Source organism: Marinobacter sp. G5_S1_61_S3 (assembly GCF_054968585.1).
Window position 1 is genome coordinate 112,530 of sequence record NZ_JBQKUK010000006.1, and the last position, 57,671, is coordinate 170,200.

Consider the following 57,671-nt stretch of genomic DNA (forward strand, 5'->3'; position numbering starts at 1 on the left):
CGTCGCCAAGTTCCAGTATCACCCGATCGGCGTAGAGATCGACACCCTTCCGGACTTCTATCTGAGCTCCGGCTTGCAGGGTCGCATGCGTGAGCAGGTCAGGCATTACCCTAATGTTCGCGAGTCTTTCAACGCGATGCGCGATGGCACGGTAAGTGCCGTTATGGGTATGCGTGCCGAGATCGATCATGAGCTTGGGCGCGCTGGAAATACCGAATTCCAGTTGGCAGGGAACGGCTTCCCGGGTATCGGCAAGCAGGTCTGGGACGTGGGCATGGCCATCAAGCATACCCATCGCCAGCTCGGTTATGCGATCGAAGCCATTATCGGTGACCTGGTGAAATCCGGCGACATGCAAGCACTGTTTGCGGAGCTGGGGCTGCGATATAGCGTTCCCCAATATTATCGGGAATTTCTCAGCGAGGAAGCGTTGGCTAAGGCCGAAGGTCAGCGTTGATGACTCCCCGCTTTATTTCGAGCGATACATCAAGCCCGCGAAGCCCTCGCGGGCTTTGTTTTTGGAGGTAGTAATACCAAGTGATGAGAAAACCAGTGCCGGGGGGTAATTGTTGGTTTTCGTCCCAAAGCGAAGAATCACTTCAGAGGCGGGAAAAGTTCCCGGTTCATCCTGAAACAAAAACGATCGCACCGAAAACAAGAGACTTGGAGAGCGCAACCATGACATCGAACAAGTTCGGGATTCGCATTGCGGCCAGTGCCCTGGCACTGGCGGTATCGTATGGGGCCCACGCGGTCACCGACGAAGACATCATGAACGATCATAAAACGCCGGGCGATATTGTCAGTTACGGCATGGGTACCCAGGGTCAGCGCTTCAGTATCCTGGAAGACCTTAACACCAGCAACATTCAATACCTCCAGCCAGCCTGGGCGTTCTCGTTTGGCAGCGAGAAAATGCGCGGCCAGGAGTCGCAGCCATTGATCAAGGATGGCGTGATGTATGTGACCGCCTCCTATTCCCGTGTTTACGCCATTGACGCCAGAACCGGCGAGGAAATCTGGCAGTACGACGCGCGTCTGCCCGACGGCATCATGCCCTGTTGCGACGTTGTTAACCGCGGCGTTGCCCTGTACGACGACAAGGTTATTGTCGGCACTCTCGATGCCAAACTCGTGGCTTTGAACAAAGACACCGGCAAGCCCATGTGGATCAAGAAGGTTGCCGACTACCAGGCGGGTTATGCCATTACTGCCGCACCGATCGTCGTCAAGGGCAAAGTGATTACCGGCGTTTCCGGTGGTGAGTTCGGTATTGTCGGCAAGGTGGAAGCCTACGACGCCAATACCGGTGAGCTGGTGTGGATGCGGCCGACCGTTGAAGGCCATATGGGCTATGTCTACAAAGATGGCAAGGCGGTTGAAAACGGCATTTCCGGCGGCAAAGCCGGACAGACCTGGCCGGGTGATATGTGGAAGAACGGCGGTGCTGCGACCTGGTTGGGTGGCACCTATGATCAGGACACCGACTCCCTGTTCTTCGGAACCGGTAACCCGGCACCCTGGAACTCACACCTGCGCCCTGGCGATAACCTGTTCTCATCCTCGCGGGTGGCAATCGATCCGGACGATGGCAGTATCAAATGGCACTTCCAGACCACGCCTCATGATGGCTGGGACTACGATGGTGTCAACGAGCTGATTTCGTTCGATTACAAAGAAAAGGGCAAAACCGTGAAAGCGGCGGCAACCGCTGACCGTAACGGCTTCTTCTACGTTCTGAACCGTGAGAACGGCGACTTTATTCGCGGCTTCCCATTCGTGGACAAGATCACCTGGGCTGAAGGCCTTGATCCGAAGACCGGTCGTCCGATCTTCAAGGACGGTGGCCGCCCGGGCGACCCTTCCGCAATGGAGGGAAGTAAAGGTGAAGTTGTTGTTGCCCAGCCGGCGTTCCTTGGCGGCAAGAACTGGATGCCCATGGCGTATAGCCAGGACACTGGCCTTTTTTATGTGCCGTCCAATGAATGGTCCATGGATATCTGGAACGAGCCAGTTTCCTACAAGAAAGGCGCGGCTTTCCTGGGTGCGGGCTTTACCATCAAGCCAGCTAATGACGAGTACATCGGCGTACTCCGTGCCATGGACCCGAAGACCGGCAAGGAAGTCTGGCGTTATGAAAACACCGCTCCGCTGTGGGGTGGTGTGATGACAACCGCTGGCAACCTTGTCTTCACTGGTACGCCCGAAGGCTATCTGAAGGCTTTTGACGCCAAGACCGGCGAAGAGCTGTATAAGTTCAACACCGGTTCCGGCGTTGTGGGTACGCCTGTCACCTGGACCATGGACGGCGAGCAGTATGTCTCTGTGGCCTCTGGCTGGGGTGGGGCGGTTCCGCTCTGGGGCGGTGAAGTGGCCAAGGTGGTAAAGGACTTCAACCAGGGCGGTATGGTCTGGACGTTCAAGCTGCCGAAGGATCGTGTTGCGAGCAACTGATCCCTGGAGTTTACCGACTCGGTATCGGGTCTAGAAGGGGCTGCCGAAAGGCAGCCCTTTTTTTATGGTACATCCTTTCAGTTTTAATCAAATGATTATATGATGTCTTAATCAGATGATTAAACAGGGGTGGCTTGTGGTGCTGGTAATCATTCTTGCGGTGTTGATACTGGCCGGCTGCTCGCCGGCTTCTGAACCACTGGATACCTCTTCTCCGCCACGGCTAGTGGACGTGGCAAATGTTGAGCCGGCTGAATCGATGTCCTGGATGACCTTGCCGGGCCGGGTGGAATCAAGCCGAAGAACCACGCTGAGCTTTGAAGTAACTGGCCAGGTGGAGTATCTGACCCTGGATGTTGGCGATGCCTTTCAGCGTGGCGATATCCTCGCAAGGTTGAATGGCGAGCGCTACCAACTGACGTATGAACGCAGTAAGGCGGCAGAGGTGGAGGCCAGGACAGGCCTTGCTGACGTTCAGCGCGAGCTACGGCGGCTGACAAGGCTGCGCCAGGGCGGGCATACCAGTGAAGCTACCCTGGAAAACGCAGAGGCAGCCGTGGCTGGTGCCAGGGCCAGGGTGGACTCCGCCGTCGCGTCCCGGAAACTGGCAGCGCGGGATCTGGAACAGACAAGCCTGCGGGCACCGTTCGATGGCACTGTGGCACGCAGGCACGCTGAACCCGGGCAACGAGTGGCGGCCAACGAGGTCATCTTCAACCTTGTTTCAAGTGGCGACGGTTTTGACGTGTTGACCCGGGTGCCGGAGAACGTCATCGGGCAGGTTCAGGCAGAAAGCCTCCAGTCAGTGTCAGTGCCCGCACTGGACGGCGCACAGACGACCGCGCGGGTAACACACATTGGCAGTCACGCCGCTGACGGGAATGATTACCCGGTTATCCTCCGTATGACTGGGTCCATGGCGGGGCTTCGCTCTGGTATGACCGCTGAAGTTTCTTTCAAGATAGCGACCGATAGCATGACCACGTCGGTTGACTCCTTTCGTGTGCCACTGACTTCCCTGTTATACCCAGTCCTGGGTGAGCCTCGGGTTCTGCTGCTTGATGACGCTAACCAACTGGTCTCCGTGCCGGTGAAAGTACTCTCGGTAGCAGACGGCGAGGCGGTGGTCACCGGGGGCCTGCAAGTGGGGCAGAAAGTTGTCGCGCGCGGTGTCGAGTTTGTCTCGATAGGTGACCGCGTCAGCATTCTGGGCCAGGGCCCACAACAGTTCCATTGAGGTGGTCATGAACCTCTCCCAGCTCGCGTTCCGTTTCCGTCCGGTTGTCCTGTTGGCCACCGTGGCCGCCATGTTCTTTGGCGCGTTCAGCTACCTCTCGCTTCCCACCAGGGAGGATCCCAGTATTACCGTCCGCGAGGCGGTGGTCAGTACCCGTTTTGCTGGCTTACCCGCCGAGCAGGTCGAGGAATGGATCACCAAGCCGCTGGAAACCCGGATTCGACAGGTTGCCGAGGTGGAGCATATCCGGTCCACCTCGATGCGGGGGCAGTCACTGATTCATGTTGAGATTCAGGATCGCTACTTCGATCTGGCTCAGATCTGGGATGACGTGCGCCAGAAGGTGGAGAGTGCCCGCAGTCAATTACCGGAGGGGACTGAGGCGCCAGTCGTCAATGACGATTTCGGTAATGTGGCCGTGGTCACTGCTGCGCTCACCTCAGATCAGTTCAGCCAGGCTGAACAACTGCAGATTGCCGAACATGTGCGCGCCCGTCTGTATGGTGTGGAGGGAACCCGTAAGGTGGAGTTGCACGGTGTGCAGCCGGAACGCATCTACATCGATGTCAGTGAATCCCGCCTTGCCAATCTTGGGCTGACGCCGGTTCAGTTGGCCTCACAGCTTAGTGATCGAAACGTTATCTCACCGGCGGGCGTTATGGAATCCGGAGAGCAGCGGCTGGCACTGCAGGTGTCGGGTGCGTTTCCGGACTTGGAAGCCCTGCGGGCATCGGACATTCGGTTGCCCGATGGTGGCTCCCTTCGCCTGGCGGACCTTGGAGCGGTCAATCGGGGATACCTGGATCCTCCCGCTAACACCGCTTACCACAATGGCAAGCGTGCAATTGTATTTGCCATCTCCATGGCTGATGGCTATAGCGTCCTTGATTATGGCGAAGCCGTAAGGGCTCGCCTGGACAACATCGGGGCCAGCCTGCCGGCGGGCTATAACCTGGACATCATGACGTTCCAGGCGGACCAGGTGGCCAATGCGGTCTATGGCGTCAGCCTCAGTGTGATACAGACCCTGGCTATTGTTCTGGTGGTTGTGGTTCTGTTTCTGGGCATTCGCACCGGCCTGATAGTCGGCTCAACGGTACCGGCAGTCATGCTCGTAACCCTGGCATTGATGGGGCTCTTCGACATGACGTTGCAGCGCATGAGCCTCGCAACCCTCGTCATTGCCCTGGGGCTGTTGGTGGACAACGCGATCGTCGTTGCGGAGGACTTCAAAGTCCGCCTGGCGGAGGGTAAGTCTCGTGACTTGGCGCTGAAACAGACCGGGGGTGAACTGGCTATGCCCCTTCTGTCGTCCACGCTGACCACCATTCTGGTCTTCCTGCCACTGATGTTGGCGGAACATGTCTCGGGCGAATATACCCGGTCGATATCAATAGTGATTGCCCTGTCGTTGCTGACGTCCTGGCTGCTGTCGATGACAGTGGTGCTGATATGGTGTCATCGCTTCATGCAACGCCCCGCTGATGATTCCGATAGCAGTGCACCTCAGCAACAAACCGGGCCGGCGGCATTATCCGAGCGCCTGTTCCGGGCTATGTCCAGTGGGTATGAGGTAGTGCTCAGACGCTGCCTGCGGCATCGGCCGTTATTCCTGATAGCGGTGGTGGCTTTGCTGTTTCTAGGCATTGGATTGATGCAGGTGGTGCCCAAGAAGTTCTTTCCCGATTCAGACCGGCATCAGGTATTGGTCTACCTGGATCTGCCATCTGACAGTGCGTCCTCTGCAACGGACCAGCAGGTTCAGGCGGTCAGCCGGTCGCTCACCGAATCTCTGGGTGACAAACTGACGGGTGTGGCGGCCTACGCCGGATTTGGTGGTCCCAGGTTCGTGTTGTCACTCACCCCCATCGATCCGGCGCCGAATAGAGGCTTCCTGGTGTTGAACGTGGCAAAGAGGGACCAGATGGCATCGGTGATGACAGCGGCGCGGCAACTGCTGGCTAAGGAGTTTCCGCAACTGTCCTCCCAGGTCACCCGGATGTTCCTCGGGCCTTCAGATTCCAACCTGCTGGAGATTCTGGTCAAGGGGCCAGACCGAGAGGTGCTCTACGATACTGCGGCAAAGGTGGAGGCAGAACTCCGCGCTATGCCGGGGGGCAGGGACGTGCGTCAGAGCTGGGAAGCACGCATACCGTCATTGCGTATCGAGGTTAACCAGGCACAGGCGGATCGCGCCGGTGTCACCTCTGCCGATATTGCCAGCTCGCTGAAAGGAGCCATTGATGGTTATCAACTGAGCCAGTTACGCCAGGGCGACACCCTGGTGCCCATTGTGTTGCGTTACCCGCCTGAAGTGAGGTCCCGATTGGAGCGCCTGAAATCGCTAGTGGTCTACCCGCTGAACGACCCTGGTGAGGGTGTTCCCCTGAACCAGGTGGCGACAATCGGGCTGGACGATGGCTACTACCGGATCGACCGGCACAATCTGGTTCGTGCCATTACCATCGAAGGACGAAACGATGCTTTGACTGCCGAGGACATGGTGCCTCGCATCACCCCAACACTGAGATCCCTGGAGGCCTCTTTGCCGCCGGGCCATTGGGTTGAGTTTGACGGCGTGGTGGTGCAGTCCGCCGAAGGGCAGGCCTCGATGCAAGCCAACCTGCCATTGTGCCTGGGGTTGATCCTGATCCTGCTGGTAGCCCAGTTCAATTCCTACAAGCGCCCGCTGTTGATCGTGGTCACCATTCCCTTGGTGATACTGGGCGTATCAATGGGCCTATTGGTATTGCGGGCGGATTTCGGGTTCATGGTACTTTTGGGGATCTACAGCCTGGCCGGCATTATCATCAATAATGCCATCGTGCTGATCGAACGAATCGACCGGGAACGTCGTGACGAGGGGCATTCGCTGCAGGAGGCCGTTGTCCGCGCCTCCGTTCGACGGCTCAGGCCCATTGTCATGTCGGCTGCCACGACCATCCTCGGACTGTTGCCGCTGATTGTGGGTAAAGATCCGCTATTCTATGCCATGGCCAGCGCCATGGCCTTTGGTTTGGGCCTGGGAACCCTGATGAGCCTGGGCGTGGTGCCGGTGCTGTACACCTACTTTTTTGCCCGCGAATCAGGGAAGATGCCTCATGCAACCGAGACAACATAGTGCATTTGGAGAGAAAGCAGTGGCAAACGAGCCGGGCAAAGCCGAAGACGAAACCGCCCAAAAACTGATCCTGGCGGGCATGGAGTTGTTTGGTCAATATGGTTTCAAAGGCACCACGACCCGCATGATTGCCGAAGCCGCCGATTCCAATATCGGCTCCATTGCCTATTACTTCGATAATAAGACTGGCTTGTACCACGCCATTGCCCGGCATATTGCCCGGCGCATGAGAGAAGTTTTCGGTTTTACTGGCGAGCAATCGGCTGCAAGCGCCAGTGATTGCGATCAGGCCCTGGCCCAACTCGAACTCATCGTGAAACGCATGGTTCGCCAGTTCGCCCAGGCCCCGGAGGCTCGCCGCTGGCTCATGTTGGTGATGCGCGAACAGGCCAGTCCCACTGAGGCGTTTGATATCCTCTACGAGGAAACCTTCGAACGTGTCCATGTGCACCTGACCCGCCTGATTGCGGTCGTGATGGACCGGTCACCCGACGAGCGCCGGGTCATCATCGAGGCCCATACCGTCATGGGTCAGATTGTCTTTTTCCTTGTAGGCCGCTTCCCATTACTACGCAGGCTTGGGATAGAGGGCGAATTCCCTCCTGACGTCGTGGACACTGCCGAACAGGTGGTAATTTCCCACCTCCATGCCCTGGCGTTTACTACCAAGGGATGAGTTTTTCACCTCCATCGAATCATTCAACTATCCAGTGCCGGGGTCTACATTGAATAGGTAAACGCGCAAGGCCGCGTTGTCCTGCGACAAACACAACAAGAGGTCGAGACCATGATCTACGCACAACCTGGTAAGGAAGGCTCCGTCGTCTCCTTCAAACCCCGTTACGAGAACTACATCGGCGGCGAGTGGGTCGCCCCGGTCAAGGGTCAGTACTTTGAAAACATCACGCCGGTGACCGGCGATGTCATCTGTGAGATCCCCCGCTCCTCGGCCGAAGATATTGACCTGGCTCTGGATGCCGCCCACAAGGCCGCGCCAGCGTGGGGAAAAACTTCGACCACTGAGCGTTCCAATATCCTGCTGAGAATTGCCGACCGTATCGAGCAGAATGTTGAAATGCTGTCGGTCGCCGAAACCTGGGATAACGGCAAAGCCGTTCGCGAGACACTGAACGCCGACATTCCTTTAGCGGTTGACCACTTCCGTTACTTTGCCGGTTGTATCCGCGCCCAGGAAGACACGTCCAGCGCCATCGACAACAACACTGTGGCCTATCATTACCATGAGCCACTGGGTGTGGTTGGCCAGATCATTCCCTGGAACTTCCCACTGCTGATGGCTGTGTGGAAACTGGCACCTTGTCTGGCAGCCGGCAACTGTACGGTGATGAAGCCAGCCGAGCAGACGCCAGCCAGCATCCTGATCCTGATGGACCTGATTGGCGATCTGTTACCCCCGGGCGTGGTTAACATCGTCAACGGCTACGGCATTGAAGCGGGCCAGGCCCTGGCCACCAGCAAGCGTATTGCCAAGATTGCCTTCACCGGCTCCACACCGGTGGGCTCCCACATTCTCAAATGCGCGGCCGAGAACATCATCCCCTCTACTGTAGAGTTGGGCGGCAAGTCTCCGAACATCTACTTCTCAGACGTAATGCAGGCTGAGCCGGAGTTTATCGACAAGTGTGTGGAAGGCCTGGTGCTGGCGTTTTTCAACCAGGGTGAAGTCTGTACCTGTCCGTCCCGTGCGCTGGTGCAGGAAGACATGTACGAGGAGTTCATGGCCAAGGTTGTTGAGCGCACCAAGTCCATCAAACGTGGTAACCCGCTCGACACCGATGTGCAGGTCGGCGCTCAGGCCAGCAAGGAGCAGTTCGACAAGATTATGTCCTACCTCGACATCGGCAAGCAGGAAGGCGCGGAAGTGCTGACCGGCGGTGGCCGTGAGGAGATGGATGATGCCTACAACAATGGCTTCTATGTTCAGCCCACGCTGTTCAAAGGCAAGAACAACATGCGTGTGTTCCAGGAGGAAATCTTCGGCCCGGTGGTGGGCGTAACCACCTTCAAGGACGAGGAAGAAGCCCTGGCCATCGCCAACGATACCGAGTTCGGTCTGGGTGCCGGCCTCTGGACCCGCGACATCAACCGTGCCTATCGGATGGGCCGCGCCATCCAGGCGGGCCGCGTATGGACCAATTGTTACCACCAGTACCCGGCGCACGCTGCCTTCGGTGGTTACAAGAAGTCCGGCGTTGGCCGCGAGAACCACAAGATGGCGCTGGACCATTACCAGCAGACCAAGAACCTGCTGGTCAGTTACGACATCAACCCGCTGGGCTTCTTCTAAGTCCGCCAATGACTGTTGTGCCCGGGCCCTCCCACACAGGCCCGGTGGCGAGTCAGCACATGGATGTGCACATTCCTCCCCGGTGTCTGGCCGGGGTGCATCTCTACCGGGTTGTAGTTGACTGGTGGGGGTGGATGGGTCTTCCTGCCATTTTTAGGTCCTTCCCAGGGCCTTTTTTTGTGTCTGCGCCGGCGTTCACCGGAATGGGTCGAAAGGATGAATTTCAGGGCCCGGATCGGCTGGAAATCAGTGCCAAAGTACCATATTTGCCTTTTCGTGGACTGGGTAGGATTGAAGGTGAGTTACCGGATGACCGGTTAACGGATCCTCAATGCCACAACAATCATCACAAGAGGTAAGCGTTATGTGGACCAAGCCAGCCTATGAAGACCTGCGGATCGGCTTCGAAGTCACCATGTACTTCGCCAACCGCTGAGAAGTGATGGCCAGCCTCGTGCGCTGGCCATTTTGCTTCTGGAGTTTTCGTTATGCAGATTCGTATCCTCGGTTCCGCTGCCGGCGGAGGGTTTCCCCAATGGAACTGCAATTGCGCCAACTGTGATGGATTCCGCAAAGGGACCCTGAACGCCAGCGCACGTACCCAGTCCTCCATTGCCATCAGCGAAGACGGCGTGCACTGGATTCTCTGCAACGCCTCTCCTGACATTCGTGCTCAATTGGCAAGCTTTGATGCCATGCAGCCGGCGCGTGCGCTTCGGGATACCGGAATTAACGCGGTGTTGCTGTGCGACAGCCAGGTGGATCACACCACCGGTTTGCTGATGTTGCGCGAGGGGTTGCCCCTGGACGTGTGGTGTACCGCCCAGGTGCATGAAGATCTGAGCAGCGGCTTTCCACTGTTTCGCATGCTCACCCACTGGAGCGGTGGCCCCCAGTGGCATGAAGTACCCTGTACCGATCAACAGTCTTTTTCCATTCCCTGTGCCCCGGCGTTGCGGTTGACGGCCATTCCGTTACTCAGTAATGCGCCGCCGTATTCGCCGCGCAGGAATAATCCCCACCCGGGAGACAACATTGGGCTTTTCATAGAAGACACCCGCAGTGATGAAACCGTCATGTACGCCCCGGGGCTCGGGCAGCCCGATGAGCAGATTCTGCAGTGGATGCGCAAAGCCGACACGCTGCTGGTGGATGGTACCGTTTGGCACGACGATGAAATGTTGCGCTGCGAGGTGGGTACCCGTACCGGTCAGGAAATGGGGCATCTTGCCCAGAGCGGCCCCGGGGGCATGATCGATGTGCTGGATACCATGCCAGCACGCCGGAAAATCCTTATTCATATCAATAACACCAACCCCATTCTCAACGAAGACTCTCCGGAACGGGCCGTGCTGGCCAGGCACGGCATTGAGGTGTCGTTTGACGGCATGCATCTGGATATGGAGGTGCCCTCGTGAACGCACTCGCTACACCTGTCATGAATCGCGGGGATTTCGAGCAGGCCCTGCGGGCAAAGGGCCAGTACTACCACATCCACCATCCGTACCACAAAGCCATGTATGGCGGTGATTGTACTCCCGAGCAGATTCGTGGCTGGGTCGCTAACCGGTACTACTATCAGATCAACATTCCCCGCAAGGACGCAGCGATCATGGCCAACTGCCCGGATGCCTCGGTGCGCCGGTTGTGGCTCCAAAGAGTACTGGATCATGATGGGCACAGTGACGACGAAGGCGGTATCGAGGCCTGGCTGAGCCTGGCGGAAGCCGTAGGGCTAACCCGGGACGAGGTCCTCGACCAGCGCCACGTGCTGCCGGGTGTGCGGTTTGCGATAGACGCGTACCTGAACTTTGCCCGACGGGCGACCTGGCAGGAAGCGGCCTGTTCCTCCCTGACGGAGCTGTTTGCACCCGAGATTCACCAGTCCCGGCTCGATAGCTGGCCCCTGCATTATCCCTGGATCCAGACCGATGGTTATGCCTATTTCCGCAAGCGGCTGTCGGAAGCGCGCCGTGACGTGGAGCATGGTTTAACGATTACCCTGGATCACTTTACCACCGCGGCACAGCAGGCCCGTGCCCTGGAAATCCTTCAATTCAAACTGGATATCTTATGGTCTATGTTGGATGCCCTGACTATGGCTTATCAGCACCGCACGCCGCCGTACCACACCGTAACCAACCAGCCAGTCTGGCACCGGGGGGTGTAGTGGCCACGCCCATGGAGCGCACACCGCGACTTCGCCCGGGTTTCCGCTTCCAGTGGGAGCCGGCCCAGAACGCCCATGTGCTGTTGTATCCCGAAGGTATGGTGCGGTTGAACGACAGCGCCGGGGCGGTGCTGAAGGAAGTGGATGGCCAGCGCACGGTGGCCGATATTGTCGCTATCCTGGAACAGCAGTTCCCCGATGCTGGATCCCTGGCAAACGATGTCAGTGATTTCCTCAAGGACGCCGAACAGCAGCATTGGATACTGTTTCCATGAGTCAGCACGACACCATGCCGGCGGGCGATCGCCCTGGTATTGGTCCGCCCCTATGGCTGCTGGCGGAATTGACCTACCGCTGTCCACTGCAGTGCCCTTACTGTTCCAACCCACTGGATTTCGCGCAGACCCAGCAGGAATTAAGCACCGAAGAGTGGGTCAGGGTGCTGCGCCAGGGCCGTGAGATGGGAGCAGCCCAACTGGGCTTTTCCGGCGGCGAACCGCTGGTGCGTCAGGACCTTCCGGAGCTGATTGCAGAAGCCAGGCAGCTGGGCTATTACACCAATTTGATAACCTCCGGCCTGGGGCTCACCGAGGCCAAGGTAAACGCTTTCCGCGACGCCGGGCTGGACCATATCCAGGTCAGTTTCCAGGCCTCAGACCCGGAACTGAACAACGCCGTGGCCGGCTCACGCAAGGCTTTCGAGCAGAAGCTGGCGATGGCCCGTGCGGTAAAAGAAGCGGGTTACCCCATGGTGCTCAACTTTGTGATCCATCGGCACAATATCCACCAGATGAACGATATCATCAGCTTGTGTGAGCGATTGGGTGCGGATTACGTGGAGTTGGCTACGTGTCAGTACTACGGCTGGGCGTTTGAAAACCGCGAGGGGTTGATGCCTTCCAAGGCTCAGCTGGAAAAGGCAGAGGCCGAGGTAAACATCTATCGCAAACGCCTGGCAGATGGCGGCTCGGCGATGAGATTGATCTTTGTTACCCCGGACTATTACGAAGAGCGGCCAAAAGCCTGCATGAACGGGTGGGGCAGTTTGTTTCTCACCGTGGCGCCGGACGGCACCGCCTTACCCTGCCACAGCGCCCGCCTGTTACCCATTGAGTTTCCCAATGTACGGGATTCCTCGCTACACTCCATCTGGTATGACAGCCCGGGTTTCAACCATTACCGGGGTGACAGCTGGATGCCGGAGCCGTGCCGGTCCTGCGACGAAAAAGGAAAGGATTTCGGCGGCTGCCGATGCCAGGCCTACCTGCTGACCGGTAATGCCGACAACGCCGACCCGGTTTGCAGTAAATCACCCCATCATGACCGCATCCTCGCCGCCCGCCAAGCGGCGGACCATGCCACCGCCGGGCTGGAGGAGCTGACCTATCGCAACGCCAACAACTCCCGGTTGTTCTTCAGGGGCTGATGCGCCCCGTGAGCCAGATGCAACGACAAAGCTGACGTCAGAACAGGCCTCGTCGGCGCTTTTGCAGCGTACAGAGCTAGCGGCATCTGCGATCGGTGTATTCTGGCTGGAGTCCGACCCGGTCAGTGGTGGCAATGTGATAATGACCGTGGAGGCGGGTGTCGGGATTCCTTTGCTCTCTCGCAGCTTCAGCGCTCGCAGCCAGGTTAACGGTTATGGAGGTGGTGAGCTGTGTGCCGGGCCCGAAAGCGTATTCGCCGTCGAGGCGTCCGGGCAGCAGGTTTATCACATTGATACGGCCACAGGGGCGTGCTCTCCACTCACTGACGACGATGCCTGCTATGGCGGACTCTCCTGGGACGCGGCGCATCACCGGGTGTTGGCAGTGCGTGAGGCGAATGGCCGCCAGCAACTGATGGGTATTGCCCTAACGGACAGTGAATCAGCGAACTGCATACTCCACGAGTCGGAAGACTTTTACAGCGCCCCGGCGGTATCGGCCGACGGGCGGCACCTGGCCTGGGTGAGCTGGTCGTTACCGGATATGCCGTGGGTTGCCTCCGTACTCTGGACAGCATCGATTCAGCAGGACGGCTCACTGACCCAGGCGCGACGCTGGCCCTCGCCTTCAAAAGGCAGTGTGCAGCAGCCGATATTTGATGGCGACGACGTGATTGTGTTGTCGGATCATGAGGGGTGGTGGCAACCGTGGCGACTGGCGTCCAGTGGGCAATGGCACTTGCTGGATGGCACGCGGGAGGATCATGCCAGCGCCCCCTGGCAACTGGGCGAGCGTCACCACCAATGCCTTCCCGACGGTGGCTGGGTACGTGTGCGGTACCAGGCCGGAGTCGGGCAGTTGTGGTTGTGTTCAGAGAATGAAGAAACAGGCGTGCGGATCGCAAGGGAGTACGTCGACTTTCGATGCCTGGTTGTGCAAGGCCAGAGGGTGCTGTGTATTGCCCGCTCGTCCACCCGGCTCGACACGGTGTTGTCGGTCGATTGGGGCACCGGACATGCCGAGCCACTCTCCGGTGGCGAAGAGCCTTTCCCTGGAATGACATTGTCTCAGCCGGAACTCTTCAGCGTTCCGCCATCAGCCGGTGGTGTCGATGCCATCAGCGGTTTTTTCTACCCGCCAGTGCCATCCGCGTCTGATGGTAAGTCGGTACCAATCATCCTGATTGCCCATGGCGGCCCGACCTCCACGACCTATCCGGTGCTCAACCTCCAGACCCAGTTCTGGTGCCGTCAGGGGTTTGCCGTGGCTGACGTGAACTACCGCGGCAGTTCTGGCTTCGGCCGGGCCTTTCGCATGGCGTTGGCGGGGAACTGGGGACGTGTGGACGTGGCGGATATGGAACGTGCTGCTCGCTGGCTGGTCGACAACAAAGCCGTTGATCCCGCCAGGCTTTTCATCCAGGGCCGCAGTTCGGGCGGTTATACCGCATTGCTGGCCATGGTCCAAACCGACGTGTTTGCGGCGGGCGCCAGCCAGTTCGGTGTCAGTGATCCCCGGCGGCTGAGAGCGATGACGCATCGATTTGAATCCGGTTATCTGGACTGGTTGTTGGGATCTCCCGACGACTGTCCCGACAACTGGCAGCAGAGGTCGCCACTGGCTCAGGCAGATCGCCTCTGTCGACCGATGATCTTTTTCCAGGGTGCGCAGGATCGGGTGGTGGTCCCGCAGCAGACCACTGCCATCGTCAATGCGCTGCGTCGCAATGGTGGCTCTCCGGAGGTGTATGTGTACCCTGACGAGGGTCACGGATTTCGCAAACAGAGCAACGTTGCCGATATGCTGGAACGATTGCTTCGGTTTTATCGCAGGCAGTCGACCGATCAGTAATGTGACGCCTGTCCGCTTTCCCGTTTCGCTGTAAGACAGTCTTACATACAGTTTTCAGTCCCCCCGACAATACTCTTCCATCAGACAAGAAACCGGCCAATTCGGCCTGATGTGGGGACAAAACAATGAAAATAAGGACTGATGGATTTTCGGGAAAGGCAATCGTTCTGCTGGGCGCTCTGGCGGTATTGACCGGCTGCGGTGGCGGCGGAAGCAGCAGCGAATCCAGCCCTTCGGATTTTGACGCACCGGTAGAGCCGGTCAACATTGGCGGTGATGGGGATATTTTTGACCCGGAGCGCCTGCTCGACGTGGAAATCACCATGTCCGCCAGCAACTGGCGAACATTGAAAGCCGAGGCGCGAACGTTGGCTGACACCTCTCGCGAATGCTTGCCCGAGTTCGAGTACACCGAGTTGCCCGCCACCGTCACCATCGACGGCGATACCATGGGCAACGTGAACGTGCGGAAAAAAGGCTTTATCGGTTCACTCAGCCCGGACCTGCCTTCCCTGAAACTGGATTTTAACGACCTGCAGGAAGGGCGTACTTACCAGAACGTGTCCCGTATGACCCTGAACAACAATCGTCAGGATCCCTCCAATGTTCGTCAATGCCTGGCTTACGACCGGTTCCGGGATATCGGTATCGCAGCGCCGTTATGCAACTACGCCCAGGTGACCGTCAATGGCGAGGATTTGGGGGTTTTTGCCCATGTTGAACCTATCCGGAAGCCCTTTTTGCGGCGCACGTTTGGCGATGACTCGGGCAATCTGTATGAGGCGCAGCAGGCCGATTTCGGCAACTATCTGATCCGCCGGTTCGAGACCAAGACCAACGAAGACGCCAACAACCGCTCTGATCTGCAAGCCGTTGCGGACGCCATGGCGCTGGATGATGAGGCGATGATGGACGTGTTGCCCCAATTGCTGGATGTGGATGAGTTCATCCGTTTCTGGGCCATGGAAACCTTGCTGGGAGCGTGGGATTCGGCGAGCGGCAACGCCAATAACTTTTACCTCTACCATTCTCCGGACGATGGGCTGTTCCACTTCATCCCCTGGGGTGCCGATACCGCCTTTCGTGGAACCCATCCCCTGAAGCCTGGCTCCGCGCCTCTGTACCGTAACTTCCGTCTGGCGGAGCGGCTTTATGGGATGACGGAATACCGCCAGCAATACCTGGACGCGCTGGAAGACCTGTTGGCCAACCACTGGGACGAAGAAGCGATGCAGCTGGAGATCGAGCGGGTGATGGCGTTGACTGGGACCACGGAGGCCGACGTTGAAAGTGTTGAAAGCTTCCTGCTTGGCACCGGCATGCCCGGAGACGACGGGTATGAGCGATCGCAACGGGAGGTGTTGCTCAGCGCCATCGCCGGAAACGAGCCGGAAGAGGCGGTGACCTTGCTGGAGGATACCCAGCCGGACTGCTCCGAGCCGGCCAAGACCAACCTGACCGCCAGTGTTTCAGCGGTATCCGGTACAGACTCCGGGGTATTCAGTTTCACCTTGCCGGATGGTCGACAGGTCAGCGCGAGCCTGACGTTCGCTGCCTTTGAAGTAGACAGCCTGGTGTACTCCGTTGACACCGAGCAGGCTCCCGCCGTGCACAGTTTATTGCTGATTGGTGTCGACGCCGCCCAGGGCTTCAAGCCTTATGTGTTGCAGGTATTTATCGAAGACACCGATTACATACCCGGAACCCATAAACTCCATGGCTTTGCCACCAATGCGCTGCTCTTTGAAGTGGATGAATCCGTACCTGGCGACGTGGTGTCACTGGCGCTGGGGGCGACCGGCACCATCACCCTCAGCAGCGTAGGCAGCGGCGCAAACGCCGGCGATGTGGATATGGACATCGACATGACCATGGAATACCTGCCGGGTACTGAATAATGGTCAGTTGTTTCAGCCTGAACGCATTTGAATCCCACTCACTGGCGGATCAGAGCTCGTCAGCGTTGATGGATCGGGTGGATACCAAGTATCTGATCGACGCTGCCGAACTGAACCAGTGTCTGGCAGAGCTGACGGCAGAGTACACGGTGCTGGAGATGAACGGGTGTCGGGGAATGGCATACGACACGCTCTATTTCGATACGCCCGGCCGGCAGCTCTACCTCGATCACCACAATGGCAAACTGAACCGCGTAAAGGTCCGCACTCGCCACTACCGGGCCACCGGTGAGCGTTTTCTGGAGGTCAAGGTCAAGACCAACAAACTGCGCACCTCCAAACAGAGAATGGTATTGACCGGGGCGGAGCCAGACGCACGAATTCTGCGTCACTTCCTTCAAGAGCAATTGGGCCTGCCGGCGACACGGATGCTGCCGGCTCTTTTTGTTCACTACCATCGCATCACGCTGCTCAGCAGAACCGGTCACGAGCGGGTTACCGTGGATACGGATATCTGCTTCGAGCATAGCGGGGAACACCAGCGGATCGGGTTGCCGGGCGTTGTGTTGGTGGAGGTCAAATCGTTGCGCCATCAGTGGCGTTCACCCGCTCTGGACATCCTGAAAAGGATGGGCCACAGGCCCGTCAGCTTCAGCAAATACTGCATCGGCACGGCGCTGCTGTGCCGGGGCCGGATCAAGGCCAACCGCTTCAAGCCAGTGTTGTCGAAGCTTGATGCGCTCAGGGCCCCGAGAGAATACCGCTACTTCAAGGAGTCATCATGGAATCTGCAGTTGATGTCCATTTCTTTATCCGCCTGATCATTAACCTGATCTCGGTTTTCATCCTGATCCGTTGTTACTACGCATTTTCCCACCATCGTGAAAACGCCGCCTCGTTCATCCTGTTTGGCGTGGGTGTGTTCCTGGTCACGGCGTTACTGAATTCGGTGACCGTGTCCATGGGTTTCGCCTTTGGGTTGTTCGCGGTGTTCTCGATGTTGCGATACCGCACCGAAGCATTGGGCATCAAGGAAATGACCTATCTGTTTCTGGTGATCGCCATGGCGCTGTTGGCGGCCGTCGGGAACGTGGCGCATTGGGTGTTGGCGTGCCTGAATGGCCTGGTGATCGCCATCGCCTTGTTGCTGGAAACCCGAATGATGTTGCCATTGTGCGGCGAGAAGGACATCGAGTACGAAAAAATTGACCTGATTCACACCGACCGTCAGGACGAACTGATTGCCGACCTGCGATCTCGGACTGGCCTGGATGTGAATCGGGTGGATGTGGTTTCCGTGAGCTTTCTGCGGGATACAGCGCAGCTAAGGATGCATTACCGCATGGAGCAGGAATCATGATGGGCGATCTGCGCTGGGCAATGCCGGTGATGTGGCTGATGGCCTGCTTTTCCCTGCAGGTGCGTGCAGACACCACTGATTTTGAGGCCGACATCGGCGGCTACGCGGTGGGTGGCGTGGACCATTATGGCGCTTTCCATGACGAAGATGGCGTTGACTCGACCACGAACACGGTACTGCGGAAATTCAGGCTCGGACTTGAACTTGCCTATGGCAAACACTGGTCCTTCGAGCTTGATGGTGACTATCAGTACGACGGTGATGAGCAGGTACTGGAATTCGATGATGTGTGGTTGCGATACGATGGCTTTGGCTGGGGTGGCGTTCAGGTGGGTCGGATGAAAGAGCCTTTTGGTTTTGAACGTACCAGTGGCTATTCCAGCCTGATGACCAACGAACGCTCCCTGGCGACCAGCGCCTTCGCGCCGGGGCGCTCCGAAGGCGTGATGGTAAACCGGGCCGGTAAAAAGGCCACCTGGGCACTGGGCGTGTTCCGTGAAGATGCCGATGCCAAGTCGCCCAGGGCGGTAACGGGCCGCGTGACCTTTGCCCCGCTTAACACTGAACATCAGACAATCCATCTGGGCCTGGCCGGATCCTGGCGTGACATGCGCGGCGAACGGTTCCAGATACGCGATCATGGGGAGGTCTACAGCGCCGACAATGTGATCCGAAGCCCGCGTTTTGACGCGGATGACCTGGCACTGTTGGGTGGCGAGTTTGCCTGGAGTCGCGATTCAGTCACCGTCACATCGGAGGCGATGACCCAGCGTGTCAGGCAGGTTGGGGGCGACGAATGGCAATTCACTGGCGGTTATGCCCAACTGGGCTACCTGCTCACGGGCGAACACCGGGGGTATAGCCGAGGCGAGTTTGACCGCATTGACCCGCTCAGCCATCTGGGTGCCGTCGAACTGGTGGCGCGCTGGAGCGGGGTGGATCTCAGGCAGCGGGATGTGGGTGCCGAAGCATCGATAGCGTTACTGGGGATCAACTATTACTGGCGTAAATCGTTCCTGCTAAGGGTGAATTACCTGGTTCCGGATATCAGTGGCAACGCGCTGATGGCAGGCCCCGATGGGGATGCGGTCACCGTGCGCGCCCAGCTCAGGTTCTGACGCCAACGGCCTCCAGGGGCAGCGCCAGTGTCACCCGGGTCCATTGCCCCAGCGCACTGCTAATGGACAGTGTCCCACCGTGGTGGCGCAGAATGGTCTGGCAAATGCTGAGGCCCAGCCCGAGGTTTTCCGGTGTGTCACTGGTGGAATAAAAGGGATCTGTCAGGCGCCGTATTTCTTCCTCGGGAATGCCGCAGCCGTTGTCTGCCACTGTAATGTTGAGGGTCCGAGGGTCGCGAGTTGTCGACACATTAAGGATGGCGGACTGATGATCCAGCCCGCTCTGAAGCGCCGAGGCTGCATTGAGAAACAGATTCACAAACACCTGGGTCAGTGCCGACGGGTAGCAGGGCACCGTCAGGGATTCCGGTACCGCTAATTCCAGGTCAATGCCCCGCAGCTCGTTTTTGGTAAAGCGCGCAGCGGTGTTGAGAATTCCCATGAGGTTCGCCTGTTCCTTGGCGTGCTCAGGGTGAGGAACAGAAAAGTCGATAAGGTCGGAGACGATGTCGGCAATCCGGTTTTGATGCGCCGCGGCATCGTCGATCGCTTCGCTCAGTTCGGGGTCTTCGTTGATATCTTTTGCGTACTGCAGCGCCTGAACCGAGCAGTTGACGGGGTTCATGATTTCGTGGAGCAGCCCTTTTGCCATATGGCTCAAAGCCTGGTGCTTCTGTTGCTGGATCAGGTTTTCCTCGGTCACTTGCAGAGTTTGCAGAGTGCGGCTCAGCATCCGGTTTCTGTCCCGCAACAGGAACTGCAGAGCCAGGATGTTGCGCACAAAGCGACGAAAGAAAACGGCTAACAACGGTGAGATGACCAGGCACATCAGAACCAGCCAGTTCAACAGCACTTCCTGCAACTTGATTGCCACATCCGCTGCGGGTACCGCGACCCAGGTTGCGGCGTAGAGAAAGGCCAGATTGATGGCGATCATAACCAGGGTATGCAGCGGCGACAGTGTCACGATGCCGAGGAAACTGATGAAGAAGTAGAGCCCGATCGTCGGTGTGAGATCTCCACCGGTTTTGATAAAGGCAAGATAGCTGAACAGGGCCATGTTCAGGAAAACCAGATACATGATCAGTGGCGTGCGAAAACGCACGGCCTTGAATCGGTGGGCCACAATGAGACAGGAGAGAATCGTGGTGTAGACAAACAGTCCGCTCGGAACGTTGGCAGGGCCAAGCTGTGTGGCCAGCGTCATCATGTGCGCAAGGGTTCCGATCAGTGTGATTAGCAGCGAGACGTCCGCAAAGACCGGCAGGAAACGGAACCGGGATTGGGCGCTGTAGAAACGCTCGAACTGTCGTTGCTTGCGCGGAGTAAGTTGCTGAACCTGTTGCAGGCCGTCGAGTATTTTCATGAGTCGAGATTGTTCCTGAAGCGTTTCATGAACAGCATCAGATCCGGTTGCCGTTCAAAGCCCATCTTGATGAATATTCGGTCCTTGTAGGAGTGCACTGTTTTATAGGAAACCCCGAGTCGATCCGCAATGGTCTTGAACGCGACCCGATCCGCCATGAGGCGTGCCACTTCCCGTTCACGGGCAGATAGCGCGTTAAACGCCTCCAGATCTGGTGATGTTGTGGTAGCGGGTGCCTGGCACGAGTCCGCGTCCACATACACTTGCCCGTTGCGAATGTAGTGCAGGGATCGAATGAGTTCCTGTACTGACTGAGTCTTGGCCACAACCGTTTTGATACCTGACTCCAGATAGATCGCCAGGCGGGCTGGAGAGACCGGTCGCTCGACCAGCAGTAGCACAGACAGCGCGGGGTGATTGGAAAGGGCCACTTCGGCGATGGTCAGGCCATCGTTGTCCTGCAGGGCTTCCTCAATGATCAGCACGGTAGGCCTGACGGTCGGCAACTGCTCCAATGTATCGACACCGGTTGCGGACTCGCCCACCAGATCAATGTTCTCTTCAAGAAGCAGCTGATAGAGGATGGCGTCCCGGTACAGGCGCTTGTCGATGGTGACGTACAGCCGGATATCATCCTTTGTCACGGCTGCCGGCTCCCGCCCGAGGGCGCGCGCAGAGGCAATGACAGCTCAAGGGTGAAGCGTTGTTGGCCTCCCTGAAGGAGAACTTGGCCGCCCTGTTGTTGGGCCATGATGTAGAGCGCAAGCAAGGCGCCCTGTTGCTTCAGTAATTGGCTGGAAACACGTGCCATTGGCGAAAGGACATGACTGTATAGGTGGAGGTTCTTGCCGGCTTCCAGCCGAAGGGTCGTGACGTCCTCATCCTGCTCACTTATGAGGTGGTCACGGCTCATTCCGGACGCGCTCAACAGCACATCCAGCGCTGACTGAATGGCGTCGGGCAGGGTACCGTTGTTGGGAACGGCGTCGGTTAACGGTATCTCCAAATACCGAGTCAGTTCGGCGCGTAGCCCGCGGACCAGAGCATTATCCAGAGCCTCAGGGCTATGGTCACGAAAGTGGGAGGCGCCGGGAGGCAAGGTGCTGATGGCGTCCATATCCCTCAGGAAATTCTGTATCACGTCCCGTGACGCCAAGGGAACTGATGGCGATTCGGCCAGAGCCCTGAGAAGAGCGGCTTTTCGCCGTTCGCGAACGCCCTCGAAACGCTCAGCAAGTGCAAATTGCCACTGCTCCGATTTCTGGCGCGATGCGTGGTGCTGAGCAATAGCGTCGTCCAGCACCGGGAGCAGGGATGCGGCATGCCACGGCTTCTTCTGATAACGGAAGATTCGCCCCTGGTTAACCGCGCCCAGCGCAACGTCCAGTTCCCCGTAGGCCGATGTGAGGATGCGAGTAATATGGGGATAGGACTGTCGCATCTCGTTGATCAACTGCAGTCCTTTCATGCCTGGCATGCGCTGATCTGTCATCAGGACTGCAGTCCGGTGACCTTCCTGATGGAGAGTCTCCAAAGCCTGCTGAGCGCTGGCGGCGCAGCGGGTTTCGAAGCGGTCCTGCATCCGCATCAGCTGTTTGCTCAGGTACTTGGTCGCCGATTGTTCGTCGTCAACGATCAGTACCAGCGGCTTGGGGTGTTCGCTCTCGACGGGAGCGGGCCCGGCGTTATCCTGTACCGACATGGTGGCTGCAAACAGGTCGGTGCGTACGAGGTTGATGTCCCAAGGCTTGGCGTAGCAGCGGTCGACAACCCTATTCTCCAGCAAGTGAATGATCTGATCGAGGGAAAACTGGCCGCCAATGACGATTCGCAAGCAGCAGCCACCATTGCTGACCTGCTGAAGTAGAGAAGACGCCAGCAACTGATCGGTGTCGGTGGTGATGAATACGAGCGCGTCGGGCAGGGATCGGCCCCGTGCAATTGCGGCCAGGGCTTCTTGGTCAGAGGAGTAGCTGTCAATTGAAAATGCCCCGGCAAAATCCTGGAGAAAAGCATCCCGATCGTCTTCCCGGTCGTACCTGAGAAGTACCCGATGTGGTTGATCAGCGGACATGTGAGCTGGATCCTTGGAGACAGGTTGGCCTAGCGATAATACCAATCGGGTATCGACCCGAATGTAGGAACATCCTACGCTGTTTGGGTGCCGAAAATCCCGGCACAGGTCTCAGGATGAGGAACCAGATGAGAAGGCACTCGGGTTGGGTTAAACTCCGGGTGAGACATAATAACAACGACATAATGGCGAGACCTTACATGAGCTACGACATTTCCTCCCTGCGCAAGTTTGTGTCCCCCGAGATCATCTTTGGTGCCGGCTCACGCAAGGCAGTAGCCAACTTCGCCAGTAACTTTGGTGCTCGACATGTGTTCCTGGTATCTGACCCTGGCGTGGAGAAAGCCGGCTGGGTTGCGGAAATCATGGATATCCTGGTGGCAGCGGGTCTCCGTGTCACGGTATTTACCGGCGTCTCAGCCAATCCGAAAGTGGACGAAGTCATGGCCGGGGCTGAATTGTATAGGTCCAGCCAATGTGACGTGATTGTCGCCATCGGCGGCGGCAGCCCCATGGACTGCGCCAAGGGTATCGGCATTGTCAGTGCCCATGGCCGGAACATTCTTGATTTTGAGGGTGTGGACACCATTACTTCGCCCTCGCCCCCGATGATCCTGATTCCCACCACGGCGGGGACATCCGCCGATGTCTCCCAGTTCGCGATCATTTCCGACCCCAGCCGGCGCTTCAAGTTCTCCATCATTAGCAAGGCGGTGGTGCCGGATGTGTCGCTGATCGACCCGGAAGTGACGGAAACCATGGACGCCTACCTGACGGCCTGTACCGGGGTGGACGCCATGGTGCACGCCATTGAAGCCTATGTCTCCACTGGTAGCGGGCCGCTGACGGACACCAACGCCCTGGAAGCCATCCGGCTGATCAACCGCCATCTGGAGCCGCTGGTGCTGAACACCGCCAATGTGCACCTTCGGGAGCAGATCATGCTGGCGTCCATGCAGGCCGGCCTGGCGTTTTCCAATGCCATCCTGGGGGCGGTGCACGCCATGTCCCATAGTCTCGGTGGCTACCTTGATTTGCCCCATGGCCTTTGCAACGCCCTGCTGCTGGAACACGTTGTAGCGTACAACTACACCTCGGCAGAGGACCGGTTCCGGCGCGTGGCGGAGGCCATGGATATCGACACCCGCGGTATGTCAAAACCGGTCATCAAACAGCGCCTGATGGCGCGAATTATCACGTTGAAACAAGCTGTAGGGTTGGAGGCCAAGCTTGGCAAACTGGGTGTGACCACGTCTGACATACCCTACCTGTCCGGCTTTGCATTGCAGGATCCATGCATCCTGACCAATCCTCGCAAGTCTTCCCGCCGTGACGTCGAAGTGGTTTATGAAGAAGCCCTCTGACTCCAGCAACGCCGACTACGACATCGGAGACCTGCTTGGCCTTGGCAGCCAGTCGGTAAGAAAGAACTACTACCCGGCGCTGCAGGAGCGGATCGACGAACTGGAGAAGGAGCGTAATCGCTACAAGTGGCTGTTCGAGAATGCCCTTCACGGCATCTTTCAGGCTAACCTCCGGGGCGGCTTTGTGGCCGCCAACCCGGCCATGGCCCGGATCTGCGGCTATGAAAGCTCTGAAGCCCTGATCACGGGGGTTATCCGCCTTCGTGAGCAGCTGTTTTGCAGTTCTGGTGAGTTTGACGCCATCCGCCAGGAGTTACTGGATAACGGCAGTCTCAGTGCAAGGGAAACCCGGCTCAGACGGGCGGATAATACGCCGGTGCAAGTTGCTATAACCCTGTTGCGGCGTCCCGATTTGGGCCCCGAAGTGGTTGAAGCTTTTGTGGCGGACATCACCGAGCGACACCAGGCGCGGGAAAAACTTCGCCAGCTTAATGCGGATCTGGAACGCCGTGTGGAGGAGCGCACTGAAGAGCTGCAGAACGCCAACGTCGTGCTGAGATACCAGATCGAGCAGCGTGAAAGAGTGGAGCGGGAGCTGGTTGTGGCTGTAGAGGCGGCCAAGGAAGCCAATGAGAGTAAGGACAAATACCTTGCGGCGGCCAGTCATGATTTGCTGCAACCCCTGAATGCGGCCAGGTTACTGGTGTCCGCCCTGATAGACAGTGATCTGCCAGCGGATGAAAACCGACTTGTCCAGCGTGTGTGGAGGTCCCTGGAGAGCGCTGAGGACCTGTTGGCGGATCTCCTGGATATATCCAGGCTGGATCAGAAAGCCATGCGGCCAGATATCGTCAATACTGATATTGGCGAACTGATGAGAGGGCTGGCGCAGGAATTTGAACCGGTGGCTGAGAACGCAGAGCTGCACTTTCGGGTGCGCTTGGGGACAGGCTACGTAAGCACTGACCCGCGAATGCTAACCCGGATACTCCGCAACCTGTTGAGCAACGCGTTTCGCTATACCCGTGAAGGCGGTGTGCTGTTTGCGGCCCGCAAGCGTGGTCCCAATCTGGAAATTGGGGTGTGGGACACCGGTGTGGGCATTGAGCAGGAAAAGCTCGAGGACATCTTCCGGGAATTTCACCAGATACTGCCCAAGGGTGGCGGTCGCCAGGGTGTGGGCCTGGGGCTGGCAATTGTCGAACGCATGGCAAGGATACTGGCCTGCGAAATCCACGTGGGTTCACATCACGGCAAAGGCTCCTGTTTCAGTATTCTTGTTCCTCTGGCCCGGTTCACTGAGGCGACTGCCAGTAGTCAAAATGCGGAGCCGCCACCAATTGCACCTGTGTCCTTCGATGGGCTTCGTGTTCTGGTGATCGACAATGAAGAGCCGGTACAGGAAAGCATGCAGGCCCTGCTGGAGCGTTGGGGTTGCGTGGTCACCACGGCGGGTAGTGCGGTTGAGGCTGTGGCGCATTGCGGCGGCGCAGACATCATCCTCGCGGACTTTCACCTGGATGAGAACCTGACCGGCTGTCAGGCGGTGTATGCCGTACGCAGACACTTCGGTCGTGACATCCCGGCGGCCATCATTACTGCGGACCGCAGCGATGAAACGCGAAGGCTAATCAGTACACAGTATCTGCCCATTCTGAACAAGCCAGTAAAGCCTAACCGTCTTCGGGCTCTTGTCTCCAGTCTTGCCGCATCCCTGAACTCAGAGTCGCAATGACGGTCTACACTTTATTCTGTCAATCATTGTTTTGTCAGGAGAGTGTGACATGTCCGTTCCCGAGAACGCCCTCACGAACCACGAAGTAACTGTATGCCTGTCTGGCGGTGCCGTCCTGGGACCCTTCAACGCCACCTGGTCGAAGGACGAAGGCGGTGACGTAAGGGAACTGGTGCGGGAGTATGATGGTTTTCTGCAAGGGGAGAAGCAGCGCCGCTTCAAGTTTCATCTTCACGACACCTACACCAACACGGTTCATACCCTGATCCTGAATTTTGATCAGGTTACCGGCATTTGCGACCATGTCAGACTGAAGTCACCGCCAAACGGGTGAGCCCCAATGCCTGTGAACAGAGGAGGATGTCATGACGAATTTCAGGACTGAAAAAGACAGCCTGGGCGAAGTACGCGTTCCTGAAGAGGCTCTTTGGGGCGCACAGACCCAGAGGGCTATCGAAAATTTTCCGGTAAGCGGCCAGCCAATGCCGCCGGCGTTCATTGCGGCAGTGGTAAGAGTGAAGCAGGCCGCCGCCGATGCCAACGCCAGCCTCGGTTTACTGGATAACGATCTGCGGGACGCGATTGTTGCGGCCGGTGACCGCCTGGTAAACGGTGAATTCGCTGACCAGTTCCCCATTGATCGTTATCAGACCGGGTCTGGCACCAGCACTAACATGAATGTGAACGAGGTCATCGCCGCCCTGGCGGCGCAGGAGGATGTTGAGATTCACCCCAACGATCACGTCAACATGAGCCAGAGCTCCAACGACGTGATCCCGACCGCTATCCATGTCAGTGCCGTGGCGGGTATATACGAGCGTCTGATTCCCGCGTTGACCCACCTGTGTGGGGTGATCTATGAGCGTGAGGCGTTGTTCGCGAATCAGGTCAAGACCGGCCGTACTCACCTGATGGACGCCATGCCGGTCACCCTGGGCCAGGAGCTGAGAACCTGGCGGGAGCAATTGCTCGCCGCGGAAAGACGGCTTGAGGCGGCCGCCGATGATCTTCTGGCGGTGCCCCAGGGTGGCACGGCCGTGGGAACCGGGGTGAATGCGCTGGAAGAGTTTCCTGGGCAGTTCGTTAAGTTCCTCACCTCCAATACGGGTTACCACTTCCGCTCCCTGGAGCATAAATTCGTGGGGCAGAGTGCTATCGATGCGCCCGTAGCTCTGTCGTCCCAGTTGCGGGGGCTGGCCATCGTACTGACCAAGATCGCCAACGACCTGCGCTGGATGAACAGTGGGCCGATTCACGGTCTGGCGGAAATCAGCCTGCCGGCGTTGCAGCCTGGCAGCAGCATCATGCCAGGTAAGGTCAACCCGGTGATTCCCGAGTCGGTGGCCATGGTCGGGACCCAGGTCATGGGGCTGGACAGCACCGTTGCCATGGCAGGGCAGTCGGGTAACTTCCAGTTGAATGTGATGTTACCGCTGGTTGGTGCCAATCTATTGGACATGATCGAACTGCTGACCAACGCCTCAACCATGCTCGGAGATAAGGCGATTCGGGATTTCACGGTGAATACCGATCATCTGGACGCCGCAGTCGGCAAGAACCCGGTACTGGTTACCGCACTCAACCCCGAAATTGGTTATAGCCTGGCGTCTGATATTGCCAAGGAAGCCTACCAGACCGGACGACCGGTGATTGACGTGGCGGAAGAGCGCAGTGGCCTGGATCGCAACCGGCTGGAGGAACTGATGGACCCGCTGAAGCTGACCAAAGGCGGGCTTGCCTGATAGTAAGTAACCGCCGAAAGGGCGGCCCTGACGGAGACTGAGCCGATTGCTGATTTCTATCGAGCTCTTCGTGATGCTGGTGCTCGCAAATGGCGTACCGGTTCTGGCCGCCCGGCTGTTTGGCCGGCGCTGGTCGGCCCCTGTTGATGGTGGCAGGCTATGGCGGGACGGGCGGCCGGTGTTGGGGCGCAGCAAAACCTGGCGCGGTATCGTATCCGGTGCGCTGGCGTGTTGCCTGTTTGCGTGGATCACCGGGATAGGTGTCATATTCGGCCTGGCGTTCGGGTTACTGGGGTTGGCTGGCGATATCATCAGCAGTTTCATCAAGCGTCGTGCCGGGCTCGCCTCCAGTGCCCGGGCCTCAGGGCTCGACCAGATCCCCGAAGCCTTGCTGCCGATGCTTCTGGCATGGCTTTGGCTGGACCTGGGCTGGTTTATTGTGGCGGTTGTCGTGGTGCTGTTTACGCTGTCGAATATCCTGCTGTCGCCCGTACTGTACCGCCTGGGTATACGCCATCAGCCGCACTGAGCTCAAGCTTTAGCCGGGGCCCCTTGTCAGGGTGTGTATTGTTACCTCTGGTGGGCAATTCAGCCGTACGTTGACCACCGATGTGCCCGCGCCTGGTGAGGTATACCCCTGCATGCCGTTGCGGCGCCAGTAGCCGCGGCCGAGTTCTCTGGGGCAATCGGAATCCAGGGTCACGGGGATGCCACCGGGCAGGCAGATCTGGCCACCGTGGGTATGGCCGCACAGGAAGATGTCGTAGCCCGCATGGGCAGCCTCGCGCCAGATCTCCGGCGTGTGGCTCAGTAATACGCTGATGCCACCCGGGGGGATCTCGTCTCCTGCTCGGTGTAGGTTGTGTACCTTGTAGAAATGGGCATCGTCCACACCTGCCAGATAGAGTTTGTCCTCGCCACGCTGCAGTACGGCATGTTCATTCATCAGCAGGTGATAGCCCATGTCCTCAAGGCCAGGAACCATGCGTACGCTGTCGTGATTGCCCAGTACAGCGTAGGCTTTGCCGCGAATAGCGTCCCGCAGCCTGGCCATGCCATCCATGGCACCATCAATCGGGCCCCAGGTGAGGCGCCGGTAGTCCCCGGTGAGCACACACACATCGTACTCGAGGGGCTCGATTTGACGGATGACGGCCTGCAGGTTGGCTTCATCCATATCCACGTGAAGGTCGGTAAGGTGCAGTATGCGGAAGCCTTCGAAGGCCTGGGGCAGGCCAGGGATGTGGAACTGGTTGTGGGCGGTGTCCAGCCGGCGGCTGTTGTGCTGTCCCCGCCGGAACAAACCGGCCAGTTTCAGGCAAACACTGATGAAGCGTGGAGCGGAGGTGATGTTTTCCAGGTGGAACGAATGGCGGTCCGGGCCGAATACACGAGCTTCCGCTTCCCGCTCAATGCCCAGGCGCTGGCGCGCGTGTACCGGGCCAAGGCGGAGGCTCAGGCGATACTCCAGGAGGTCATCCTGATTGTCTGGTGTATGGGCCCGGGCGGTCATTGCTGGTCCTGTTGGTTGTTGGAAACGTTACCTGTCACGATCCGGTCAACCCGTCCCTTCATTATGGTCTGGACTGGGAGTGATGCAACCGAAGCGTCATAATGTTCATCTTTCTTAACACACGTTGCCACGATCAGAGTGTTCCATGACCAAGGATAGCTTCACCAGGGAGACGTATGCCGGGGCCCTGCCAGCCTGGCACATTTTTCTATTATTTCTGCGTTTGGGCCTGACGTCTTTCGGTGGTCCGGCGGCCCATCTGGGATTCTTCCATGACGAATTCGTAAAGCGCCGGCGTTGGTTGTCGGACGCGGCCTATGGCGAGGTGGTGGCACTGTGCCAGCTGTTACCCGGCCCTGCTTCCAGCCAGGTGGGATTGACCCTGGGGTTCCTTCAGCGCGGCTATCGAGGCGCAGCAGCGGCCTGGCTTGGCTTTACCCTGCCGTCGGCATTGTTGATGACGCTGTTTGCACTCGGCCTTGGCCTCTGGCCGGATGCCGGGCAGGGTGGCTGGATAACCGGCCTTAAGTTATTTGTGGTCGCCGTGGTTGCCCAGGCGGTTTGGCAGATGGGCAAAACCCTGTGCCCGGATGCTCCGCGCCTTTCGATTGCCGTGGTGGTCGCGGTTGTTCTGCTGATGGCGGGCGCAGCCTGGATGCAGATACTTGTCCTGCTCGCAGCCGGCGCTGTCGGTGCTGCAATGCAACTGCCGCAAAAGCGCGTGGAAGAGTCATTGACCATACCGGTTCAGACCCGGCGGCCTATGATGTTCCTGGTGGCATTTTCAGTGCTGCTGTTGATGGCATTCGTTCCCCTGGCATCCGGCTCCCTGGCCTGGATCTGGTCTGAGCTCTATCGCGCGGGGGCCCTGGTGTTCGGGGGTGGTCATGTGGTGTTGCCCTGGCTGCAGGAGGGGTTTGTGGCGCCCGGACACCTGTCGGCGGATACCTTCCTGGCCGGTTACGGCGTCGCACAGGCCATGCCCGGACCACTCTTCACTTTCTCAGCGTTTTTGGGCGGTGTCGAGAGTGGGTGGACCGGTGCTGCCGTGGCTGTGGTCGCTGTTTTTCTGCCGGGAACCCTGCTGGTATTTGCCGGTCTACCCCTGTGGTCATACATTCGCAGCCATTCGGTTGCACGGGCGGCCCTGGCTGGGGTGAATGCCGGCGTTGTCGGGCTTCTGCTGGCGGCGCTGTATGATCCGGTGTGGACCTCTGCCGTACACAATGCAGGGAGCGTTGCGTTTGTCCTGCTGGCCTGGGTTTCCCTGTCGATATGGAAAGTACCGGTCTGGATACTGGCACCCGGCAGTGCGCTGGTGGGCTTGCTGGTTTTCTGATGCCCCCAAAGTGGGGGTAGCTAAAACCAACCAGGGAGGCCACACTTGGACATTGGGAAACTAAATGAACGGTAATAATCCAGAAGCAGAGGCTGATTATGTCCACATCCTGCACGATTCCGGGCTTGAACGTACCGAAAAGCCGCTTTCCGGAGCCTGAAAGCGATTTGCCAACCGGCGATAACCGCGAGCAAAGGGTTGTGCTTGGGGGTGGCTGTTTCTGGTGTGTGGAAGCCGTTTTTCTGGCGGTGAACGGTGTCAGCCGGGTGGAATCCGGCTATGCCGGGGGCACAGCGGAAACCGCCAACTATGAGGCGGTGTGCGGCGGCCAGACCGGCCACGCCGAAGTGGTCGATGTTCATTACGACCCGCAGACCGTCAGCTTCGGGGATATCCTGAAGGTGTTTTTCTCGGTGGCCCACGACCCAACCCAGCTTAACCGGCAGGGAAACGACCGTGGTACCCAGTACCGTTCCGCCGTTTTTTACGAGAATGACGAACAGAAACAGGTGGCGGAAGCCTACATTCGCCAACTGAACTCGGCGGGCGTTTATGATAATCCTCTGGTGACAACCCTGGAGCCGTTGGAGGCTTTTTATCCGGCGGAAGACTATCACCAGAATTTTGCCGCACGGAATCCATACCAGCCCTACATCACGGCTGTTGCGGCACCAAAGATTGAAAAGCTTGTGGACACGTTCGGTGACCAGCTCAAGCCCGGTTACACCGACAACAACATTGCCTGAGGAGGCTGCTATGAGCGTTTCTGCTGCAGGTTATGACCTGACCCCGCTGACACCACAACAAGTGGACGAAAAGGCCGCGGGCCTGACGGACGAGGAGCGCCGCGTGTTGCTGGATCATGGCACCGAGCGGCCATTTTGCGGCACCTTGCTGGACAACAAGAACGCAGGTGCCTATTACTGCCGGTTGTGCGAGTTGCCGCTGTTCAGTTCCGATTCCAAGTTCGATTCCGGTACCGGTTGGCCGAGCTTTTTCCAGCCTTTTGACACCGACCACATCCGTTACATTGAAGACAACAGCATGGGCATGGCTCGCACGGAGATCCGTTGCCCGCGTTGTGACAGCCACCTTGGGCACGTGTTTCCGGATGGCCCGCCGCCAACCGGCCAGCGTTACTGCCTGAATTCAGTGGCGATGGTGTTCAGGGAGAACCAGGCCTGACCGGCCTGGTTAGCGGATGACTGTCGACACCAGATAGCTGGTGTAGCAAACGTACACCAGCAACAACAGCACGCCGTCCGGTCGCCCGATGGTCCGGGACTTACCCGTCAGCCCAAAGCTCATCAGCAGAAGCCCGATGGTGAGGGCTGTCATCAGGGTCCAGTCGCGGTAAAGCACTTCCATATCCACGGCCAGGGGCTCAATGGTCGCAGCCAGGCCAACCACGGCCAGAGTGTTGAAAATACCAGACCCCACGATGTTGCCGAGTATCAGGTCGTGTTCGTTTTTCTTGACGGCCGCCAACGCAGAAGCCAGTTCCGGCAGAGAGGTGCCGATGGCAACGATTGTCAGCCCGATGATCAGGTCACTGACGCCGAGGCTCTGGGCAATAAACACCGCGCCCCAGACCAGCATGCGCGAGCTCACCAGCAAAAGTACCAAGCCTACAACCAGCCACATCACGGCTATTTTCAGCGGCATCGGGTGGGCAACTAGCTCGGAGTCGGTCTCGCCGATCAGTGAGTCCCCCTTGCCCTGGATGCCTTGATAGATGGACCAGCCCATGACGGCTGCGAACACACCAAGCAGTACCCAGCCATCGAGCCGGGTCAGGTTGCCATCAATCAACTGGTAACCGGCGATGGCCGTCAGTACCAGTAGTAGCGGGAGTTCCTTGCGTATTACCTGGGAGTGCACGGCAATTGGTGCAATCACCGCAGTCACACCAACGATCACGGCGATGTTGGTGATGTTCGAACCGTAAGCGTTGCCCAGGGCCAACCCGGGATTGCCATCGAGTGCGGCCATGGCTGACACTGCCAGTTCAGGCGCAGAGGTGCCGAATCCGATAATCACCATACCAATCAGCAGCGATGGCATACCGAGGTGTTTGGCGGTGGCTGCCGCGCCTTCAATGAAGCGGTCTGCGCTCCAGACCAGTAAAACCAGGCCAGCGATGATTGCTGCGATTGCCAATAGCATAAAGGATGCCCTGTTGGTGTAAGCCGCACGGTATGAGACTAAAGTGGCGGTGATATCGTTGAGCACAGACGCGAGAATGTAACAAAGAGCGCCCGGCGAGCGCATTTTAAACGTTTGACCTACACACGGCCACCGTTGGTAAATAAATCAGGACGTTGGCCCTTGTCAGATATGTTGGCGCAACCAGCCCCAGGCGGGCCCGACCACGAGTCAGTTGATATTCGCAATTTATTATCCGATCAAAAAACGGGATAATCGCGCCACAATTTCCAAGCCCCTCTGCTGATCGTGGGCGGGCAACAGGCTTTAAACTAGCTAGGGTGATAACCAATGGCCGTTAGACAGGCAGATGTGGTGCTGGTCGGCGGGGGCGTCATGAGCGCCACCCTCGGCATGATGCTCAGGCAGCTTGATCCTTCCCTGGACATCGTCATGGTTGAACGTCTTGATCACGTCGCCCATGAAAGCACCGATGGATGGAACAATGCAGGGACCGGGCATGCCGGCTACTGCGAACTCAATTACACCCCCGAAACCGACGATGGCGATGTTGCTATCGAGCGGGCGTTGAAGATCAATGCCTCGTTCGAAGTATCGTTGCAGTTCTGGTCTCATCTGGTTGAGCAGGGGATGCTGCCGGAACCCAAAAGCTTCATCAACCGAACTCCTCACCAGAGCTTTGTATGGGGCGAGGATGGTGTGAAGTTCCTCAAGCGTCGCCACGAAAAGCTCAGCGCCCACCATTTGTTCCGGGAAATGGAGTACACCGAATCCCCGCGGGATCTGGAAGAGTGGATGCCGCTGGTGGTGAACAACCGCGACCCGATGCAGAGAGTGGCCGCCACGCGTATCAAGCACGGTTCAGACGTGGACTTTGGCTCTCTCACCCGCAGCATGGTGGAGTTCCTAGAAACCACGCCGAACTTTGAACTGATGTTAAGCAGCCCCGTGCATTACCTGGCCAAGCGCGACAATGGTCGCTGGAAGGTACGGGTGAAGAACCAGAAAACCGGAGAGCTGACGAAGCTTGAGGCTGGGTTTGTCTTCCTGGGCGCCGGTGGCGGCGCCTTGCCGATGTTGCAGAAGTCCAACATCGACGAATCCAAAGGCTACGGTGGTTTCCCGGTCAGCGGTCAGTGGCTGGTTTGCCAGAAGCCGGAAATCGTCCAGCAACATCACTCCAAGGTGTACGGAAAGGCGCCAATCGGCGCACCGCCGATGTCGGTTCCGCATCTGGATACCCGTATTATCAACGGTGAACCCGCGCTTCTATTCGGCCCGTTTGCTGGCTTCACCACACGGTTCCTCAAGCAGGGTTCGGTATTCGATCTGTTCGGATCGGTCCGCTCAGCGAATCTTCGTCCCATGTTGTCGGTGAGCCGCACCAACATGGACCTGACCCGCTACCTGATTGGTGAGGTATTCCAGTCTCACAGCGACCGTGTGGCTTCCCTGCGCAATTACTTCCCGGATGCCCGCGAAGAGGACTGGCGCCTGCAGGACGCCGGCCAGCGCGTGCAGATCATCAAGAAGTCGCCGGAAGGTGGCGGTAAGCTGGAATTCGGTACCGAAATTGTGGCGGCGAAGGACGGCACCCTGGCCGCTTTGCTGGGTGCATCGCCGGGGGCTTCGACGGCTGTCCAGGCCATGATCGATGTGATCCAACGTTGTTTCCCGGAACGTATGGAGTCTTCGGAATGGCAGGAACGCATGAAAGTGATGGTGCCTTCCTACGGTCAGTCGCTGGTAGACGATGAGCAATTACTCAATAGAGTGCGGGAACGAACGCTCTCAACCCTGAAATTGAGCTGATATTCCCAAACGATCTAACACTGGCGGAAGCGCTGGTAGTCCTGGCTTAAAAGCTGGGGCTGCCGGCGCTTTTTGTTTTCTGGGCGCCGGGCCCGGTTGCGATTTGCGCCTGAAACGTTAGGTTATAAGGAAACACCACCAAGGAGAACGAACATGAGCGAGCAAGAATTCGATCCGAATAAAGGCTATATCGCACTCCTGGGATGGAGCCTGAACGCGGTGGAAGCTGCCGATAAATTTGATCGACGATATGTGGTGGTTGCGCCGGATTGGGCGGAGGCTTACTGCAAGGAACATGATATTCCCTATGTACCTTGGAACTTCGAGCGCCTGAACGACCGGTCAGTTGAGATTGCTCAGACACTCAAAGAGATGGGCGTTAATGTGGCTATCCCATTGTTTGAGGAAACCGTGGAATGGGCCGGCGCTATCAACTCGGTTCTGATGGATCAGCCAAAGCTGTTCGGCCAGTCCATGTTGTTACGGGACAAGGCCCTGATGAAGCGCCGCGCGCAGCTGGGCGGCATTCGCGTTGGGATCTTCGAGGAAGCCCATGACCGAGACGACGTTATCCGTTTCCTCAAGCGCGTCAACCAGACCCTCTTGAAGTTGGACGGTGACCCCAACGATCCGATTCACCTCAAAGCATTCGACAAAGCCGGTTGTCTGGGCCACCGGGTGATTCGTACCCCGGACGAAGTGGACACCATTCCCGAGGAAGAATTCCCGGTGCTGATGGAATCCCATCTGGACGGTTGGGAATTTGCCGTCGAAGCCTGGATTCACAACGGCAAGATCGCATTCCTGAACATCTCGGAGTATGTGACCCTGGGTTACTCGGTGTTTGTGCCGGCCACGCCGGACCTGGAGAAGTACCGGGAACAGATCACCCGCGAGATCGAAAAGCTGATCAAAACGTTCGATATCGAGTTCGGGTTTATTCACCCAGAGTACTTCGTGACCAGCGACAGTACCATGTACTTCGGAGAGGTGGCGTATCGGCCGCCAGGCTTCAAGGTGTTCGAGCTGCTTGAGCGTGCCTACGGCTTTAACGCCTATCAGGCACTGATCATGACCTTTGACCCGAAAACCACGGCAGAAGAGGTAAAGGCGTTCTTCCCCAAAGAGGTGGTGGATGCCAAGGGCTATGCCGGCTGTTTCGGCGTTTATCCGCGCCGCCGGGTGGTCAGCCAATTGGAAATGCCGGAAGAGACCGAGAACCACGATTACTTCGAGTCCCACGAGCTCACGCCGCCGTTGGAAGAAACAGTTACCAAGCGTACTGCCTTTGGCACACATTGGGGCCTGGTTTACTTCTTCGGTGAAGACCCTTATGTAATGCGGGATTTACTGAAACATCAGGAAGAACTGGATTTCTATGTATAATTCCGTAAGGAATTAACAACAATGGGTCTGATTCAGACTCTGAGGAACACAGTTTGAGCAACTCCGACGCTGGAAACCCGGCACCTGTCGTCAATTTCGATAAGCTGGTTCAGCGACTGGACGATGCCATCGCGGCTCTCGATGAGAGCCGCGATTTTGCCAAACTTGGCAAGTTACCCCGGTTGTTCGACATCGTGCGACGGGTGCTTCTGCAGCCGGAGGGCTGCCTTGCAATTGAACAGCGAGCCGAACGGCTTGAGAAAGCCGGCGTGTTCCTGGGAACAGACTGGGCAGACCCCTCCATTCTATTGCCATCGTTGACCACCTTTTCCTTGCAAAGCCCACAGGCCGATACGGTCATCATCGAAGGGCTCAGCGAACTGCGTTTGCTGGCGGTCGCGCGCGGTGAATACCTGCATGAGTCGATGTCGGCGGAACAGGCGCATCACTACCTGACCCAGGTATTGGCCATCAACCTGAACATGCTGTTTGGTGAAGCAGGCGAAGCCGAGCGGGAGCAGGGCAAGCTGGCACTGGTCAGCCGCGCGGTGGTACAGCATGTTGCCACCCAGATCGGCTATGAGCATGTCATCGATCAACTGATTGAAGAGATCTGGCGCATATTGCAGCAACGACCGATCCAGGTCAGCAGCGTACGGCAGATGATTACCCAGATTGCACTGTGCCGCATTGATCCCAATGTGGATCTCGGTGGTGCGGGTCAGGGTGCGGAGCGTCTGATTTCGAGCCTTTACGGGCCAACACAGGCGTGCCGCGAAGATCCTGGCATTCCTGTTTACCAGGAACGGCTGCAGTCCATGGACGCCGTGGCCCTGCAAAGTGAGGCGACCGGTTTTGCCCGTTCCATGCACGACACCGGATTGGTGTCGCCGTATCACGCCACGTTTGTCCGCCACATCCTGGAGAGTCAGGATGCGCTATTGACTGAAGCCCTGGGCCTGTCCAGTACCGGCCGCGATTGCCTGCTCTGCTACAAGGATCTGGTGCATGAGTTGATCAATGAAGGCGTCTATCCGGAAACAGCCCAAGGTCTTTATGGCCTTGCGTTGATGCTGGAGCGAGGCATTCTCTATCAACCGCCACTTGCACCCGCGCTGTGGCGCCAGGCCAGGCTCTCCATCTGCCCGCACGCCCGGGAGCGTATCCGATTGGCATATGGTTACCAGCCACAGCCGAAGGCATGGCTGTTGCAGGGTGTGCTCAACATGCTGGGCCAGCCCCTTGGCGTGGGGCAGGGAAACAACCCTACCTGCCAATCTGCACGGGCGCTGTCCATGTGGGCCTACAACGATCCGGACTATCTGTTGCAGATGGTGGCCTGGGCCGCCCGCGACAACGAAATCATCATGCATTTCGAGGGTCGCCCGGTATCTTCCTCCGGCAGCCAGGGTGGCGTGGCCTCCGAAGTAACGCTCGACCTGGATCCGGTTTCGCTGGTGGTAGTACCGCACCTTGACCGGATTTATGCGGAAATGGGGCGCCTGTGTACGGACCGCCAGGGCGACCCCCACCAGTGGGTTAACCCCGAGTTCCATGGTTGGTCCGCCGGCCGTGGATTCCGCATAAACGTGGATGTTGCAACCGGTCACCTGGAAGACCTGGACACCTTCCTGCGACATTTCTATGCCAGCTACCACCCTTACTATAATGGCAACCAGCCGCTGATCCATCCGCAACCGGCTGGCGTAGCGGTTACCGACAGTGCCGCAAGATTCATCGGCTGGCACGCGATTACCATCCTCCGTGTGACTCTGGACCCGGAAGAGGTCATGCGGGTGTATTTCTTCAACCCCAACAACGACAGTGGTCAGAATTGGGGCGACGATGTGGTGGTCAGTACCTCCAGGAAAGGGGAGCGGTTCGGTGAGGCATCCTTGCCCTTTGAACAGTTCGCCTCGCGGCTGTACATTTTTCACTTCGACCCCCTTGAACGCGGTGAACCCGCAGACGTGGGCGAGGAGGAATTGGAGCGGGTGATCAGCCGCGTTCACCGCAGTTGGGGCCGAGACCGGTTGCCGGCTGAGGCATTGCAGGCCGAACCTCCGCAGGAAAAGTAGACCCAACCAAGCCAGAACGGGAGAGATGATGACCGCTGAGGCCACTACCCGCCGCAACGGCGCCGAGCTGTTTGTTCGTGCCCTGGAAAACGAAGGTGTTCGGTACATCTTCGCGGTACCGGGTGAAGAAAACCTGGATCTCCTTGAGGCCCTGCGCGAATCCAGCATTGAGCTGGTGCTCAATCGTCACGAGCAGGCAGCCGGCTTTATGGCCGCGACCTACGGGCGCCTGACAGGCCGTGTGGGCGTTTGCCTGTCGACCCTCGGCCCTGGGGCCACCAACCTGGTAACCGCCGCTGCCTATGCCCAGCTCGGCGGCATGCCAATGATGATGATTTCCGGGCAGAAGCCCATTAAATCGTCCAAACAGGGGCTGTTCCAGATCCTGGATGTGGTGGACCTGATGCGGCCACTTACCAAGTACACCCGCCAGATCAGCAACGCCAACACCATCCCCGCCAAGGTGAGAGAAGCCTTCCGGTTGGCTTCGGAAGAGCGCCCCGGTGCGGTTCATCTCGAATTACCGGAAGACATCGCCTCCGAGGTGGCAGAGAGCGATACCCATATCTTCCAGCCCAGTGATGCCCGTCGGCCCACTGCCAGTACCAAGAGCCTGGACACTGCCTGTGACATGATCAGCAAAGCCAGGTATCCGCTGATCATGATTGGCGCCGGTGCTAATCGCAAACGGGTTTCCCAGGCCCTGATCCACCTGGTGAACGTGACTGGCATTCCCTTCTTCACCACCCAGATGGGCAAGGGCGTGGTGGATGAGCGCCACCCCCGTTACCTGGGTAATGCGGCGCTCTCGGCCGGCGATTTTGTGCACTGCGCCATTGATCACGCTGACCTGGTGATCAACGTCGGGCACGATGTGGTTGAGAAACCGCCGTTTTTCATGCATCCCGGCGGCAAACAGGTTATCCATGTGAACTTCAGCGCTGCTGACGTGGACCCGGTTTACTTCCCCCAGCACGAGGTGGTGGGCGACATTGCCAACAGCGTGGAGTACCTGGCCGAGAAATGCGGCCAGTGCTCTTCACACGACTTCAGCCGGTTTATGGAAGTGAAAGCTTCCGTGGACAGCCATATGGCCGACAAGGCGGACGATGGCCGTTTCCCGGTTATTCCCCAGCGAATCGTCAACGACGTACGCCAGGTCATGCCCGACGACGGCATCATCGCGCTGGACAATGGCATGTACAAACTCTGGTTTGCCCGCAATTATCCGGCCTACGATAACAACACTGTGCTGCTCGACAATGCCCTGGCTTCCATGGGCGCCGGCCTGCCCAGTGCCATGATGGCGGCCATGCTCTATCCACACCTCAAGGTGATGGCGGTGTGCGGCGACGGTGGCTTCATGATGAATAGCCAGGAGCTGGAAACCGCTGTGCGGCTGAAGCTGAACCTGGTGATACTGATCATCAACGACAATGCCTACGGCATGATCAAATGGAAGCAGGCCCAGGAAGGCTTTCAGAACTTCGGGCTGGATTACAACAACCCGGACTTCGTCAAATACGCCGATGCCTATGGTGCCACTGGCCATAGAATCACCCGTACCGAAGACCTGCGGCCGACGCTGAAAAACGCACTGACCTCGGGGGGTGTGCACCTGATCGATGTGCCCGTGGACTACAGCGAAAACCGCCGTGTGTTTGATGAAGAATTGGTAAATCTGACCTGTAACCTCTAATGCCTGTAGTATTATTCGCCCAGTATTGAACATTGATTGAGGATGGGCGAATGAGTTACTCGTGGTTCAGAGTGGTGGCACTAGCGCTGGCGGCCGTGGTGGTCGCTGGATGCAGCAAGCCGGAAACGCCCCAGGAAGTGGCCGCTGAATTCTGGCAGGCCCTGTCCGAGAAAGACGCGGATACCGTTGCCGATCTATCGACGCTTGCCGCCCCCTCTGCCTTCGATGGCTACGCCCGGGACTGGTCTGGCACCGTGCCTGATTTCGGTCGGGTGGTCATCGACGATCGCGAAGCTACGATCGTAACCCGCCTGCCCGCTGAGAACGGCGTCCCCGGCGAGCGCCGGGAAGTGAATACCTACCTTGTGGAACAGAGTGGCGACTGGCTGGTGGATTACGACCGCACCGGCGAGGCGATCATGAATCCGTCTCCGTTTGCAGGTTTGATCGGAGAAATGAACCGGCTGGGCGAGCGCTTGACGGCCAGTTTCGGACAGTCCTCCGACGATCTCTCTCGCCAGATGGACGCCATTGCCCGCGAATTCGAGGCGTATTCCGATCAGGCCCAGCGCCGGGCAGAGCAGGCCATGGAAGAGTACGGCCAAGCCCTGCAGGGGCTGATGGAAGAGTTGGAGGAATCCATCGAAGAGGCGTTGGAAGACAACCAGCGGGCGCCTGAGAGAGATCGAAGTGTCTTACAGCGAACCGCGGCGGACCTCAATCGAAGCAGCGACAGGCTGGATGAGCCGGATTTCGACGCCTTTGCCGACAGTTCTCGTGCGTTAGCTGAGGCGGGAGCGCGTATCTCGCGCCTGAGTGACGATACCTTCAAAAGCTACAAGCGCACGTGGGACGCCAAACTGGACGAAATCACTGAGCGTACCCGCGTATTTTTTGAAGAGCTTCATGGGCGTGGGTGATAACCCGGCGTCATAGAACTGTCATATTGATCTGGTGTACTGAAGATGTGTTAGTCCCTGAAAGCGACTAAAGGAGCTCCTGCTCCACTGCATCTTTGGGCCAACGGACGGCTCCTTTTTACGCCTCTAGTATTACCCCGCCAGCCCGGTAACCACAAACCAGCCGGTCACCAGCGTGAGCGACGTTGCTACAATTGCCAACAACCCGTCCCTCGCTACGATTGCCAGCCCGAAGGCCGTCAACGCAGCGCCGCCACCATTGGCGCTGAAGGGCACCACCTCCATCGCCGGCATGGCCAGAGCCACCAGCATGCAGATAATGGCCATCACATAGAGCCCTGGCCCGTCCGCCAGAAACACCAGGCGCGGCCCTGTCCAACGATCCAGAAAACGAGCCGGTTTTTGCAGCCAGTCCAGTCCCTTCAAGAGCTTGTCCTGGGGCACGGAACGCTGGGAAATCCAGGACGGCATCCAGATGGTGCGTCTGTGGAACAACAGTTGCCCCAGCGTCAGCAGAACCACCAGCCCCAGAATGGTTGGAACGCCGGGAATGTCACCGATCAACGGCGCCAGGGTGATCAGCCCTGCTACGAGCACCACGGGCCCGAACGAACGTTCCCCCACGCCATTCAGGATATCGTTCACCGACACTCGCCCGGCTCCGGCCGCCGACTCGCGAATCTGCTCCAGCAGTTGTTGCATGTTGGTAGGATCGCCATTATTGCGCATAGATAGGGCTCTTCCTCGAATCAGGGTAACGTCTGCCAAATCCGGCCTTTAAAACCTACCATTCTCGATAATCGGAAAACAGCGATTGCGACCGAACCGCAGCGGAAATGATTGAAGCCTTTGCAGACCAGGACTAATCTCGATCCAGCGATAACAAAAACTTCAGAACCCGGAAATCCCCATGGCAGACTTGCTCAACGTTGACTGGATGCTCACCCTCAACCACCTGCTGTTGATGGCCATTGCCTACCTGCTGGCGTTCCCTATCGGTTTCGACCGGGAAGAGCAGGGGCCCAGGATCGGCCTGAGAACCTTCCCGCTGGTGGCCGTGGTTTCATGTGGCTTCATGCTTGTTGGTCGAGCCGTCATCGACTCCCCGGGCGAACAGGGCCGCGTACTGCAAGGCATTGTCACCGGCATCGGTTTCATTGGCGGCGGCGCCATCCTCAAGGACGACAGCCGCGTAATCGGCACCGCCACCGCCGCGAGTATCTGGAACTGTGGCGCGATCGGTGTGGCTGTTGCGTACCACCACCTTGAGATTGCCATAGCCCTGAGTGCCCTGAACTTCTTCACGCTGCGCTACATGGGAAGGCTGGTGCGGTCGGTGACCGGTGAGCCTGTGGTTGAAGATGGGCAGACAACCAAGCCTGTGGAAGTTCGGGAGTCTGATAACGAAAAAAGCCCCTGAAATCAGGGGCTTTTTTCGGTTGGTTGGTGGAGACGGCGGGAATTGAACCCGCGTCCGCCAGTACTCAGCCTTGAGGTCTACATGTTTAGCGTCTCTCTATTGATTTAAGTTCAAGCGACCCGAGAGCCAGGGTGCAAGAACCGAGTTCTTTAGATCTTAGCCGTTAGCCAGTGAACTCTGGAAAACGGAGCATCCCGTAAGCGATGACGTCCTGAGATGTTGCTTCCGGGCTACGGGCGACCCGGTCAGGACGACTAGCAGCTTACGCTGCTAGTGCGTAGTTTTCGTCGTTTGCGACTATTGCGTTGCAGCTTTGGATTAACGAGATTGGCTGCCATCTCGACATGCACCCAAGGGTTCGCCACCGGCGTCGAAGCCATGTCGTCCCCTTACCGACAGTATATGTGGCTGCTTCCGCCAACTTCAAGGTTTTCCTGGTTTTGTTTTGTGGTGTCGGGTGGTCAGTTGTACCTATCAACTGGCGGCCCGGGCGGTGTTCTGTTCGCTGTTGTGCAGCGCGGCGTCCAGGAGTTCGGCAAAGCTGTCGCGGAAATGCCCCATCACACTGGCCGGGTCGGCCTTGATGTTCTTGTCGATGGTGATGCCGAATTGCACCGTGCCGGCGTAGCTGAATATGCTCAAACCGATGCCGATATTGCCGCTTTGGGGCACCCAGAACATGGGCTGGGTGAGCTTTGCTCCCGCCAAATATACAGGTTCTTTTGGGCCCGGCACGTTAGTGAGTACCGCAGAGGCCTTATTGCTGAGCATGGAGAGCGCCCGCCGCTCAAGGACATCCGGGCCGCGCCCGAACAGGTCCAGCAGGCTGTAGGTTACCTGAGCCTGATAGGAGCGTTTGAGGCGGTTCATGTTTTCCTGAACCTGGCGGAACCGCATGATCGGATCGGTCTCCTCCACGGGCAGGGTGACCAGCACTAGCCCGAACTGGTTGCCCAGGGTTTCGATCGGCTGTCGCATCGGGCGCAGGTTAAACGGTACGGCAACGCGAACACCGCATTCCGGCGTGGCCTCGCCGGTGGCTAAAAAATGCCGTTGCAACGCGCCGGCGGCGGCACACAGCAGCACATCGTTGGCGGTGCCGCGCAGGGCTCTGGCGCACACCTTCACTTCGGCGAGACTCAGCGGGTCGGCCCAGGCGACATGCTTGCGACCGCTCAGGGGTGTTTTCAGGCAGGTGTCTGGTTCCGCCGGGGAGAGGCCCAGCTTGAGCAGGTCGACGGCGATGTTGCCCGCGGTAGTGGCCAGTTTGAACGGGTAGCCCGGCTCGTTGCGGATGGACTTCAGAAACAGGCCTGCCTGGTCGATGGCGGTTTGTCCATTATGCAAAGCCCGGCTGGCGAGCTGTCGTAGACCTTGAGGTGCATGGGTCTTGGATTGGCTGGATGTCGATACCCGGCTGAGTCTCGGTTCCGGCGAGTTGTCGGTCAGCGAAAGCAGCACACGCACCAGTGAAATGCCGTCAGCAATGCAGTGATGGATGCGAACCAGCAGGGCACAGCCACCCTGATAGTTCTCGATATAGTGGATTTGCCAGAGCGGGCGCCGGAAATCCAGCGAGGTGCTGGTCAGGTCGCTGGTCAGTGTTTGCAGCTCCTGTTTGCCTCCATCGCCGGGAAGGGCAAGAACGTGAATATGGTTGTCGATATGAAAGAGTGGGTCGTCCTGCCAGTACGTGCGGTCGCCTTCGGTGACGACGCGCTGTCGAAAGCGCCGGAAGGTGAGAAAGCGTTCGTCGAGCGTTCGCTTGAGGCGCTTGAGGGCAATGGGCTGATCAAACACCAGCACCGCTGAAATCATCATGGGGTTCTCGGGGCATTCCATGCGTAGCCACGAGCGATCTACTGCAGACATGGGTGTTTGTCGGCGTGTCATCACTTGCTCCCTTTGGTTCCCGTCTGTCCCTGGGTGGCCGCTGTCCGTATGCGGATTGGGGTAAGGGATCGAGTATAGGCTGATCAGAGAGGGGCTAAAAGAGGATGCAGATGCGACATAAAATGCGGGGAGAAGACGCCGGGCCTGGGGCCCGGCCAGCGGATCAGACGTTGGTTTCGCGGAGGATGCGTTGTTTCTGGCGGTTCCAGTCCCGTTCTTTCTCGGTGGCACGCTTGTCGAAGAGCTTCTTGCCTTTCACCAGGGCAATTTCGCATTTCACCTTGTTCTTCTTCCAGTACATGGCCAGCGGAATGCAGGTATGGCCTGCCTGGTTAACCTTGCCGACGATCTTGGCAATTTCCTTGGCGTGCAGCAGCAGTTTGCGGGTCCGGGTCGGGTCCGCGATAACGTGGGTTGAGGCGGCGGTGAGCGGGATGATGTGGGATCCCAGCAGCCAGGCCTCTCCGTCCTTAAGCAGCACGTAGGCATCGGTGAGCTGCGCCTTGCCGGCACGGATGGATTTTACTTCCCATCCGAGCAGGGCCAGGCCCGCCTCAAAGCGTTCCTCGATGTGGTACTCATGTTTTGCCTTTTTGTTCAAGGCAATGGTGGCGCTCGGTGCGCCGGGTTTCTTCTTGCTCATGAATCGTTGATCCGGAGTCGGACAGAAAATTTACCGTGCGTAATCGTGCCGGAAAAGCGCGCATTGTAGCCCAGTAGTACCAGACTGGTCACGAAATCGGCGCGATTGACTGAGTCGATGGTCGTATGGGTTGTGATTCCTCCGCTACAATGTGCGCTGAGATGTCGTCAGGGAATGGAATGCCTACTCCATACGAAACACCAATCGGGTCGTGGACCCGGCCAACCACTTTTTTCTGGGCCGCGACCGGGGCAACCTTTGGCCTCGCGAACGTGTGGCAGTTTCCCTACCTGGCCGGCCAGCATGGCGGCGGGTTGTTCATATTGCTGTACCTGGCGTGCCTGTTGCTGGTCACGCTGCCGTTGATGGTCACCGAATCCGCGATGGGAAGATACGCCCGCCATGGATTGGTGCTGGCGATGGATGGTTTCGTTCGCAGCGCGCGACGGTCCCGGGCGTGGATGTGGGCTGGTCGTCTGGGGGTGTTGGCGGCTTTTCTGGTGCTTTCCTTTACGGCTGTTTTCGGTGCCATCGCTCTGGCCTACGTATTCTACGGAGCCATGGGCCGGTTTATTGGCGCCGGCGAGGCTGAAGCCGCAGGTATCCTCTCCGCGTTGGTGTCGGACTCGCGGGACTATCGCGTGTTCATGGGCTGGCACGGATTCTTCCTGTTGCTGGTGGTGTGGGTGTCGATGCAGGGCGTGGTGGACGGTGTCGAGCGTGCAGTACGGGTGGTGGCACCGGCGATGATGCTGATTCTGCTGGCGCTCTGCGGTCTGGCCGCCTGGAGTGGGGATTTCCGCAGTGCGTCGGACTTCATGCTGGATTTCCGCCCCGCCGACGTGACCCTGGACAGTTTGCGGGCGGCGTTGTTTCACGCGTTTTTCACTCTTGGGCTCGGAATGGGCGTGTGGACCCTGTTCGGTGCCTATACACCCGCGGACACTCGCCTTAAGCGTTCCGTGCTGGCTGTGGTGTTGATGGACACCCTGATCGCCATCGGGGCCGGGTTGGCGATTTATTCGTTGGCGCCCGATGGCCATTCCATGGAAGGTGAGCGCGGGTTCGGGCTGCTTTTCCTGTCGCTGCCGGTGGCCCTGGCGGATCTGCCGGGCAGTCAGTTTCTGGTGGCGGCCGTGTTCCTGGTCATCGTGATGATTGTGTGGACGACGTCTCTTTCATTGCTTGAGCCGGTGGTCGGTTGGTTTCAGGAGTGGACAGGCGCACCAAGGGGCTTGTCCGCCTTTCTGATGGGCAGCTCAGTCTGGCTGGCGGGGCTTGGGTCGTTGCTGTCCTTCAATCTATGGTCCGACGAGCGTTTCGCCGGGGGCACCTTGTTCCGCTGGCTTGAGCTGATCACGGGTGGCCTGCTGATTCCGCTGGTGAGTATCCTGATATCTGTCTTCGCGGGCTGGTACCTGACCCGAAATCTGACCTTCACCATACTGGGAAAGGCACCACGCCTGATTGGCCGTATATGGTTCTGGGTGATGCGCTTGATCTTGCCGCTGGTGGTGGCGTATATCGGCCTGCAGTACACCGCCACGTCGCTGGTGGCGTTGTGCGACAGCGGTAGCAACGGATTGTGGTGCGAACCTACCGTAGAGTTGGCGCCAAGCTCAATGACGCCAACTGCCCCCGATGCGAATGATCCCAACAATGAAGCGGGTGATGCCGGTGGGGGTGGCGAGCCAGAGACCAATCCGGGCGAGCCAGGCGAGAAGAGCGGTAAGAACGGCCCGGCTGGGCAGGAAAGTGACCCCAACAACGGTGATATCCTTTATCATAGCGTCTGATATTGGCGTCCCGATTAAAGGGGCTCCCCCTTTGCAGGGTCTTCAACTCAAGAGTATTCGCAAGCAGGACGTCCGGTTCCAATGCCCCATCAGATCGACAAGACCGCGCTGGTTATGCACTCGGCGGAACGCATGTTCCACCTGGTCAACGATGTTGCCAGCTACCCCGACTTTCTTCCCTGGTGTTCAGCCAGCCAGGTGCACGAGCAGACAGACCACGAAATCATGGCATCTATGGATATCGCCAAAGGTGGTATCCGTCACCGGCTGACCACGCGCAACCAGCTGTACCTGCCGCATACCATTGAAATGAGCCTGGTGGATGGTCCTTTCCGTAACCTTAGCGGTCGTTGGCAGTTCAAGCCCCTGCAGAATAACGCCTGCAAGGTGATTCTCACGCTGGAATTTGAGTTTTCCGGATCCTTGTCGAGGATGACGTTCGGGCCGGTCTTCAATCAGGCTGCGAATACCATGGTGGACGCGTTCTGCCGTCGCGCAGACCAGGTGTATCTCGGGGGATAACAATGATTCGAGTTGAGGTGGCCTTTGCCAGGCCAGACAGGCAGGAAATCATCAGCTTGAGTGTCGAAGAGGGCACCACGGCTGTGGAGGCTGTGAAGCGTTCCGGCATTGTTGCCATATTTCCTGAGGTCGATCCGGAAAATGGCGATATGGGAATCTTCGGTAAGGTGATCAAGAATCCGTCCGCCCACGAGTTGCGGGACGGCGACCGGGTTGAAGTTTACCGGCCGCTGCAGATCGACCCCAAGCAGGCCCGGCTTAACCGGGCAAAGAAGAAGGGTTAAGGCTTGAGGCTGGCTCAGTAGGCGGGCGTTTCTTCCAGCAGCTGGGCTTCGTAATGGGAATACTGGTCGTTATCGTAGTAGACGATGACCCGTTGTTCCTTGATATCGCCACCACTGCGCTGGAAGGTATACACATAGTACTCCCGGGACGGATCGGCGGGGTTGGTCATCAGCGGGGTGCCCAGCAAGGAGTGGACCTGGCTGCGGGACATGCCCTCGGCCAGTGATGTCAGCTCTTCGTCGGTCAGTATGTTCCCCTGTTGTACATTGATCTTGTATACGCCTGGGAAAACACAGCCAGCCATGATGAGAGTTAGAATGAGAGCTGTGAGCTTTTGCATCGCCGGGGGAAATCCTCTATCTTGAAATCGCCTGCCAGGGGCAGGTGTGACACGGTCTGACCGTTAACATGCGGCTTCATCATACCGGAAGCCGCGAGGCACACCAAAGAGTGAATCGTAACATGTCATCCGAAAACACCGAATTACGAAAAGTCGGTCTTAAAGTCACTCTGCCAAGAGTGAAGATCTTCAATATTCTGGAGAACTCCGAGGAGCATCACCTCAGCGCCGAGGATGTGTACAAAAAGCTCCTCGAACAGGGTGATGACGTGGGCCTGGCAACCGTCTACCGGGTGCTGACTCAGTTTGAGGCAGCTGGCCTGGTTCTGCGCCACAACTTTGAAGGTGGGCACGCCGTTTTTGAGATGGCCGGCGACGATCATCATGATCACATGGTCTGCACTCAGACCGGTGAGGTCATTGAGTTCGTCGATGAGGTAATCGAAGAGCGGCAGCAAAAAATTGCCAAAGAACGAGGCTATGAGATTGTCGATCACAGCCTGATTCTTTACGTCAAACCCCTCAAATCCTGATAACTCAGGATTTGTTCCGGAAAAAAGAAAAAAAGGGGGCGGGGTTTTAGCCCGCCCCAACAACTCTCAGGATCGAGAGGGGAATACGCTTACCTTTCAAACTGTTCAGTGATGCGTAGCCTGGCCTTTCGTGAACATTTCGTGGGCATGGGCAATGGTGTGTTCGGTCATATCCACACCACCGAGCATTCTTGCCACTTCGCTGACCCTGCCATTGTCGTCCAATGACTCGATCTTCGAGTAAGTGGCGTCTGATTCCGTAAACTTGCTGACGAACAGGTGCTGATGGCACTGGGCCGCTACCTGGGCAAGATGGGTGACGCACAACACCTGTCCATTACTGCCCAGGCTGCGAAGCAAGCGACCAACCACTTCGGCGGTGCCGCCACCAATGCCTACATCCACCTCGTCAAAGACCAGTGTTGGTGTGGTGGAAGTTTGCGCAACCACCACCTGAATGGCCAGGCTGATGCGTGAGAGTTCGCCACCCGAGGCTACCTTGGCTAGCGGACGTGCGGGTTGGCCCGGGTTCGCGCTGACCAGGAATTCAATGTCTTCCAGGCCGTGGGGCGCAGGCTCGTCGCCTTTGTTGCGGCTCAGGTGGGTTACGAACTGGACCGCTGGCATGCTCAGTTGGGCGAGCTCCTCCGCGATGCGCTGATCAAGGTTGGCAGCAGCCTGTTGGCGTGCGTTCGACAACTCGGTGGCCAGGGTATTGAAGTGGCTTCGCTGTTCTTCCAGTTCCGCCTCCAGCTTCTCAACGCTGCCCTCGCCGTCGTCCAGCGATGCCAGTTCGGCACTCAGGCTCTGGTGGAATTCCGGGAGAGTCTCCGGTGTGATGCGGTGCTTGCGGGCCATCTGGTAAATGGCACTCAGGCGCTCTTCCACTTCGGCCAGTCGGGCTGGGTCGGCGTCGTAATCTTCCACAAAGTGGCGCAGGTTGTCGCCAGCCTCGGTGATCTGAATCTGGGCTTCATTCAGCATCTGGATGGTTTCCGTCAGTGCCGGTACCTCCACCGGCAACTGCTCCAGTTGCTGTAAAGCCTGGCGCACCAGATCCGCTGCGCTATTCTCATCTTCCGTGCATAGCAGGGTAGCCTGATGGCTGTTGTGTAGCACCGTGTCGGCATGGCTGAGCCGTTCCTGTTCTTTCTCCAGCTCTGCCTGCTCTCCGTCTTCCAGCGCCAGGCGATCCAGTTCTTCTACCTGGTAGCGCAGTAGCTGCAGGCGGGCTTCTGTCTCATCGGCATTCTGCTGGCGTTCGGTCAGCCGCTGGCGGGTTTTGTGCCAGGCTTTCCATGCATCTCTGGTTTGCTCTCCCAACGCTTCTGCGCCAGCGAACTCGTCCAGCAGTTTGCGGTGGGTCTCCTTGCGCAGCAGGGACTGGTGCTGGTGCTGGCTGTGGATGTCCATCAAGGCGCTGCCCAGATCTTTCAGGTGGGCAAGGGGGCAGGGCTGGCCGTTGATGTAGGCGCGAGAGCGGCCATCCTTGCTGATCACTCGGCGCAGGATGCATTCGTTGTCATCGTCGAGCTCATGGTTTTCCAGCCATTGCCGGGCCTCGGCAATGCGGGACACGTCGAAAGTAGCGGTAATATCGGCGCGTTTGGCGCCATGGCGTACGGCGCCAGCGTCGGCGCGCCCGCCCATGGCAAGGCCGAGGGCGTCCAGGACAATGGATTTGCCGGCACCGGTCTCTCCGGTCAGCGCCGTCATACCCTTTCCAAACTGAAGTTCGACCCGCTCGGCAATGGCGTAATTGGAAACAGTGAGCTGTGTGAGCATGCAGAGGTCCTCCGCTCAATTCCTGAATACTGTGATTACATACAGTGACTGTGAATATATACAGGGTTTTTGCTGTTTGCAAACATCGGCTGGCGAATTTGTGAATGAATGAGGTGCGCAACGGTTGAAACATCCGATACGGGCCCCATATCCGTTCGCAAACATGTTTTTTTCGGCCCATGGCGGTCGGAAACCAAACGTTAACCGGCCGGTCGTCTGGCCGCCGACGATCAAGCAGGAGTAGTCATGAGCGCTGACGAGAATCGTAACGAACAGGTGGAAGAAGAGTTGAAAGACACTGCGGAAGCCGCTCCCGAGGAAGAAACGGCGACGGAAGACAGTGCCGAAGCCGCTCCGGAAAGCGAAGTTGAGGCCCTGAAGGCCCAGGCGCAGGAGTTTCAGGAGCAGATGTTGCGTTCCCAGGCGGAGATGCAGAATGTTCGCCGTCGCGCTGAGATCGATGTGGAGAAAGCCCACAAATTCGCGCTGGAGAAGTTTGTGAAGGAGCTTCTGCCGGTCGCTGACAGTCTGGAAAAGGCGGTTGAAAGCACAGAGGGGCATGAAAGTGCCGGCGAACTGGTGGCCTCTATTCGTGAAGGGGTCGAGATGACTCTTAATCTGTTCATGGGGAGTCTAGGCAAGTTCAATGTGGTTCAGCTTAACCCCGTGGGTGAGCCGTTTGATCCCCAGCAGCACGAGGCCATGTCCATGGTGCCGGCACCTGATGCCGAGCCCAACAGTGTGGTGGCTGTGGTCCAGAAGGGCTACACCCTGAACGATCGCCTTGTTCGTCCCGCGATGGTGGTGGTCGCCAAGGCTGAAGACGCGCCAAAAATCGACGAGCAGGCTTGAAAAGCAGATTAAAGCGCCAATATAGCCAGTAAACAGGCGGCGCACCGGGACTCCGGGGCAACTTTCAAGGCAGCCGGAACTGAATTGAACAACCGAATTGGAGTAATTGCATGAGTAAGATCATTGGTATCGACCTGGGAACCACAAACTCCTGTGTAGCCATTATGGATGGCGACAAGGTCAAGGTTATCGAAAACGCCGAGGGTGATCGCACTACCCCGTCCATCGTGGCGTATACCGAAGACGGTGAAACGCTGGTAGGTCAATCTGCCAAGCGCCAGGCGGTCACCAACCCGAACAACACCCTCTACGCCATCAAGCGTCTGATCGGTCGTCGCTTTGAAGACGACGTGGTCCAGAAAGACATCAAGATGGTGCCGTACAAGATCGCCAAGGCAGACAACGGTGATGCCTGGGTCGAAGTGAAAGGCGAGAAGATGGCGCCGCCGCAGGTGTCTGCGGAAATCATCAAGAAGATGAAGAAAACCGCAGAAGACTATCTGGGCGAGAAAGTGACCGAAGCGGTTATCACCGTGCCGGCCTACTTCAACGACAGCCAGCGTCAGGCCACCAAAGACGCCGGCAAGATCGCTGGTCTGGACGTGAAGCGGATTATCAACGAGCCAACTGCTGCTGCGTTGGCCTATGGTCTCGACAAGAAGAGCGGTGACCGTACTGTTGCTGTTTATGACCTGGGTGGTGGCACCTTCGACATCTCCATCATCGAGATCGCCGATGTGGACGGTGAGCACCAGTTTGAAGTGTTGGCCACCAACGGCGACACCTTCCTGGGTGGTGAAGACTTTGACATGAAGCTGATCGAGTATCTTGCCGATCAGTTCAAGAAAGACAGTGGCATTGACCTGCGTGGCGACTCGTTGGCGATGCAGCGACTGAAGGAAGCGGCTGAGAAGGCGAAGATTGAGCTTTCCAGCAGCCAGCAGACCGATGTGAACCTGCCTTACGTGACGGCAGACGCCAGTGGTCCCAAGCACATGAACGTGAAAGTGACTCGTGCCAAGCTGGAGTCACTGGTTGAAGAGCTGGTCGAGCGCAGTCTCGCGCCGTGCCGCACCGCGCTGGAAGATTCCGGTGCCAAGATCGGTGAAATCGACGAAGTCATCCTGGTCGGCGGTCAGACCCGCATGCCGATGGTTCAGGAAAAAGTGAAGAACTTCTTCGGTAAGGAAGCGCGTAAGGACGTGAACCCGGATGAAGCTGTAGCCATGGGTGCTGCCATCCAGGCGGCCGTGCTCTCCGGTGATGTGAAAGACGTTCTGCTGCTGGACGTTACCCCGCTGACCCTGGGTATCGAAACCATGGGTGGCGTGGCGACACCGCTGATCGACAAGAACACCACGATCCCGACCAAGAAGTCGCAGACTTTCTCCACTGCGGATGACAACCAGACTGCAGTGACCATTCACGTGGTCCAGGGTGAGCGGAAGCAGGCGACACAGAACAAGTCACTGGGTCGCTTCGACCTGGCGGACATTCCGCCGGCGCCCCGTGGTACGCCGCAGATCGAAGTCACCTTCGATATCGATGCCAACGGTATCCTGAACGTATCGGCCAAAGACAAGGCGACCGGTAAAGAGCAGTCCATCGTCATCAAGGCGTCTTCAGGTCTGAACGACGACGAAATCGAGAAGATGGTTCAGGACGCGGAAGCCAACGCCGACGAGGATCGCAAGTTCGAAGAGCTGGTCCAGGCCCGCAACCAGGGTGACGCGATGGTCCATACCGTGCGCAAGACCCTGGCCGATGCTGGTGACAAAGTGTCTGACAGCGAGAAAGAGTCTATCGAAGCTGCGATCAAGGAGCTGGAAGAAGCTCTGGCTGGTTCTGACAAGGACGACATCGAGGCCAAGACTCAGAAGCTGACGGAAGCGTCTTCTGAAATGGCCCAAAAGATGTACGCGGATCAGGCAGAGCAGGCGCAGCAGGCCGGGGGCGAAGAGTCTGCCCAGTCCGGTTCCAGCGACGACGCCGTTGATGCCGAGTTTGAAGAAGTCAAAGACGACGACAAGCGATAAAACTTAAGATCATCAGGCAGTTGGAAAACGCGGGAGCTCTTCCGCGTTTTCCTCGTTTTACCAACAGGGTTTTAGAGCATGGCCAAGCGCGACTATTACGAGATTCTCGGGGTGTCCCGGGAAGCGGATGAAAAAGAGATCAAGCGAGCCTACCGCAAGCTTGCGATGAAGTATCATCCTGACCGGAATCCGGATGATGAGGACGCCGATCATAAGTTCAAGGAAGCCAGTGAAGCTTATGAAATACTCTCCGATTCCTCCAAGCGCGCAGCCTACGACCAGTTTGGCCACGCCGGTGTTGATGGCTCTGCCGGCGGCGGATTCGGAGGAGGCGGCGGTGGTGCCAGCTTCTCCGACATCTTTGGCGATGTGTTTGGTGATATCTTTGGTGGCGGTCGCGGTGGCCGCAATACGCGCGGGGCTGACCTGCGTTACACCCTGGAGTTGGACCTGGAAGAGGCGGTAAAAGGCAAAACCGTCCAGATCCGGATTCCTGGCCACACCGAGTGCAACACCTGTGACGGTTCCGGGGCCGAGAAGGGCTCACGGCCGGAGGCTTGTGGTACCTGTAATGGCATGGGCCAAGTGCGGATGCAGCAGGGCTTCTTCACTGTGCAGCAGGCGTGTCCTACTTGTCGTGGTTCCGGCAAGATTATCAAGAACCCGTGTAAGAAGTGTCACGGTGCCGGTCGCATCCAGGAAGAGAAAACGCTGTCCGTCAAGGTGCCGCCGGGCGTGGATACCGGTGATCGTATTCGTCTCTCCGGTGAAGGCGAGATGGGTGTTGAAGGTGGGCCTTCCGGTGACCTCTATGTGCAGGTCGCGGTTCGAGAGCATTCCATCTTTACCCGTGATGGTCGCAACCTCTATTGCGAAGTGCCTATCAGCATCGTGGATGCCAGTCTCGGTGGCGAACTTGAAGTGCCGACGCTCGATGGTCGCGTTAAGCTGAAGATTCCACCGGAGACTCAGACCGGCAAGCTGTTCCGTTTGCGGAACAAGGGCGTTAGCCCGGTTCGTGGTGGTCCGTCCGGTGATTTGCTGTGTCGCGTGGTTGTGGAAACTCCGGTTAACCTCACCAAGCGTCAGAAAGAGTTGCTGGAAGAATTCCAGAAGACCCTGGACGGTGGCGATGGCAACCAGCACGGTCCGCGAAAAACCTCCTGGTTTGAAGGTGTGAAAAGCTTCTTCGACGAAATGAAATTCTGAGGGCAGACGTGATGAGGGTAGCAATCATCGGCGCCGCAGGGCGCATGGGCAAAGTGTTGATCGAAGCCGTTGACGGAACTGAAGGCCTGGAACTTGGCGCGGCAGTCGTCGAGCCTGGCAGCAGTCTTATCGGCGCCGACGCCGGTGAAATGACCAGCATTGGTAAGACTGGCGTCAAGATGGCTGGCAGCCTCGCCGAAGTGAAGGAGGATTTCGACGTACTCATCGACTTCACCTTCCCGGATCTGACCCTGGAAAATGCGGAATTCTGTAAAACCAACGGCAAAATGATTGTGATCGGTACCACCGGCCTGACCGACGCCGAGAAAGAACAGCTCGTCGTTGCCGCCGAAAAGGCCCCGGTGGTGTTTGCCCCCAACATGAGTGTGGGTGTCAACGTCACCCTCAACCTGCTGCGCACCGCCGCTGCAGCCCTGGGCGACGACTACGATGTGGAAATCATCGAAGCCCACCACCGCCACAAGAAAGACGCGCCGTCGGGCACGGCCTTGCGAATGGGTGAAGTTGTCGCCGATGCCCTCGGTCGAGACCTAAAGGAATGTGCTGTCTACGGCCGTGAAGGCTTTACCGGGGAGCGTACCCGCAAGGAGATCGGCTTCGAAACCATTCGGGCCGGCGATGTGGTTGGTGATCATACCGTTCTGTTCGCCACTGAGGGCGAACGCATTGAAATTACCCACAAAGCCAGCAGCCGGATGACGTTTGCCAAAGGTGCGATGCGTGCGGCATTGTGGTTGGAAGGTAAGCCGGCCGGGTTGTACGACATGCAGGATGTGTTGGGGCTGAAGTAGCGACGAGCAAGATTTCGCGTGGACACAAACTGCCATATTTCGTACAATAAGGCGGTTTAACTGCACCAAGCGTAGCTTTGACAACGCTCAACAGAAAAAGCGGGACGGAGTTCAACTCCCTCTCGCTTTTTTGCGACCTGAATTTGCGCTTGCGTTCCTGTTCGTGACGAACCTGTACGCCACTCGATGAGGATACAAGCCTTGAGTACACCTGCCATCCTTGCACTCGCAGACGGAAGCCTGTTTTACGGCACCGCCATTGGCGCTGAAGGGGAAACCAGCGGAGAGGTGGTGTTCAACACCGCCATGACCGGTTATCAGGAGATCCTGACCGACCCGTCCTACTCCCGCCAGATTGTCACCCTCACATACCCTCACATCGGCAGCACCGGTGTGAATGAAGAAGACATCGAATCCGATCGCGTCCAGGCCGCCGGCCTGATAATCCGTGATCTGCCCCTGCTGGTGAGCAACTGGCGCAGCACCGGCTCGCTACAGGACTACCTGCGCGACAACAACATCGTCGGCATTGCCGATATCGATACCCGTCGCCTGACCCGAATCCTGCGGGATAAAGGGTCCCAGAATGGCGCCGTGGTCGCCGGCGCAGACGCCACGGCGGAGCGTGCTCTGGAGCTGGCCAACGCTTTTCCGGGCCTGAAAGGCATGGATCTGGCGAAGGAAGTCACCTCGGAAAAACCCTGGACCTGGAGCCAGAGTGAGTGGGATATCGAAAGTGGCTATGGCGAGCGCACCGAATCAAAATTCAAGGTCGTCGCCTGGGACTACGGTGTGAAGCTCAACATCCTGCGCATGTTGGCCAGTCGCGGCTGTGATATCACTGTTGTGCCAGCCCAGACCCCCGCTGCCGATGTGCTGGCGATGAATCCCGATGGTGTTTTCCTGTCCAACGGCCCCGGCGACCCAGAGCCATGTGACTACGCCATCAGCGCCATTCGCGATGTGCTGGAGACCGACATTCCGGTTTTCGGCATCTGTCTTGGCCACCAGTTGCTGGCCCTGGCCAGCGGGGCCAAGTCCATCAAGATGGGGCATGGCCACCATGGCGCCAACCATCCGGTACAGAACATCGCCGATGGTACCGTGATGATTACCAGTCAGAACCACGGATTTGCGGTGGACGAAACCAGCCTGCCGGACAATCTGGAGGCGACCCACAAATCCCTGTTCGACGGTTCTCTGCAGGGAATCCGCCGTACCGACAAGCCAGCCTACAGTTTTCAGGGTCACCCGGAGGCGAGCCCCGGCCCGCACGACGTAGCGCCGTTGTTTGATGAATTTATCCGCCTGATGGAGGCACGTTGATGCCAAAGCGTACCGACATTAAAAGCATTCTGATCCTGGGCGCGGGCCCCATCGTGATCGGGCAGGCGTGCGAGTTTGACTACTCTGGAGCCCAAGCCTGTAAAGCCCTGCGTGAAGAGGGGTACCGGGTTATCCTGGTGAACTCTAACCCGGCCACGATCATGACCGACCCGGTAATGGCCGATGCCACCTACATCGAGCCCATCACCTGGAAGACCGTTGCCAAGATCATCGAGAAAGAGCAGCCGGATGCATTGCTGCCTACCATGGGTGGTCAGACAGCCCTGAACTGCGCTTTGGACCTCGAAAAGCACGGCGTTCTGGCTGAGCATGGTGTGGAAATGATCGGCGCCAACGCCGACACCATCGATAAAGCTGAAGACCGTGATCGTTTTGACAAGGCCATGAAGAAAATTGGCCTGGAGTGCCCTCGCGCCACGATCGCCCATTCCATGGCGGAAGCCTGGGAAGTGGCCAACGACATCGGATTTCCCTGCATCATCCGCCCGTCCTTCACCATGGGTGGTTCCGGCGGCGGTATTGCCTACAACCGCGACGAATTCGAGGAAATCTGCACCCGTGGTCTGGACCTGTCGCCGACCAACGAGTTGCTGATCGATGAGTCCCTGATCGGCTGGAAAGAGTACGAGATGGAAGTTGTCCGCGACAAAAACGACAACTGCATCATCGTCTGCGCCATTGAAAACTTTGACGCGATGGGCGTGCACACCGGTGACTCCATCACCGTCGCGCCGGCCCAGACGCTCACCGACAAGGAATACCAGATCATGCGGAACGCCTCTCTGGCGGTACTGCGTGAGATCGGTGTGGAAACTGGCGGTTCCAACGTGCAGTTCGGCGTAAACCCGGACAACGGCCGTGTCGTCGTCATCGAAATGAATCCCCGGGTGTCGCGTTCTTCGGCGCTGGCGTCCAAGGCAACGGGTTTTCCGATTGCCAAGGTGGCGGCCAAGCTGGCGGTGGGTTACACCCTTGATGAACTGCGCAATGAAATCACCGGTGGTGTTACTCCGGCCTCGTTCGAGCCCAGCATCGACTATGTGGTCACCAAGATTCCGCGCTTCACTTTCGAGAAGTTCCCTCAGGCTGATGCGCGCCTGACCACCCAGATGAAATCCGTGGGTGAAGTGATGGCCATCGGCCGTACCTTCCAGGAGTCCCTGCAGAAAGCCATGCGTGGCCTGGAGGTGGGCTCCGACGGATTCGAAGAGAAGGTTGATCTGAACACCACCGACGGCCAGGAAACCCTGACCCAGGAACTGAACGTTCCCGGCGCCGAGCGCCTGTGGTACATCGGCGATGCCTTCCGTGCCGGGATGACCGTGGAGGAAGTGTTCAACAACACGCATGTAGACCCCTGGTATCTGGTTCAGATCGAGGACCTGATCAAGGAAGAGGCTGCCCTCAAGTCCGCCGGCAAGGCGGACATTGATCGCGACACATTGTTCCGTCTCAAGCGCAAGGGCTTCTCCGATGCGCGCCTGGCCAAGCTGCTGAGTATTTCCGAAGTCAGCTTGCGTAAGCTACGCCATGATCTGGATATCCGCCCGGTATACAAGCGGGTGGACACCTGTGCGGCTGAATTCGCGTCCTCGACGGCCTACATGTATTCCTCGTATGAGGAAGAGTGCGAGGCGGATGTCTCTGGTCGCGAGAAGATCGTGGTGATCGGCGGTGGTCCCAACCGCATCGGTCAGGGTATTGAGTTTGATTACTGCTGTGTTCACGCCGCCCTCGCGATGCGCGACGACGGTTATGAAACCATCATGATCAACTGTAATCCGGAAACCGTTTCCACCGACTACGATACCTCGGACCGACTCTATTTCGAGCCGATAACCCTGGAAGACGTGCTGGAAATTATCCACGTCGAAAAACCCAAGGGTGTGATTGTCCAGTACGGAGGCCAGACCCCGCTGAAACTGGCCCGTGGCCTGGAAGCGGCGGGTGTGCCCATCATCGGTACCAGCCCGGACGCTATCGACCGCGCTGAAGACCGGGAGCGTTTCCAGCAGATGATCGGCCGCCTTGGCCTGATCCAGCCGGAAAACGCCACCGTG

At 58.1% G+C, this 57,671-nt stretch carries 50 protein-coding genes and 1 other RNA gene (2 of these 51 cut by a window edge); 40 read left to right on the forward strand and 11 right to left on the reverse strand.

Annotated elements, in window-relative coordinates; all coding sequences use genetic code 11:
• From ACTRWH_RS07520 to ACTRWH_RS07595, 16 genes are all read left to right on the forward strand, one after another.
• Positions 1–457 carry the end of a substrate-binding periplasmic protein gene (locus ACTRWH_RS07520; RefSeq protein WP_085678944.1) on the forward strand. Its footprint begins 500 nt before the window's first position, so only the last 457 of its 957 coding nucleotides appear in the window; its start codon lies off the left edge, out of view; the stop codon is at positions 455–457.
• Between the two features lie 221 nt (positions 458–678).
• Positions 679–2,454, forward strand: a complete 1,776-nt coding sequence (locus ACTRWH_RS07525; RefSeq protein WP_085678947.1) for a PQQ-dependent methanol/ethanol family dehydrogenase — start codon at positions 679–681, stop codon at positions 2,452–2,454.
• Positions 2,455–2,569: 115 nt separating this feature from the next.
• Entirely contained in the window at positions 2,570–3,691 is a 1,122-nt protein-coding gene (locus ACTRWH_RS07530) for an efflux RND transporter periplasmic adaptor subunit (RefSeq protein ID WP_213480149.1), read from the forward strand.
• Between the two features lie 7 nt (positions 3,692–3,698).
• Positions 3,699–6,812, forward strand: a complete 3,114-nt coding sequence (locus ACTRWH_RS07535) for an efflux RND transporter permease subunit (RefSeq protein ID WP_213480148.1) — start codon at positions 3,699–3,701, stop codon at positions 6,810–6,812.
• A 19-nt stretch (positions 6,813–6,831) separates the two neighbouring features.
• Positions 6,832–7,488, forward strand: coding sequence for a CerR family C-terminal domain-containing protein (locus ACTRWH_RS07540; protein WP_226909974.1), 657 nt, complete (start codon positions 6,832–6,834; stop codon positions 7,486–7,488).
• 111 nt (positions 7,489–7,599) lie between these two features.
• Positions 7,600–9,120, forward strand: a complete 1,521-nt coding sequence (gene exaC, locus ACTRWH_RS07545) for an acetaldehyde dehydrogenase ExaC (protein WP_075194290.1) — start codon at positions 7,600–7,602, stop codon at positions 9,118–9,120.
• Between the two features lie 364 nt (positions 9,121–9,484).
• Complete coding sequence (gene pqqA / locus ACTRWH_RS07550) at positions 9,485–9,556, forward strand: pyrroloquinoline quinone precursor peptide PqqA (protein WP_007153157.1); 72 nt, start codon at positions 9,485–9,487, stop codon at positions 9,554–9,556.
• 52 nt (positions 9,557–9,608) lie between these two features.
• Complete coding sequence (gene pqqB, locus ACTRWH_RS07555) at positions 9,609–10,538, forward strand: pyrroloquinoline quinone biosynthesis protein PqqB (RefSeq protein ID WP_462826203.1); 930 nt, start codon at positions 9,609–9,611, stop codon at positions 10,536–10,538.
• A gap of 20 nt (positions 10,539–10,558) precedes the next feature.
• Entirely contained in the window at positions 10,559–11,290 is a 732-nt protein-coding gene (gene pqqC / locus ACTRWH_RS07560) for a pyrroloquinoline-quinone synthase PqqC (protein ID WP_462826247.1), read from the forward strand.
• A gap of 11 nt (positions 11,291–11,301) precedes the next feature.
• Positions 11,302–11,565, forward strand: a complete 264-nt coding sequence (gene pqqD / locus ACTRWH_RS07565) for a pyrroloquinoline quinone biosynthesis peptide chaperone PqqD (RefSeq protein WP_075194481.1) — start codon at positions 11,302–11,304, stop codon at positions 11,563–11,565.
• Positions 11,562–12,716 carry a pyrroloquinoline quinone biosynthesis protein PqqE gene (pqqE, locus tag ACTRWH_RS07570; protein WP_199448102.1) on the forward strand — a complete coding sequence of 385 codons (1,155 nt, stop codon included), beginning with the start codon at positions 11,562–11,564 and terminating at the stop codon, positions 12,714–12,716. Before pqqD ends, pqqE begins: the two co-directional genes overlap by 4 nt.
• A 61-nt stretch (positions 12,717–12,777) precedes the next feature.
• A complete protein-coding gene (locus ACTRWH_RS07575) occupies positions 12,778–14,568 on the forward strand; it encodes a prolyl oligopeptidase family serine peptidase (protein WP_462826204.1) in 1,791 nt (596 codons plus the stop codon).
• Between the two features lie 125 nt (positions 14,569–14,693).
• Positions 14,694–16,466, forward strand: a complete 1,773-nt coding sequence (locus ACTRWH_RS07580; protein ID WP_462826205.1) for a CotH kinase family protein — start codon at positions 14,694–14,696, stop codon at positions 16,464–16,466.
• On the forward strand, positions 16,466–17,287 hold the full coding sequence (locus ACTRWH_RS07585; RefSeq protein ID WP_462826206.1) for a VTC domain-containing protein: 822 nt from the start codon (positions 16,466–16,468) through the stop codon (positions 17,285–17,287). Before ACTRWH_RS07580 ends, ACTRWH_RS07585 begins: the two co-directional genes overlap by 1 nt.
• The gene (locus ACTRWH_RS07590; RefSeq protein ID WP_462826207.1) at positions 17,248–17,826 is read left to right on the forward strand and encodes a DUF4956 domain-containing protein; all 579 of its coding nucleotides are present in this window, start codon (positions 17,248–17,250) and stop codon (positions 17,824–17,826) included. The genes ACTRWH_RS07585 and ACTRWH_RS07590 overlap by 40 nt, the downstream gene beginning before the upstream one ends.
• Positions 17,823–18,944, forward strand: a complete 1,122-nt coding sequence (locus ACTRWH_RS07595) for an OprO/OprP family phosphate-selective porin (protein ID WP_136633100.1) — start codon at positions 17,823–17,825, stop codon at positions 18,942–18,944. The genes ACTRWH_RS07590 and ACTRWH_RS07595 overlap by 4 nt, the downstream gene beginning before the upstream one ends.
• Here the strand turns inward: ACTRWH_RS07595 and ACTRWH_RS07600 are convergent.
• The 3 genes from ACTRWH_RS07600 to ACTRWH_RS07610 are packed head-to-tail and all read right to left on the reverse strand — an operon-like array spanning position 18,934 to position 22,384.
• Positions 18,934–20,310, reverse strand: a complete 1,377-nt coding sequence (locus tag ACTRWH_RS07600) for an ATP-binding protein (protein ID WP_462826208.1) — start codon at positions 20,308–20,310, stop codon at positions 18,934–18,936. The two genes, ACTRWH_RS07595 and ACTRWH_RS07600, sit on opposite strands and share 11 nt — an antisense overlap.
• Complete coding sequence (locus ACTRWH_RS07605; protein WP_228210108.1) at positions 20,307–20,954, reverse strand: LuxR C-terminal-related transcriptional regulator; 648 nt, start codon at positions 20,952–20,954, stop codon at positions 20,307–20,309. The genes ACTRWH_RS07600 and ACTRWH_RS07605 overlap by 4 nt, the downstream gene beginning before the upstream one ends.
• Positions 20,951–22,384 (reverse strand): response regulator, encoded by a 1,434-nt coding sequence (locus tag ACTRWH_RS07610; RefSeq protein ID WP_462826209.1) that lies wholly within the window; start codon positions 22,382–22,384, stop codon positions 20,951–20,953. Before ACTRWH_RS07610 ends, ACTRWH_RS07605 begins: the two co-directional genes overlap by 4 nt.
• A gap of 200 nt (positions 22,385–22,584) precedes the next feature.
• Between ACTRWH_RS07610 and ercA the strand changes: the two genes are divergently transcribed.
• The 5 genes from ercA to ACTRWH_RS07635 are packed head-to-tail and all read left to right on the forward strand — an operon-like array spanning position 22,585 to position 27,754.
• Positions 22,585–23,748 (forward strand): alcohol dehydrogenase-like regulatory protein ErcA, encoded by a 1,164-nt coding sequence (gene ercA, locus ACTRWH_RS07615; protein ID WP_462826210.1) that lies wholly within the window; start codon positions 22,585–22,587, stop codon positions 23,746–23,748.
• Complete coding sequence (locus ACTRWH_RS07620; RefSeq protein WP_462826211.1) at positions 23,732–25,483, forward strand: ATP-binding protein; 1,752 nt, start codon at positions 23,732–23,734, stop codon at positions 25,481–25,483. Before ercA ends, ACTRWH_RS07620 begins: the two co-directional genes overlap by 17 nt.
• 49 nt (positions 25,484–25,532) lie before the next feature.
• Positions 25,533–25,817: a hypothetical protein gene (locus ACTRWH_RS07625; protein WP_041335245.1), complete on the forward strand. Its 285-nt coding sequence runs from the start codon at positions 25,533–25,535 to the stop codon at positions 25,815–25,817.
• Positions 25,818–25,848: 31 nt separating this feature from the next.
• Complete coding sequence (locus ACTRWH_RS07630) at positions 25,849–27,225, forward strand: lyase family protein (RefSeq protein WP_462826212.1); 1,377 nt, start codon at positions 25,849–25,851, stop codon at positions 27,223–27,225.
• A 46-nt stretch (positions 27,226–27,271) separates the two neighbouring features.
• On the forward strand, positions 27,272–27,754 hold the full coding sequence (locus ACTRWH_RS07635; RefSeq protein WP_462826213.1) for a CDP-archaeol synthase: 483 nt from the start codon (positions 27,272–27,274) through the stop codon (positions 27,752–27,754).
• A 9-nt stretch (positions 27,755–27,763) separates the two neighbouring features.
• Here the strand turns inward: ACTRWH_RS07635 and ACTRWH_RS07640 are convergent, their stop codons facing one another.
• Positions 27,764–28,738 (reverse strand): metallophosphoesterase, encoded by a 975-nt coding sequence (locus tag ACTRWH_RS07640; protein ID WP_085678979.1) that lies wholly within the window; start codon positions 28,736–28,738, stop codon positions 27,764–27,766.
• A 145-nt stretch (positions 28,739–28,883) separates the two neighbouring features.
• On the opposite strand from ACTRWH_RS07640, the gene chrA reads away from it, so the two are divergent.
• The 3 genes from chrA (at position 28,884) to msrB (ending at position 31,262) form a co-directional block, all read left to right on the forward strand.
• On the forward strand, positions 28,884–30,077 hold the full coding sequence (gene chrA, locus ACTRWH_RS07645; protein WP_085678982.1) for a chromate efflux transporter: 1,194 nt from the start codon (positions 28,884–28,886) through the stop codon (positions 30,075–30,077).
• A gap of 98 nt (positions 30,078–30,175) precedes the next feature.
• Positions 30,176–30,823 (forward strand): peptide-methionine (S)-S-oxide reductase MsrA, encoded by a 648-nt coding sequence (gene msrA / locus ACTRWH_RS07650; RefSeq protein WP_075194304.1) that lies wholly within the window; start codon positions 30,176–30,178, stop codon positions 30,821–30,823.
• A gap of 10 nt (positions 30,824–30,833) precedes the next feature.
• Complete coding sequence (gene msrB, locus ACTRWH_RS07655) at positions 30,834–31,262, forward strand: peptide-methionine (R)-S-oxide reductase MsrB (RefSeq protein WP_041335269.1); 429 nt, start codon at positions 30,834–30,836, stop codon at positions 31,260–31,262.
• 9 nt (positions 31,263–31,271) lie between these two features.
• Here msrB and ACTRWH_RS07660 read toward each other — a convergent pair whose 3' ends face one another.
• Positions 31,272–32,243: a calcium/sodium antiporter gene (locus tag ACTRWH_RS07660; RefSeq protein WP_177190622.1), complete on the reverse strand. Its 972-nt coding sequence runs from the start codon at positions 32,241–32,243 to the stop codon at positions 31,272–31,274.
• A 330-nt stretch (positions 32,244–32,573) separates the two neighbouring features.
• Here ACTRWH_RS07660 and mqo point away from each other — a divergent pair, with 330 nt between their 5' ends.
• The 5 genes from mqo to ACTRWH_RS07685 all read left to right on the forward strand — a co-directional run bounded on the left by mqo (position 32,574) and on the right by ACTRWH_RS07685 (position 40,138).
• Positions 32,574–34,055, forward strand: a complete 1,482-nt coding sequence (mqo, locus tag ACTRWH_RS07665; protein ID WP_075194305.1) for a malate dehydrogenase (quinone) — start codon at positions 32,574–32,576, stop codon at positions 34,053–34,055.
• A gap of 153 nt (positions 34,056–34,208) precedes the next feature.
• Complete coding sequence (locus ACTRWH_RS07670; RefSeq protein ID WP_007153140.1) at positions 34,209–35,441, forward strand: ATP-grasp domain-containing protein; 1,233 nt, start codon at positions 34,209–34,211, stop codon at positions 35,439–35,441.
• A 53-nt stretch (positions 35,442–35,494) separates the two neighbouring features.
• Complete coding sequence (locus ACTRWH_RS07675) at positions 35,495–37,519, forward strand: hypothetical protein (RefSeq protein WP_075194306.1); 2,025 nt, start codon at positions 35,495–35,497, stop codon at positions 37,517–37,519.
• Between the two features lie 28 nt (positions 37,520–37,547).
• A complete protein-coding gene (locus ACTRWH_RS07680; RefSeq protein ID WP_075194484.1) occupies positions 37,548–39,218 on the forward strand; it encodes an acetolactate synthase large subunit in 1,671 nt (556 codons plus the stop codon).
• A gap of 50 nt (positions 39,219–39,268) precedes the next feature.
• Positions 39,269–40,138 carry a hypothetical protein gene (locus ACTRWH_RS07685; RefSeq protein ID WP_036212141.1) on the forward strand — a complete coding sequence of 290 codons (870 nt, stop codon included), beginning with the start codon at positions 39,269–39,271 and terminating at the stop codon, positions 40,136–40,138.
• A gap of 132 nt (positions 40,139–40,270) precedes the next feature.
• On the opposite strand, the gene ACTRWH_RS07690 is transcribed toward ACTRWH_RS07685, so the two are convergent.
• Entirely contained in the window at positions 40,271–40,867 is a 597-nt protein-coding gene (locus tag ACTRWH_RS07690) for an exopolysaccharide biosynthesis protein (RefSeq protein ID WP_041335274.1), read from the reverse strand.
• 181 nt (positions 40,868–41,048) lie between these two features.
• Here ACTRWH_RS07690 and ACTRWH_RS07695 point away from each other — a divergent pair, with 181 nt between their 5' ends.
• The gene (locus tag ACTRWH_RS07695) at positions 41,049–41,558 is read left to right on the forward strand and encodes an MgtC/SapB family protein (RefSeq protein ID WP_036212145.1); all 510 of its coding nucleotides are present in this window, start codon (positions 41,049–41,051) and stop codon (positions 41,556–41,558) included.
• A gap of 24 nt (positions 41,559–41,582) precedes the next feature.
• Here ACTRWH_RS07695 and ssrA read toward each other — a convergent pair.
• The 3 genes from ssrA to smpB form a co-directional block, all read right to left on the reverse strand.
• Positions 41,583–41,947, reverse strand: a transfer-messenger RNA (tmRNA) gene (gene ssrA / locus ACTRWH_RS07700).
• An 85-nt stretch (positions 41,948–42,032) separates the two neighbouring features.
• The gene (locus ACTRWH_RS07705; protein ID WP_169052543.1) at positions 42,033–43,451 is read right to left on the reverse strand and encodes a wax ester/triacylglycerol synthase family O-acyltransferase; all 1,419 of its coding nucleotides are present in this window, start codon (positions 43,449–43,451) and stop codon (positions 42,033–42,035) included.
• Between the two features lie 163 nt (positions 43,452–43,614).
• A complete protein-coding gene (gene smpB, locus ACTRWH_RS07710; RefSeq protein ID WP_007153125.1) occupies positions 43,615–44,094 on the reverse strand; it encodes an SsrA-binding protein SmpB in 480 nt (159 codons plus the stop codon).
• A 179-nt stretch (positions 44,095–44,273) separates the two neighbouring features.
• Here smpB and ACTRWH_RS07715 point away from each other — a divergent pair, with 179 nt between their 5' ends.
• From ACTRWH_RS07715 to ACTRWH_RS07725, 3 genes are all read left to right on the forward strand, one after another.
• Entirely contained in the window at positions 44,274–45,890 is a 1,617-nt protein-coding gene (locus tag ACTRWH_RS07715) for a sodium-dependent transporter (protein ID WP_075194310.1), read from the forward strand.
• Positions 45,891–45,971: 81 nt separating this feature from the next.
• A complete protein-coding gene (locus ACTRWH_RS07720) occupies positions 45,972–46,412 on the forward strand; it encodes a type II toxin-antitoxin system RatA family toxin (RefSeq protein WP_036212167.1) in 441 nt (146 codons plus the stop codon).
• Positions 46,413–46,414: 2 nt separating this feature from the next.
• Complete coding sequence (locus ACTRWH_RS07725) at positions 46,415–46,696, forward strand: RnfH family protein (protein ID WP_036212170.1); 282 nt, start codon at positions 46,415–46,417, stop codon at positions 46,694–46,696.
• Positions 46,697–46,710: 14 nt separating this feature from the next.
• Here the strand turns inward: ACTRWH_RS07725 and ACTRWH_RS07730 are convergent, their stop codons facing one another.
• Positions 46,711–47,037 (reverse strand): outer membrane protein assembly factor BamE, encoded by a 327-nt coding sequence (locus ACTRWH_RS07730; protein WP_007153121.1) that lies wholly within the window; start codon positions 47,035–47,037, stop codon positions 46,711–46,713.
• Positions 47,038–47,159: 122 nt separating this feature from the next.
• On the opposite strand from ACTRWH_RS07730, the gene fur reads away from it, so the two are divergent.
• A complete protein-coding gene (fur, locus tag ACTRWH_RS07735) occupies positions 47,160–47,570 on the forward strand; it encodes a ferric iron uptake transcriptional regulator (protein WP_007153120.1) in 411 nt (136 codons plus the stop codon).
• Positions 47,571–47,675: 105 nt separating this feature from the next.
• Here the strand turns inward: fur and recN are convergent, their stop codons facing one another.
• Positions 47,676–49,355 (reverse strand): DNA repair protein RecN, encoded by a 1,680-nt coding sequence (gene recN / locus ACTRWH_RS07740; protein WP_041333796.1) that lies wholly within the window; start codon positions 49,353–49,355, stop codon positions 47,676–47,678.
• Positions 49,356–49,601: 246 nt separating this feature from the next.
• Between recN and grpE the strand changes: the two genes are divergently transcribed.
• From grpE to carB, 6 genes are all read left to right on the forward strand, one after another.
• Positions 49,602–50,207, forward strand: coding sequence for a nucleotide exchange factor GrpE (gene grpE, locus ACTRWH_RS07745; protein ID WP_036212177.1), 606 nt, complete (start codon positions 49,602–49,604; stop codon positions 50,205–50,207).
• Positions 50,208–50,317: 110 nt separating this feature from the next.
• Positions 50,318–52,243 (forward strand): molecular chaperone DnaK, encoded by a 1,926-nt coding sequence (gene dnaK / locus ACTRWH_RS07750; protein WP_036212180.1) that lies wholly within the window; start codon positions 50,318–50,320, stop codon positions 52,241–52,243.
• Positions 52,244–52,321: 78 nt separating this feature from the next.
• Entirely contained in the window at positions 52,322–53,452 is a 1,131-nt protein-coding gene (gene dnaJ / locus ACTRWH_RS07755; RefSeq protein WP_041333797.1) for a molecular chaperone DnaJ, read from the forward strand.
• Between the two features lie 11 nt (positions 53,453–53,463).
• Positions 53,464–54,264, forward strand: coding sequence for a 4-hydroxy-tetrahydrodipicolinate reductase (dapB, locus tag ACTRWH_RS07760; protein ID WP_462826248.1), 801 nt, complete (start codon positions 53,464–53,466; stop codon positions 54,262–54,264).
• A 201-nt stretch (positions 54,265–54,465) separates the two neighbouring features.
• Positions 54,466–55,590, forward strand: a complete 1,125-nt coding sequence (carA, locus tag ACTRWH_RS07765; protein ID WP_434049685.1) for a glutamine-hydrolyzing carbamoyl-phosphate synthase small subunit — start codon at positions 54,466–54,468, stop codon at positions 55,588–55,590.
• Positions 55,590–57,671, forward strand: the 5' portion of a protein-coding gene (gene carB / locus ACTRWH_RS07770; RefSeq protein ID WP_462826214.1) for a carbamoyl-phosphate synthase large subunit. 1,134 nt of this gene lie beyond the right edge of the window; the window shows 2,082 of its 3,216 coding nt (coding positions 1–2,082); the start codon lies at positions 55,590–55,592; its stop codon lies beyond the right edge, outside the window. The genes carA and carB overlap by 1 nt, the downstream gene beginning before the upstream one ends.

Bases quoted from the DNA above. Each gene is read 5' to 3' on its own strand.
- ACTRWH_RS07525 (WP_085678947.1), top strand. From the start codon at position 679: ATGACATCGAACAAGTTCGGGATTCGCATTGCGGCCAGTGCCCTGGCA.
- ACTRWH_RS07530 (WP_213480149.1), top strand. From the start codon at position 2,570: ATGATTAAACAGGGGTGGCTTGTGGTGCTGGTAATCATTCTTGCGGTG.
- ACTRWH_RS07535 (WP_213480148.1), top strand. From the start codon at position 3,699: ATGAACCTCTCCCAGCTCGCGTTCCGTTTCCGTCCGGTTGTCCTGTTG.
- exaC (WP_075194290.1), top strand. From the start codon at position 7,600: ATGATCTACGCACAACCTGGTAAGGAAGGCTCCGTCGTCTCCTTCAAA.
- pqqB (WP_462826203.1), top strand. From the start codon at position 9,609: ATGCAGATTCGTATCCTCGGTTCCGCTGCCGGCGGAGGGTTTCCCCAA.
- pqqC (WP_462826247.1), top strand. From the start codon at position 10,559: ATGAATCGCGGGGATTTCGAGCAGGCCCTGCGGGCAAAGGGCCAGTAC.
- pqqD (WP_075194481.1), top strand. From the start codon at position 11,302: ATGGAGCGCACACCGCGACTTCGCCCGGGTTTCCGCTTCCAGTGGGAG.
- pqqE (WP_199448102.1), top strand. From the start codon at position 11,562: ATGAGTCAGCACGACACCATGCCGGCGGGCGATCGCCCTGGTATTGGT.
- ACTRWH_RS07580 (WP_462826205.1), top strand. From the start codon at position 14,694: ATGAAAATAAGGACTGATGGATTTTCGGGAAAGGCAATCGTTCTGCTG.
- ACTRWH_RS07585 (WP_462826206.1), top strand. From the start codon at position 16,466: ATGGTCAGTTGTTTCAGCCTGAACGCATTTGAATCCCACTCACTGGCG.
- ACTRWH_RS07590 (WP_462826207.1), top strand. From the start codon at position 17,248: ATGGAATCTGCAGTTGATGTCCATTTCTTTATCCGCCTGATCATTAAC.
- ACTRWH_RS07595 (WP_136633100.1), top strand. From the start codon at position 17,823: ATGATGGGCGATCTGCGCTGGGCAATGCCGGTGATGTGGCTGATGGCC.
- ACTRWH_RS07600 (WP_462826208.1), bottom strand. From the start codon at position 20,310: ATGAAAATACTCGACGGCCTGCAACAGGTTCAGCAACTTACTCCGCGC.
- ACTRWH_RS07610 (WP_462826209.1), bottom strand. From the start codon at position 22,384: ATGTCCGCTGATCAACCACATCGGGTACTTCTCAGGTACGACCGGGAA.
- ercA (WP_462826210.1), top strand. From the start codon at position 22,585: ATGAGCTACGACATTTCCTCCCTGCGCAAGTTTGTGTCCCCCGAGATC.
- ACTRWH_RS07620 (WP_462826211.1), top strand. From the start codon at position 23,732: ATGAAGAAGCCCTCTGACTCCAGCAACGCCGACTACGACATCGGAGAC.
- ACTRWH_RS07625 (WP_041335245.1), top strand. From the start codon at position 25,533: ATGTCCGTTCCCGAGAACGCCCTCACGAACCACGAAGTAACTGTATGC.
- ACTRWH_RS07630 (WP_462826212.1), top strand. From the start codon at position 25,849: ATGACGAATTTCAGGACTGAAAAAGACAGCCTGGGCGAAGTACGCGTT.
- ACTRWH_RS07640 (WP_085678979.1), bottom strand. From the start codon at position 28,738: ATGACCGCCCGGGCCCATACACCAGACAATCAGGATGACCTCCTGGAG.
- chrA (WP_085678982.1), top strand. From the start codon at position 28,884: ATGACCAAGGATAGCTTCACCAGGGAGACGTATGCCGGGGCCCTGCCA.
- msrA (WP_075194304.1), top strand. From the start codon at position 30,176: ATGTCCACATCCTGCACGATTCCGGGCTTGAACGTACCGAAAAGCCGC.
- msrB (WP_041335269.1), top strand. From the start codon at position 30,834: ATGAGCGTTTCTGCTGCAGGTTATGACCTGACCCCGCTGACACCACAA.
- ACTRWH_RS07660 (WP_177190622.1), bottom strand. From the start codon at position 32,243: ATGCTATTGGCAATCGCAGCAATCATCGCTGGCCTGGTTTTACTGGTC.
- mqo (WP_075194305.1), top strand. From the start codon at position 32,574: ATGGCCGTTAGACAGGCAGATGTGGTGCTGGTCGGCGGGGGCGTCATG.
- ACTRWH_RS07670 (WP_007153140.1), top strand. From the start codon at position 34,209: ATGAGCGAGCAAGAATTCGATCCGAATAAAGGCTATATCGCACTCCTG.
- ACTRWH_RS07680 (WP_075194484.1), top strand. From the start codon at position 37,548: ATGACCGCTGAGGCCACTACCCGCCGCAACGGCGCCGAGCTGTTTGTT.
- ACTRWH_RS07685 (WP_036212141.1), top strand. From the start codon at position 39,269: ATGAGTTACTCGTGGTTCAGAGTGGTGGCACTAGCGCTGGCGGCCGTG.
- ACTRWH_RS07690 (WP_041335274.1), bottom strand. From the start codon at position 40,867: ATGCGCAATAATGGCGATCCTACCAACATGCAACAACTGCTGGAGCAG.
- ACTRWH_RS07695 (WP_036212145.1), top strand. From the start codon at position 41,049: ATGGCAGACTTGCTCAACGTTGACTGGATGCTCACCCTCAACCACCTG.
- ACTRWH_RS07705 (WP_169052543.1), bottom strand. From the start codon at position 43,451: ATGACACGCCGACAAACACCCATGTCTGCAGTAGATCGCTCGTGGCTA.
- smpB (WP_007153125.1), bottom strand. From the start codon at position 44,094: ATGAGCAAGAAGAAACCCGGCGCACCGAGCGCCACCATTGCCTTGAAC.
- ACTRWH_RS07715 (WP_075194310.1), top strand. From the start codon at position 44,274: ATGCCTACTCCATACGAAACACCAATCGGGTCGTGGACCCGGCCAACC.
- ACTRWH_RS07720 (WP_036212167.1), top strand. From the start codon at position 45,972: ATGCCCCATCAGATCGACAAGACCGCGCTGGTTATGCACTCGGCGGAA.
- ACTRWH_RS07725 (WP_036212170.1), top strand. From the start codon at position 46,415: ATGATTCGAGTTGAGGTGGCCTTTGCCAGGCCAGACAGGCAGGAAATC.
- ACTRWH_RS07730 (WP_007153121.1), bottom strand. From the start codon at position 47,037: ATGCAAAAGCTCACAGCTCTCATTCTAACTCTCATCATGGCTGGCTGT.
- fur (WP_007153120.1), top strand. From the start codon at position 47,160: ATGTCATCCGAAAACACCGAATTACGAAAAGTCGGTCTTAAAGTCACT.
- recN (WP_041333796.1), bottom strand. From the start codon at position 49,355: ATGCTCACACAGCTCACTGTTTCCAATTACGCCATTGCCGAGCGGGTC.
- grpE (WP_036212177.1), top strand. From the start codon at position 49,602: ATGAGCGCTGACGAGAATCGTAACGAACAGGTGGAAGAAGAGTTGAAA.
- dnaK (WP_036212180.1), top strand. From the start codon at position 50,318: ATGAGTAAGATCATTGGTATCGACCTGGGAACCACAAACTCCTGTGTA.
- dnaJ (WP_041333797.1), top strand. From the start codon at position 52,322: ATGGCCAAGCGCGACTATTACGAGATTCTCGGGGTGTCCCGGGAAGCG.
- dapB (WP_462826248.1), top strand. From the start codon at position 53,464: ATGAGGGTAGCAATCATCGGCGCCGCAGGGCGCATGGGCAAAGTGTTG.